This is a genomic window from Streptomyces sp. UG1, from assembly GCF_049974585.1.
Lineage (GTDB): Bacteria > Actinomycetota > Actinomycetes > Streptomycetales > Streptomycetaceae > Streptomyces.
Window position 1 is genome coordinate 1 of record NZ_JBNGGG010000003.1, and the last position, 56397, is coordinate 56397.

Consider the following 56397-nt stretch of genomic DNA (forward strand, 5'->3'; position numbering starts at 1 on the left):
CGAGCCACCAACCCGACCCGACGAGCCACGAGCAGCACCACGGGAGCGAGCCACCAACCCGACCCGACGAGCCACGAGCAGCACCACGGGAGCGAGCCACCAACCCGACCCGACGAGCCACGACCGGCACGACGGGAGCGAGCCACCAACCCGACCCGACGAGCCGCAATCCGCACCATCGGACCCAGTCACCAGCCCACCCCAGCCAACTACACCGGCCGGCCCAAGATCGGCGCAGTCGGATCCAGGCACCACCCAAGCACCGCGGGCCACGGCCCGTACCCGGCGTCCAGGTCCAGGTGGGCGGCGCCCGGGAGGATGTCGGTCGGGAGGGCGAGCGGGTCGCCGTAGACGGTGCGGGCGCCTTCCGGGCAGTACGGGTCGTCGTCGCCGGCGACCAGGCGGGTGGGGCCGGGAAGCGTGAACTCCAGGGATCGCAGGGCGAATCGGGCGACCTCCGGATGCCGTGCGAGCACCTCGCCCGACGGCGGAGCGACCAGCAGCACCCGGTCCACGGCACCGAGCCCCGGCATCCCCCGCGCCGCGGCGTGCAGCCACAGCACGGCGGACAGGCTGTGCGCGAGCACGACCCGCTCCGCCCCGGCGTCGAGCCCGGCCAGATGCCGGCCCAACTCCGCGAGCCATACCTCGAGTTCGGGATCGTCGGGGTCCGGAAGCTGCGGATAGGTGACCTGGTGGCCGAGTTCGGTGAGCCGGTCGGCGAGCCAGTGCTGCCAGTGGCCCTCGGGGCGGTGGTTCTGCCAGCCGTGGAGGATGAGGTAGGCGGTCATGACGCCGATCGTCCCGGACCGCTCGGGAACCCGTCCAACCGCGCCCGCAGCGCCCCGAACTCCTCGTGAAAGCCCGGAAAGGTCTTCCGTACGCACCCCGGGTCGTCGAAGGAGATTCCCGGCACCCGCAGCCCGGTCACCGCGAAGGACATCACGATGCGGTGGTCGCCGTACGACTTGATCTCCGCGCCGTCCGAGGCGGGCACCCCCGGCCGGATCTCGATCCAGTCCGGGCCGGTCGTCACCGCCACCCCCAGCCTCCGCAGGTTCTCCGCGCAGGCCTCCAGCCGGTCGCACTCCTTGACCCGGGTGTTCGCCACGTCCTCGATCCGCACCGGCCCCGAGGCGAACGGTGCGATGGCGGCCAGGGTCGGCATGGTGTCGGAGATGTCGCGCATGTTGACGGTGACGCCGTGCAGTCGGCCCGTGCCGCGGACCGTCGTCGCCTCCCGGCCCACGGTCACGTTCGCGCCCATCCGCCGCAGTACGTCGACGAAGCCCAGGTCGCCCTGGAGCGCCCCTTCGCCCAGGCCCGGCACCGTCACCTGGCCGCCCGTGACGGCGGCCGCGGCGAAGAAGTAGCTCGCGGTGGAGGCGTCGGGCTCGACGGCGTAGGTCGTGGCGCGGTAGCCGCCCGGCGGGACCAGGAAGACGTCCCCGTCCCTGCGCACCTGCACGCCGAACGCCCGCATCATCGCGATCGTGATCTCGACGTACGGCGCCGAGACCAGGTCGGTGACGGTGATCCGCAGGCCCTCGCGGGTGAGCGGGCCGAGGAGGAGCAGGGCCGTGAGGTATTGGGACGACTGGCCCGCGTCCAGCGTCACGTCCCCGCCCTCGACGCCGGCCGCCACCACCGTCAGCGGATGGTGGCCCTCCCTCTCCTCGTGCCGCAGGTCCACGCCCAGGTCACGCAGGGCCGCACTCAAAGGCGCCAGTGGACGTCGTCGCATCTGGGGCGAGGCGTCGAAGCGGTAGGTGCCGTGGCCGGCCGCGGCCAGCGTCGGCAGGAAGCGGGCCGTGGTGGCGCCGTCGCGGCAGTGGACGTCCGCCTCCGCGACCGCCGGTCCCTGCGGGCGGCCGTCGACCTGCCAGGTGTCCGGGGTCCGCCCGACGCGGTAGCCGAGCCGGGTCAGGCCCTCGGCGAAGCCCTCGGTGTCGTCCGAGCGCAGCGGCCGTACGAGGGTGGTGACACCGTCGGCCGCGGCCGCCAGGAACAGGGCGCGGGCGGTGATGGACTTGGAACCGGGAATGTCGACTTCGGGCATGCCCTCATGATCGCCCCGGCGCCGGGGCCGATGCCACGGCGTCCACGGGATGGACCCGTACCGGACCCTCGTCCGTTGCCCACCCGTCACATCGGCCCCGGGCGTACCGACTTCGCGGATTCCGGCCATCCCGGGGAACCCGCCCCCCTCCCCACTCGTCCAACCCGCATGCTGCCGGAGAGTCACCGTGGTGCGGTGTCGGCCCTCGCTGCTGGCTGCGATCGCTGACCACCCTCTCCGCCGTACCGCGGCCGGCAGCACGCCGTCATCGGCGCGCCCCCCTCCAACTGCGCCGATGGCGGCCCCTCTTCGGTTACGGTCCATTCCCTTGACTGGCAGAAACTTCCCGGTTATTGGTGACTTCTCGGAAGTTTCCTTCAGTGCACCACCTCCGAAAGGAGCGCACGTGCCCGACACCAGCACGGGAAGCAGACGACACTCGGGAGACACCGCACCACCCGCCAGACGCACGGTCCTCGCGGCCGGCGCGGGCCTCACCACCGCCCTGGCGCTCGGCGGCACCGCCCGCGCGGCCACTGCCGACGACCGGAAACTGCGCGCCCTCATCGCCCGCATGACCCTGCCGGAGAAGGTCGGCCAGCTCTTCGTGACGCGGGTCTACGGCCACTCCGCGACCGCCCCCGACCAGGCCGACATCGACGCCAACCTGAAGGAGCTCGGCGTCCGCACGGCCGCCGAGCTGATCGCCAGGTACCGCGTCGGCGGCATCATCTACTTCACCTGGGCCCACAACACCCGCGACCCGCACCAGATCGCCGACCTCTCCAACGGCATCCAGCGCGCCTCCCTCGCCCAGCCCCGCGGCCTGCCCGTGCTCGTCTCCACCGACCAGGAGCACGGCATCGTCTGCCGCGTCGGCGAGCCCGCCACCCTCTTCCCGGGCGCCATGGCCATCGGCGCCGGCGGCTCGCGCGGCGACGCCCGCACCCTCGGCCGGATCGCCGGACGGGAACTCCGGGCGCTCGGCATCCGGCAGAACTACTCCCCCGTCGCCGACGTGAACGTCAACCCCGCCAACCCGGTCATCGGCGTGCGCTCCTTCGGTGCCGAGCCGGCCGCGGTGGCCGGCATGGTCGCCGCCGAGGTGGCCGGATACCAGCACGGGCGTCAGGTCGCGGCCACCGCCAAGCACTTCCCGGGCCACGGTGACACGGCCGTCGACAGCCACTACGGCTTCCCGGTCATCACCCACACCCGCGAGCAGTGGGACCAGTTGGACGCCCCGCCGTTCCGGGCCGCCGTCCGCGCCGGCATCGACTCGATCATGACCGCGCACATCATGGTCCCGGCCCTCGACGACTCCGGCGACCCGGCCACCCTCTCCCGCCCCATCCTCACCGGCATCCTGCGCGAGGAGCTGGGCTACGACGGGGTGGTCGTCACCGACTCGCTCGGCATGGAGGGCGTGCGCACCAAGTACGGCGACGACCGCGTCCCCGTCCTCGCGCTCAAGGCGGGCGTGGACCAGCTCCTCAACCCGCCGTCCCTGGACATCGCGTGGCACGCCGTCCTGAAGGCCGTACAGGACGGGGAACTCACCGAGGCGCGGCTCGACGAGTCCATCCTCCGCATCCTGCGGCTGAAGGCGAAGCTGCGGCTGTTCGAGGAGCCGTACGTCAGCCAGGGCGGGGTCGGGAAGAGCGTCGGCACCCCGTCCCACCTCGCCACCGCCGACCGCATCGCCGAGCGGACCACGACGCTGCTGGTCAACGAGGGCCCGCTGCTCCCGCTGTCCCGCCGCACCCACCCCAGGATCCTGGTCGTCGGCGCCGACCCGGCCTCCCCCTCCGGCACGACGGGACCCCCGACCGGCGTACTCGCCGCCGCCCTCACCGAACTGGGGTTCACGGCGACCGCCCTGTCGACCGGCACCGCGCCCTCCGCCGCCACCATCGCCCGTGCCGTCGCGGCGGCGCGGGAGGCGGACGCGGTGGTCGTGGGGACGTACAACGTCACGGCGGGCAGTGCGCAGAAGGCGCTGGTCGAACAGTTGCCGGAGGCGGGGAGGCCGGTGGTGGCGGTGGCGATCCGCAACCCCTACGACGTGGCGCACCTGCCCGGCGTCCGCGCCTGTCTGGCCTCCTACTCCTGGACCGACGTCGAACTGCGGGCGGCCGCACGGGTGATCGCCGGGCGGGTGTCACCGCGCGGGAAACTGCCGGTTCCGGTGCAGCGGGCGGACGACCCGACGCGGGTGCTGTACCCGATCGGCCACGGTTTGTCGTACAGGAGAAGCCAGTCCCGTATAACCCATTGATCCTTGGGACGTAGCCCCCGTACGCCACACAACGGGCGCACTCACCCCCAACCGACGCAAAGGACCCCACACGTCTGGCGTGCGCCTGCCGCCACGGGCCACGCTGGACGGGGTTACCCGGGGGGAGTGCGATGCGTGGGAAGAGTGCGGTGGGGGTGGCCTGTGCGTGGCTGGTTCTGCTCGTCGCGTTGCTGACGGGGTGCCAGGGGGCGTCGGGGTCGGAGGGGGAGGACGGGCGGGTCGAGGAGGCCGCCGGGGAGAGCGGGCGGCAGGTGACGGGGCCGACGCGGCCCGCCGGTTACGGCGCGGTCTTCCTCGGCGTCGACGAGTGCAGTTCCTTCGGTACGACGAGCTTCACCGAGGTGTCCTGCACCAGCGAGCGGGCCGCGGCGCGGGTCGTGGCGCGGCACGCCGGCAAGGTGGGCGACGGGCCGCTGTGCCCCGCGACCACGGACTTCGTGCTGCACATCAGCGAACAGAGCCGCACCTCCGACGAGGACGGCGACGGGGCGATCCCCCAGGGCTACGCCTGTATGCGCAACCTCGCCCCGCCCCACCCCGGCGATCCGGGCGGTGGCGGCGGCCCCCGCACCATCGTCGGCGACTGTGTCTACCACTCCGGCGACGGCCAGGTCCGCGAGACGTCGTGCGACGGCAAGGGCGAGCACCAGCCTCAGTACAAGGTGGCGAAGGCCGTCGACAAGCGGGCGAAGTGCCCCCTGTCGACGGCCCTCTACGTCGAGCTGGGCAGCGAGAAGCCGGTGGGCTGCGCCCGGCCGGTGTGAAGCGGCGGTGCTCCAGGGACGCAGTCGCTCAGCACAGGATCCAGCCCTTGCTCACCGACCCCCGCCCCACCCGGCCCTTCACCCACACACAGCGCTGTCCGGCGTGCACGGTGACCGGGCCGGCGCGGCGGGTGCGTTTGCCCTCGTCGGTCACCGGCCGGGCCCGGTAGGCCTGGACGCTGGCCTTCATCCACTGCTCGCGGCCGGGCCGCTTGGGCACGGTGATGACACAGACGTGGCCGCGCCGCTTGTAGACGTACAGGGTGCCGGTCGAGAACGGGTACGTCTTGACCTTGCGCCCCTCACAGCGCGTGGGCGCGGCGGCGTGCGCCTGCGCCGGGACCGCCACCGCGAGCACTCCGGACGCGGTCAGCAGCGCCAGGCCGACCGCCAGTCGTCGGCGTATCCCACCTCTGTCCACCGTGTTGTCCTCCCCGTACACGGGCGATGAGCGTACTGGTGTACGGACGCAGGACGTATGCCGGATGGTTGCGCGACCTTCACGGAGACGGCCTCACCGCGCCGCCCCGACCGGCTCCTCCGGCTCGGCCTGCCCGAGAAAGGTCCGCCACAGCCCGGCATACCGCCCACCCCGCGCCAGCAACTCCTCGTGCGTGCCGTCCTCCGCGACCCGCCCGTGGGCAGAACCTCCCTCGGTCACCCTCGCACTGCTCGGCCCTGGCGGGCCTCCCAGCCACGCCGCGGTAGCGGCATATCGATACTTCGGGCGACTGGCCGGACTCCGTCCGGCACGCGGCTGCCCCGGTATCAAGCAGCAGCAGCCTCGGCCTCCCCGACGAATGTCCGCCACAGCCCGGCATACCGCCCACCCCGCGCCAGCAACTCCTCATGCGTGCCGTCCTCCGCGACCCGCCCGTGGTCCATCACCACGACGCGGTCCGCGCGGGCCGCCGTCGTCAGGCGGTGGGCGACCACGAGCGTCGTACGGCGGCCTGCGAGGCGGTCCGTCGCCTGGTTGACCTGGGCCTCCGTGGCCAGGTCCAGCGCGGCCGTCGCCTCGTCGAGGAGCAGGATGTCGGGGTCGACCAGCTCGGCGCGGGCCAGCGCGATGAGCTGGCGCTGCCCGGCGGAGAGGTTGCGGCCGCGCTCGGCGACCTCGTGGAGGTAGCCGCCGTCGAGGGTCGCGATCATCTCGTGGGCGCCGACCGCCCGGGCCGCCGCCTCCACCTCGGCGTCCGTGGCGTCGGGCCGGCCGTAGGCGATGGCGTCGCGGACGGTGCCCTGGAAGAGGTACGCCTCCTGCGGGACGACGCCGAGCCGGTGGCGGTAGGACGTGAGGTCCAGGGAGCGCAGGTCCGCGCCGTCGACGGTGACCCGGCCGCCGGTCGGGTCGTAGAAGCGGGCCACCAGCTTGACCAGCGTCGACTTGCCGGCGCCCGTCTCGCCGACGAAGGCGACCGTCTGCCCGGCGGGGATCCGCAGGTCGATGCCGGACAGCGCCTCTTCATCGTCGCCGTACTTGAAGTGCACGTCCTCGAACGCGACCTCGCCCCGCAGCGACGGCACCTCCCGCGGCTCCTCGGCCGCCTTCGTCGACGTCGGCTCCCGGAGCAGTTCCTGGATGCGGCCGAGCGAGACCGTGGCCTGCTGGTAGCCGTCGAAGACCTGGGAGAGCTGCTGGACCGGCGCGAAGAACAGGTCGATGTAGAGCAGGTACGCCACCAGCGCACCGGTCGTCAGCGTCGCGGCCTCGATCCGGCCGCCGCCCACGATCAGCACCGCCGCCACGGCCGCCGACGACAGGAACTGCACGAACGGGAAGTAGACCGAGATCAGCCACTGGCCCCGGACACGGGCCCGGCGGTAGCTGTCGCTGCGTTCCGTGAACCGCGCGCCGCCGTCCCGCTCGCGCCGGAAGGCCTGCACGATCCGCAGCCCGGACACCGACTCCTGGAGGTCGGCGTTGACCACCGACACCCGCTCACGGGCGAGTTCGTACGCCTTCACGCTGGCCCGGCGGAAGTAGTACGTGGCGACGATCAGCGGCGGCAGCGTCGCGAAGACGACGAGCGCGAGCTGGAGGTCGATCACCAGCAGGGCGACCATGATGCCGAAGAAGGTGACGACGGAGACGAAGGCGGTGACCAGGCCGGTCTGCAGGAAGGTCGACAGGGCGTCGACGTCCGTCGTCATCCGCGTCATGATCCGGCCGGTCAGCTCCCGCTCGTAGTAGTCGAGTCCGAGCCGCTGGAGCTGGGCGAAGATCTTCAGGCGCAGGGAGTACAGCACGCGCTCGCCCGTCCGCCCGGTCATCCGGGTCTCGCCGATCTGCGCCACCCACTGGGCCGTCACCGCGAGGAGGGCCAGCAGGGACGCCGCCCAGACCGCGCCGAGGGCGGCCTGGGTGACGCCGGAGTCGATGCCGTGCCGGATCAGCACCGGCAGCAGCAGCCCCATGCCGGCGTCCACGGCGACCAGGCCGAGGCTGATCAGCAGCGGCACCCCGAAGCCTCGCAGCAGCCGCTTCAGGCCGTACGACTCCTCGGGGCGCACCGCGCGCGCCTCGTCGATGTCGGGGGTGTCGGCCGCCGCGGGCAGCGCGTCGACCTGGTCGAGCAGCTCGGGCGTCGCCGGGGACTCGGACAGGGCCAGGTCCCTCGGCTCCCGGTCGCCGGTCCACAGCCGCGGGGTCAGGCCGCGCTCGGCGTCGAACTCCGCGTCGAGTTCGTCCCGTACGGAGGTGTCCTCCCGCGGGCAGGCCGGCTGGGCGTGGCCGGGCGAGACGCCGCCGAGTTCGTCGGGGTCGGTGAGCAGGCGGCGGTAGCGGGCCGAGCGCTGCTGGAGCTCCTCGTGGGTGCCGATGTCGGCGAGGCGGCCGGCCTCGAGGACGGCGATGCGGTCGGCGAGGTTGAGGGTGGAGCGCCGGTGGGCGATGAGGAGGGTCGTACGCCCCTCCATGACGTGCCTCAGCGCCTCGTGGATCTCGTGCTCGACGCGCGCGTCCACCGCCGAGGTCGCGTCGTCGAGGACGAGCAGCCGGGGGTCGGTGAGGATGGCGCGGGCGAGCGCGATGCGCTGGCGCTGGCCGCCGGAGAGGGTGAGGCCCTGCTCGCCGACCTTGGTGTCGTAGCCGTCGGGCAGCTCGGCGATGAAGCGGTCCGCCTGGGCGGCGCGGGCGGCGGTGCGGATCTGCTCCTCGGTGGCGTCGGGGCGGCCGTACGCGATGTTGTTGCGGACCGTGTCCGAGAAGAGGAAGGAGTCCTCGGGTACCAGCCCGATCGCGGCCCGCAGCGAGTCGAAGGTCAGCTCGCGGACGTCGTGGCCGCCGATCAGGACGGCGCCGCGGGTGACGTCGTAGAAGCGCGGCAGGAGGAGGGAGACGGTGGACTTGCCGGAGCCGGAGGAGCCGACGACCGCGAGGGTCTCGCCCGGGCGGATCTCGAAGCTCAGCCCGTCGAGAACCGGACGCTCGTCGTCGTACCCGAAGGACACGTCGTCGAACTCGACGGTCGCGGGCGCGTCGGCAGGCAGCGTCTTGGTGCCGTCCTCGATCGACGGCTCGGTGTCGATCAGCTCCAGGACGCGCTCGGTGCCGGCCCTGGCCTGCTGTCCGACCGTGAGGACCATGGCGAGCATCCGGACCGGGCCGACCAGCTGCGCGAGATAGGTCGAGAACGCGACGAACGTACCGAGCGTGATGTGCCCGCGCACCGCCAGCCACCCACCGAGCGCGAGCATCGCGACCTGTCCGAGCGCCGGGACGGCCTGGAGCGCCGGGGTGTACCGGGAGTTGAACCGGATGGTGCGCAGCCGCCCGGCGAAGAGCCGCCGGCTGACCTCCCGCAGCTTCCCGGTCTCCTGCGCCTCCTGCCCGAACCCCTTCACCACGCGTACGCCGCTGACGGCCCCGTCGACCACGCCCGCGACGGCGGCGGCCTGGGCCTGGGCGTACCAGGTGGAGGGGTGCAGCTTGGTCCGGCTGCGCTTGGCGATCCACCACAGGGCGGGGGCCACGGCGAGGGCGACCAGGGTGAGCGGGATGGACAGCCAGGCCATCACGACCAGGGAGATCAGGAAGAGCGCGAAGTTCCCGATGGTCATCGGGAGCATGAAGAGCAGGCCCTGGATGAGCTGGAGGTCGCTGGTGGCGCGTCCGACGACCTGCCCGGTGGACAGCTGGTCCTGCCGTCGCCCGTCCAGCTCGGTGATCGTCCGGAACATCTCGGTCCGCAGGTCGTGCTGGACGTCGAGGGCGAGCCGGCCGCCGTAGTAGCGGCGTATGTAGGTGAGGACGTACACGGCGAGCGCGGCGGCTATGAGCAGCCCCGCCCAGACGGTCATGGAGCGGGTGTGATCGCCGATGACGTCGTCGATGATCACTTTCGTGATCAGCGGGACGAGCGCCATGACGGCCATGCCGGCGAGCGAGGAGCCGAGCGCGAGGACCACGTCCTTGGGGTAGCGCCAGGCGTAGCCCCACAGCCGTCGTGCCCATCCCCGTTGCGCTGCCACGCGGGTGCCCTCCGTTCGTCCTGATCTGCCGGAAGGCACCAACGCGAGGGGAACCGGATTTCATCCCTCCACGACAACCTGTGACCGGTCAGACACGAATGCGCAGGTGGTAGAAGCGCGTCGTCTGCACGTCGTTCTGGTTGTCATCGCTGACGAGCAGCACCCTCAGGTGGCCCTTGCGGTCCTTGCGGCCCTTCGAGTACCCCGTGATCGCCATGCCTTCGATGTTGTCGAGGAGCGGGTTCGGCTGGGGCTGCTTGGCGGTGGCGCCGAGGGAGGGGCAGGCGGCGATGTCCGCGAGGAGGGTCTTCTTGACCAGACGTACGCCGTCCTGACCCGTCAGATTCTCGATCCCGCTCGTGTCCGTCGCGCGACGCGGGTCGGCCAGGTAGAGGCGGACGGTGTTGCCGACGCCGGAGGTCCAGCCGCGCTCCAGGACGAGGAGGCGGCCGTCGGGGGTCGCCTGGACCTCGGGGACGCCGAGGCCGGCGTCGGCTCGGTAGGCGTACTGGGGTCCGAGCGTGAAGCGGCCGTGTTTGGTGCGATTCCAGGTCTGGAAACGGACGATGTCGGAGCTGTCGCCTGCCAGGGCGTACTCCATCGAGGCGAGCAGGGTACGGCCGCCGGGGAGCAGGGTCAGCCCCTCGAAGGTGCCGTTGGAGACGGCACGGCCCGCCGGGGCGACCTTGAGCGCGTCCGGCACGGGGAGCCGGTCGAGGATCCGGCCGTCGCGGGAGTAGCGGCGCACGGAGGGCTCGGTCTCGGAGGAGATCAGCCGGGTGCCGTCCCGGTCGATGACGAGCCCCTCCGTGTCGAGGGCGGCGCCGCTCTCGTCGGCGAGGGGGACGACGGCGTTCGGCGCGAGGGTCCTGCCGTCGAGGCGGAACAGGGCGGACCGGTCGGAGAGGGCCAAGAGGGATCCGCGGCGGTGGTGGTCCACGGCGAGCGCGGAGAGGTTGCCGACGAAGGTGCCGTCGTACGTCGTCTTGTCGAGCGCGTCGGAGAAGCGGTCGATGGAGACGGTGGGCGAACAGGCGTTGTTCCGCGCGGCGTTGGCGGACCCGGTGGCGGTCAGGCAGGTGGCCGCCACCAGGGTCGCGGCGGCGGTGGCGAGTACGGTTCTCAGGCGCATGGGGTCACCGTAGGGCGGATGGGTGACGCGAGGTGGGCCACGGCGTTACGGGTCGGAGGGTCAGCTTGCGGCCAGGTCCCGGTGGATGACCTTGGCGACGCCCTGAATGGTCGTGACGCCGTAGCTCATGGTGCTGTTGCCGTGGGTGAGGACGGTGATCATGTAGTCGTGACCCCCGCCCTTGAACGCGCCGACGCTGTGCACCCGCCAGCCGTTGGTGGCCCGCTGCAGCCAGCCGTTCTTGACGGCCACGGAGACGCCGGACGGCACTCCGTACGGCGTGCCCCAGCGCTGCGAGGAGATGACCTGGCCCATCAGCTTCAGGATGTAGGCGCGGGAGTTGTCGCTGAGCACCGTGTTCCTGGCGGTGATGAGCTTGAGCAGCTTCTGCTCGTCGGTGACGGTGATCTGGGTCAGGCCCCAGTAGCCGTTCGCGCCGGGCTTGGTCTGCGTCATGCCGGCGGCGGCGAGAAAGCCCTTGATCTTCGTCAGGCCGAGCTGCCTCCAGAGCGTGCTGGTGGCCGCGTTGTCCGACTTGGTGATCATGGCCTTGGCGAGGGAGACCTCACGGTCGGTGAGGTACCGGTTGTGCTTCTTCGCGTCCCACAGCAGCGTGGCCAGCACGGTGACCTTGACGACGCTGGCGGAGTCGTGGGCGGTGGCGGGCCGGAGCGTGCAGGTGGTGTTGGTGGAACGGTCGTAGAGGCCGACCGCGACGGTGCCCCTGCGGTTGGTGAGGGCGGCGGTGATGTCCCTCTTCAGCTTGTCGGCGAGGCCGGCCTTGGCGGACGTACAGCTGACGGTGGGTGTGGTGGCGGCGAGGGCGGGCGTCGCGGCGGCGACGGACGATATGAGCACGCCCGCGCCCACACCTGCCGCGACGAGCGCTCTCGCACGTCTGGAAACGCCTCTTGACCTGTCGCTCGATTTCCCGTGATTCATGCCCTGTTGACTCGTGAGGCGGAGGGAAAGGTTGTACGAGCAGGCAGAGGTATGGGTGTGATGACGGCGGACGACGCGTTGACGGCCCTGTCCGCTATCGCGCCCTCGCGCCCCGGCTCTCCGCGATGCGACGGACGTCGGTCAGCGCCTCGCTCATCCTGGCGAGCAGGAACCGGAGTTGCGCGGGCGTCGCCCGACGGTCGGCGAGCATGTCGGCGGCGTGGTCGAGGAGGCCGTCGGCCATGTCGAGTTGCACGCTCTCGACGGTGTCGGCCAGGCGGGAGACGGTGCCGGCACCGTCGCCCACGACATAGCAGGGCTTGCCCTCGGCCCCGGTCCAGGGCAGCAGTCGCATGCCTCCCGTCACTTGGCGCCCCCTACGATCACCGCGGGCAGGCCGACCGACCCGACACCGACACCCAGTACGGCGGCCGGACATACCGCCCGCGAGGGCCGGGAGCCGGTGTGGTGGACGGTCGGCCCGACGGGACCGGACGAATATCGGCGCCCGAAGAGACGGGCGATGCGGTGACGCATGTCGTGAACTCCGTTTCCAGCTCCACTTGATGTATCGCGTTCTGTAGCGATCCACTCACAGACTGAGACGGATCGGGCTAGCCTCGCCAGAGGGTTGCGTGTGACAAGGCATTCGTCACAAGGGAGTTGGCCATGGGCAATACATACGGTGACTGGCTCAGGCAGCAGCGCGAGACGGCAGGGCTGACGCAGGGGGAGCTGGCCGACCGGGCGTTCATGACGCGTTCGCACATCGCGCATATCGAAGCGGGGCGTCGGGTGCCATCGAAAGCGGACGCGCGGCGGCTGGACATGGCCCTGGGCACGGGGGATGTGCTGAGCACTTTTCTACCGCAGGACGACGTGGCGGTCGCCGACTACTTCGAGGCGGTGCACGTACTCGAACAACAGGCAGTGATGATCCACGAGTTCGCCCTGGCGTACTTCCCAGGCATCCTCCAGACGAAAAGGTACGCAAGTACGGTTCTTGGCTCAGTGTTCCCTCCGGTGAGCAAGGAGGAGTGTGACAGGCGCCTTGTCACACGCCTTGAACGCGCGAAGATTCTCGAGGACCCAGTGACACCCATGGTGTGGGCACTGCTGGACGAGACTGTGCTGCGACGCCCTGTGGCCAGTGAGGACGTCATGGCGGAGCAGATCATGCACGTCGTTCGTCTCGCCGAGACTGGACGCATCCGCGTCCATGTGATGCCGTTTGGTGTAGGCCACCATCCACTCATGCGGAGCATGCTCACGCTGATGTGGTTCGAGGACCAGCCGCCTCTCGCGTACACCGAGGGGCAGGAGATGGGGAAACTGCACGACTCCCCGTCCGTGGTCCGCCAGTTGCAGAGTCGTTACGCTCTCGCACTGAGCGACGCTCTGCCACTGAAGGATTCATTGGCCCTACTCAGGGCCACTGGAAAGGAGTACGGGCACCATGACTGACCGAACCATCCCGAACGCGGCCATACTGAGCGGCTGGCGCAAGTCGTCCTACAGCGGCCCCAACGCCGATAGCTGCCTCGAAGTCCTCGACAACCACCCCTCCGGCATACCCGTCCGCGACTCCAAGACCCCGAACGGCCCGGCGCTGCTCTTCCCGGCATCCGGTTGGTCGTCCTTCGTCACGGCGGTCAAAGGCGGCGAACTCGGCTCTTAGCCCTTGTCGTCGTACTCATCATGGCGCCGCAGCCAGTGCATCTGCTCGCCTTCCTCATGGCGGCCGAGCGGCGCCCGGTCGAGGAGGCCGTAGTAGGCCATGGCGGGTTCCAGGCCGCGCGCGGTGGTGACGTACGTCCGGTACACGGTGCCGTCCGCGAGCGCGTAGGCGCTCAGCCCCGGCCCCTCGGTGACGTAACTCGCCACGTCCGTGCCGCACGCCTGCGCCATCTGCCGCACGGTCGCCGGGTAGCCGCCCTCCAGGAACGGTTTCAACTCCTCGGCGGTGTAGACGAACCCCAGGTCGCGATGGAAGTCGCTGCCGCCGCTGGAGACCCAGTCGAGGCTCCAGCCCATCCGCCGCCGGTAGCCGAGGAGCTTGTCGAGCGGCGCGCGTGAGGAGCAGATCAGCGTCACGTCACGGGCCTTGAGATGGACCGCGTTGGGGCTGAGGGTGTCCGCGATCGAGGAGCAGACCGGGCAGCCCGCGTCGTACGGCGGGCCGAACATGAAGTGATAGACGAGCAGTTGCAAGCGCCCATCGAAGAGGTCCGCGAGGGACTTGGGTCCGTCCTCGGTGTCGAAGCCGTAGTCCTTCTCGACCGGCACCCAGGGAAGCTCCCGCCGCTTTCGGGCGAGCTCGTCGCCTCGACGGGTCAGTTCCTTCTCCTGCGCGAGCAGCTCCGCTCGGGCCGCGTCGAACTCTTCCTGTGTACCGACCCTGTGCTCGGGCATCGTCCTATCCCTCCTGTAGGGAGGTCATACGTCCACCGTACGCGCGCGGCGAGGAATTCTCTCGGCGGAAGGCCTGGTGGGGGGCCTGGTGGGAGTGAGGGCCGAGGCGGCTTTGGTGGCAGTCAGATGCCGGGTGGTGCGCAGCAGGGCGGCCAGGACGGCGCCAAGTGGCTGCGGGTGGTGTCCAGTTCGCAGAGCGCGGAGGGCGAGCTGCACTACATCCAGATCGGTGACGGCGGCATGGGCGGCGGCCCCGGAGGAGGAGGCAGCAGCGTCAGCACCGAGGTCACCGAGTGGGTGCAGAAGAACGGGACGGCGGTGAAGGCGAGCGAGTACGGCTCGGCCTCGGACAGCTCCTCCCAGGACGACCAGTCCTCCCAGAACGACCAATCCACCGTCTACCGCCTGCACCCGTCGGACGTCACCCGACGACTTTCGGCGTGTCAACTCGCGTAGCCGTGCCCGGTTTGCCGCTCCCCGTCACCCAATGGACACCCACAAGCCCTCGACACGACCGCATGTCCATGCCACGCTCCCGTTTGCCGCCTCCGTTCAACCCGCGTAGATCCTCGCGCAGATGGGAACCCCACATGCCGGCGACACACATACGCCACCCCCGCTGGAAGTCGGTCGCGCTGGCGACGGCAGCCGTCCTGGTCGGTCTCACCCCCGCGCTGACGGCGACCCCGGCCGCCGCGACGACGACGGAGTACGACGACACGTACTACGCCGACGCGATCGGCAAGACCGGTACGGCACTGAAGAACTCGCTGCACACGATCATCAGCGACCAGACCAAGATCTCGTACTCGGCCGTCTGGAACGCCCTGAAGGTCACCGACCAGGACCCGAACAACAGCAGCAACGTGAAGCTGCTCTACAGCGGCATCTCCCGCAGCAAGTCCCTCAACGGCGGCGACGTCGGCGACTGGAACCGCGAGCATGTGTGGGCCAAGTCCCACGGCGACTTCGGCACCGCCACCGGCCCCGGCACCGACCTGCACCACCTGCGCCCCGAGGACGTCCAGGTCAACAGCATCCGCGGCAACAAGGACTTCGACAACGGCGGCAGCGGCTTCACCAACTCCGGCGGCAGCCTGACCGACTCCAACTCCTTCGAGCCGCGCGACGCCGTCAAGGGCGACGTGGCCCGCATGATCCTCTACATGGCCGTCCGCTACGAGGGCGACGACGCCTTCGCCGACCTGGAGCCCAACGACTCGGTGAGCAACGGCAGTTCACCGTTCCACGGCCGCCTCTCCGTCCTCAAGCAGTGGAACGACGAGGACCCGCCGGACGCCTTCGAGGAGCGCCGCAACGAGGTCATCTACGACAGCTACCAGCACAACCGCAACCCGTTCATCGACCACCCGGAGTGGGTCGAGGCGATCTGGTAGCACCCCCGGCCGGGGATCGTGGTCCCGGTTGTCAAATCCCTTGCCCCACGCCACGTTTGTCCCATGACACCAGTGGGCTGGCGGCGTGGGGCATTGCTTCTCGGCCTCTACGAGGTGCGCGACGTCATCGAAAGCGGCGGCATGGGTCTGGTGTACCGGGTCCGGCACCGCCACTGGAACATGGATCTCGCGGTCAAGGTACCCAGGCCCGAAAGGACGGGCACGGCCGTCCGGCGCGCCCGGTTCGAGCAGGAGGCGGGGACATGGGTCGGGCTCGGACCGCATCCGAACGTCGTCAACTGCGTGTACGTCCGCCGCATCGACGATCATCCGTGCGTGTTCGCCGAGTGGGTCGACGGCGGCTCGCTCGGGGATCTCATCCGGGACGGGCGGCTGTACGCGGGCGACGGCGGCGGTGACGACGGCGGTGGCGGTTCCTGTGCCCGCGTGCTGGATCTGGCGGTGCAGACCGCCTGGGGCATTCACCACGCGCACCAGGAGGAACTGGTCCACCAGGATGTCAAACCGGCCAACGTCATGATCGACGTCGCCGACGGCTGGACGGCCAAGGTCACCGACTTCGGGATCGCCCGGGCCCTCGCCACCCCGGGGGAACACACCGCCGGGCCGCCGGGGGTGAGCTACGGCGGGCTGACTCCCGAGTACTGCTCGCCGGAGCAGGCGCACGCCGCGGTCGGTGCGCGGGTCCGGCTCACTCGCGCGACCGACGTCTGGTCGTGGGCGCTGTGCGTGCTGGAGATGTTCACCGGCGGCAGGCACTGGCGGCACGGACAGGCCGCGCCGGAGGTCCTCGCGGCGTTGCGGGAGGGACGGCTGCCGCAAGCATGCCCGATGCCGGCCGCGCTGGCGGATGTGCTGCGGAAGTGTTTCGCGACCGAGCCGGTGAAGCGTCCGCAACACCTCGGCGAGCTGGCCTCGGCGGTGGCGGACATCTACGCGGACGTCGTCGGCACACCGTATCCGCGCCTCCCTCCGCAGGGTCCCGGGCTGCTCACCGACGGGCTGTCCAACCGGGCGCTCTCGCTCCTCGACCTGGACCGGGCGGACGAGGCGGAGGAGCTGTGGCGCCGGGCCGCAGGCATCGACCCGCACCATCCGTCCACCGTCTACAACTGGGCCGTCTACCGCTGGCGGCAGGGTCGGCTCTCCGACGAGGAGGTGCTGGCGCAGCTCGGTACGGCCCGGAACCTGGAAGGCGAGCGCCGGCAGGCGAACCACCTGCTCGGGCTCGTCCATGTGGAGCGCGGTGCCGACGAGGCGGCCCGGGAGCTGCTGGCCGCCGCCCCGGACGTACCCGAAGTGGCGATGGCCCGCTCCGAGTTGGCGCGCCGCGCGCGACTTCCGGAGCCGGCCCGGCTGACCGGCCACCGCGGTGCCGTGACGGCCCTGGCCGTGGATGCCACCGGCCGGGTGGCGGTCAGCGGGGGCGAGGACGGGCGCCTGCTGGTGTGGGAGCCCGCCGAGCAGCGCTGCCGGGCAGAGCTCGGCCCGCGGTCGGACGCCGCGCCGGCCGCCGTCACCGGCATCGCCGTCTGCGGGGACGGCGCCATCGCGCTGGTGGCTCGTGGCGAGGGCCCCGTCGAGGTGTGGGACCTGACTCGGCAGGTGCTGCTGCGCGAACTCCCCGCTCCCGCGTCGTGCGCCACCGCGGTCGCGGTGAACCGCTCCGGCACTGGCGTGGTGGCGTGTGACGACGGGCGGTTCCAGGTGTGGGACACGCGCACCGGACGGCTGTTACGGGACCTCACCCATCCGGCCACGCCGTACCAGAAGGGCAACCCGCTCACCGGCCGGGTGGACCCGGAGGTGCACTACCGGCCCGCCCCGGTGCATGTCGTCGCGATCACCGAGGGTGCCGATCTCGTCATCACCGCCGCACCGCGCGACGGGAGCCTCGTCGTGTGGGACGTCGGGCCCGGTCGACCCCGCCACCAGCTGGTGAGGTCCAAGGACGGGTATCTCACCGGCATCAATGTGGTCGCGCCGGGCGCCGACGGCACGTACGCCCTGCTCGTGAACGGCTCGTCGCGGACGATGCACATCTGGGAGCCGCGGGACGACCGGACCCTGAGCACCGTGCCCACCGAGCTGAATCCGCACCAGATGGTCGCGGTGAGCGCCGACGGCCGAATCGCCGTCTCGGTCCCGCGCGGGAGCTACCGCCAGCAGCTGCGGGTGTGGGAGACGGACTCGGGCCGGTGCCTGCGCACGATGGGCACCCGGCCCGCCCGTGAAGCCATGGCGCTCGTTGAGCAGCGGTGCGTGGCCATCAGCGGGGACGGCCGGATCGCGGTCCTGGGCGACAACCAGGGCGGCATCCGGGTCCACCACCTGCCACCGCTCGGCTTCCGCGCGGGCTGGAGCTACGCCCGGCCCCGCGGTGCGGCCGCCCTCGACGACGGTGAGACTCAGGTCTCGCGCCTGGTCGAACGGGCGGCGCGGTTGGCCGAGGAGGGCAGGACGGCCGAGGCCGCCGCCCAGGTGCGGGCTGCGCGCGCCGTCCCCGGATACGAGCGCCACCCGGAACTGCGCGAGATCTGGGCCGAGCTGGGACGCCGGGCCGGAGGCGACAGGACCGGGCTGCTGGGGCTGTGGCTCCGTTACGACATGCGCGGCGGCACCTTCACCTTCACTCAGCGCGTCACCCTGGCGCTGACCCCCGACGCGGAACTGATGGTCACCGGCGGCACCGACGGGTTCGTACGGGTCTGGGAACTGCAGACGGGGCAGGGGCCGCACGCCTTCCCCGAACGGGCGGGCAAGCCCCACACGATCCTGCTCGCCGACGAGGGCCGCCTCGCCGTGACGGCCGACTGGTCGGGCACCGCGCACATCTGGGACCTCACGTCCGGAACCCGACGGGGCGAGCTGTCCGGGGACCAGGGGCGGGTCAGGTGCGTCTCGGTGGACCGGTCCGGGCGGCACGCGCTGGTCGGCGACGACAACGGGGCGCTCTGCCTGTGGCGGCTGGACCCCGGGACCGCACCCCACCGGATCCGGACGATGCTGGCACACGACGGTCCCGTCAGGACCGTCCGGCTGAGCGACGACGGAAAGTACGCCGCGTCGGCCGGCAGCGATGACCGGGCAGCCGTTCTCTGGCGGACGGCCACCGGAACGCCCCTGCTGCGCTTCCCCGGGAGCTTTCTGCCCACCCTGAGATTCGACGCGGCCGGCGGCCGCCTCTTCGCCACCAGCGACGACGGAGTGACGGTCTGGGACGTGCGGACACTGCGGCAGGTATGCACGAGGCAGAGCTACCCCGAGCCACTGGCATTGAGCGCCGACGGCCGTGTCGCCGTGACCCGCGGGCTGGACACGGTCGACGTCTGGGAGACCGGGACCGGGCGTACGGTGTGCGAACTCCCGGTGCTCAGCGAGGTGTTCGATCTGAGTCCCGACGGCCGTTACGTGCTGACGGCCGGTTTCGACAAGGTACCGCGCCTCTGGGACGCCCGTACGGGAAGGTGTGTGCACGTCCTCGAACCGCACCCGTCGACCGTCACGACGGTCCTCTTCACGGCCGATGGCCGCAACGCGGTGTCGGCCGACGCCCGCCCCGCGATCCGCCTGTGGGAGCTGGACTGGGACTACGACTTCACGGCGGGCGACGGCACCGCGGAGACCCGGTGACCGCGCAGGTGACGGTCTTCGTGATCGCGGGCGCCGAGGAGAGGTCGTACGCCTACCGCGAGCGCACCACCTGCGAGGTGGGCCGCTCGGAACAGTGCGCCATCCGCATCGACGACCACCATCGCACCGTGTCCCGCCGCCACTGCCGCCTGGACATCGACCCGCCCCGCGTCCTGCTGCGCGACCTGGGCAGCAGCTACGGCACCCACGTCAACGGCAGACGGCTGGACCGCCTCACCGAGCACCAGGTCGCTTCCGGGGACAAGATCCGCATCGGGAGCGTCCGCCTGCGGATCACCACGGCGCCGGAGCGTGTCCGGCCACGGAACGACGGACACGACGACCGCCACGTACACGACGACGACCACGACGACCCCGACGCCGGCGCCGACGGCTACGACATCCTGCGCGAGCTCGGCCGTGGTTCCCAGAGCGTCGTCCACCTGGCCCGGCGTCGGGGCTCCGGTGAACTCGTCGCGCTCAAGAGGATCCTGGTGACGGGGCCGGTGGACGAGAGCGCGCGCTTCGCCCTCCGCCGCGAGCTGGCCACCATCCGGGCCCTGCGCCACCCCAATATCGTCGAGGTCCGCGACAGCGGCGACCGGCACGACCGGTTCTTCCTCGCATACGAGTACTGCCCGGGCGGCACCCTCGAACAGCTGGCCGCCCGGCACGGCGGCCGGGTGCCGGCCGGCGAGGCCCTGCCGATCGTGCACCAGGTGCTCTCCGCCCTGGACCACGCCCACCGGGCACCGATCCCCGGGACGCGCCGGACGTCCTGTCCGTCCACGTCCGGGACGACCGCGCCCGCGACAGCCACCGTGACCCGCGGCCTGGTGCACCGCGACGTGAAGCCCGCCAACATCCTGCTGGGCGCGCCGGGAGCCGACGGTCGGCAGCAGGTCAAGCTGGCGGACTTCGGCCTGGCCAAGGCGTTCGAACTCGCGGGGCTCTCCGGGCACACCAGGACCGGGGCCATGGGCGGCACGATCCCGTTCACGCCGCGCGCGCAGTTGCTCGACTACAAGTACGCCGGCCCCGAGGTGGACGTGTGGGCGACGGCGGCCTGCCTGTACTGGCTGCTCACCGGTGCGACACCGCGCGACTTCCCGCCGGACCGGGACCCGGTCGCGATCGCCCTGCGCGAGCCGGTCGTGCCGGTCATGGACCGCGACCCGTCGGTCCCGCCCGGCCTGGCGCGGGTCGTGGACGAGGCGCTGGTGGACACCCCGGCGATCGCCGTCCGCACGGCGCGGGAGCTGGCGCGGGCGCTGCGGGAGACCGCCGGATAGCCATCGGGATCAGGTACCGCTGTCCTGGAGGCGGGCCGTGCCGATGCGGGTGGTGAAGCCGGCACGGCCCAGTGGCTCGACGCGCTGGTCATCGTAGGCGAGGGCGCGCAGGGCGTCGTCGTGTGCGGCCCGTTCCTTGCGGGAGCAGCGGCTCCGGTCGACTTCGAGGGCGGCGAGGACCGGCGGGATGACATCGCGGAACTCGGCCGAGAGCCCCGCGACGTTCTTCTCGTAGCCGGGATCGTCCGGGTAGCTCAGTGCCACGGTGACGGGCGGCTCGCCCCGGAACCTTCCGGCGGCCTGGCGCAGCGACTCGGCCAGGTACTTGAGGGCGATCCGTATGTCGCCGCCCAGCGTCACGTTTCCCGGGTCCGGCTGGTAGACGGGCGGGGCGTCCTCGGGCACCACGTAACGCACCTGGACCCGGCAGTCCGGCAGCGTCATCAGGAGGGCGGGCCACCGCCCGCCGCCCTCGATGGTGAAGTCCGGGCGCTCCGCCTTCATCAGCAGGCGCATCGCGGCCCGTTCGATCATCTGCACCGTCTCGGGCGGCAGATTGTCCGGGGTGTAGGGCCCCCGGCTGCGTCTGCGGAGCGCGTACTCGTCCATCACCGCCGTGATCCGCGCCCCCGACGTGTCGATGTCCAACGTCAGCGGGTGCAGCGCCAGTTGCGTCATGGCGTCGCAGGCCGACAGGATCCGCTCCGACGTGGTGCCCCCCATCGCGGTCACCTCCGTTCAGTTCCGTTCAGTCCACGAGCGCGACATACAGCGGGCTGGCCAGCAGGACCGCCATGTCGCCCTGAAGGGACAACTCCGGGTACGGGTGGGTGCCGTACAGCATCCGCTTGGCCACGAATTCCACGGTCTGCGTCGGACCACGCAGCGCGGCATTGGCCTTGACGACCGTGGCCAGGGCGTCGGGGTCGGGGATGCCGTCCTGCTCGGTGAGCGCGGCCAGCCGGTCGAGCAGCACGGGCGGCGTCGAGGCGCTCAGCGGCATGCCCTGTGGCGGCTCGCCCGCGATGGTTCCCAGGACATGGCCGGTCGATCCGCCCACCCCCACGACCGTCCGCTCGGTGCGGCCGCCGAAGTAGACCGTGTCGCCCGCGCCATCGCCGAGTGCGCTCCACTGCATGGGCATCACGCCCTGAACGTACTGCCCCGGTTCGTCCACGGTGCCGAGGTCGGCGTGGTCCTCCAGGTGACGCACCACACGCTCCAGACGCGTGACGCGATCGGTGTCGGCGGCCTCGATGGTGCGCTTCGCCCCCGCCATCGTCACGCCGACGCTGAATTCGGTGACGCGCTTGCGCGAGTACGCCGGATCGATCTGCGAGAGCAGCATGTCGACCTTGGCGTCACTGATGTACAGGTAATAGCGGACGGCCACACCCGCTCCCTCCGGCAAGACGGCTCGCCCGGAGGCTACCCCCGTTCCCCATCAAGATGTGTCGGCGCGAACATCCGCAGCACCGCCGGAAGTACGACCATCGAGGGCCCGGACTCGGACAGCGCCTTCGCCGGCACCTGCTGTTCAATGCGTTTCAGCCCCGCCCACCCCAGTGCCCGCGATGGACGACCTCCTCCGCCCCACGCCGGCGCTCCGCGACATGCGCACCCTGCGGCGGCAGATCGTCGGCCCGGTAGCCGACCGTGATCCCGCCGATGGGGTCGTACTCGTCGGGAATCCCGAACTCGGCGCGGAACGGCCCCAGATGCTCGGGCATGATCCCGAAGAAGCAGGCACCCAGCCCTTCGTCAACCGCAGTCAGCAGCATCAGCAGCGCGGCCATCCCCGTGTCGATGTACCAGTACGGGGCGGGCCACCGCGACTCGGCCCGGTCCTCCCACCCCTTGTCGGGCTCCGCGTAGCGCGCCAGGTAGGCCGCCTTGTGCGCCAGGGGCACCACGACCAGCGGAGCGTCCTGCATGGTCGGCGTGTTCTCGACCCGGGTGGGCACGAACGGCCAGAAACGAGCCCGGTCGGCGGGGTCGGTCAGCACGAGGAACGCCCACCCTTGCGAGAACCCTGCCGAAGGCGCCCGCAGCGCGGAGGCGATGACCCGCTCCACCACCTCCGGCTCCAGCGGCTTGTCGGAGTAGTGCCGAACCATCCGGCGACGACGGACCACCTCGGAGAATTCCATGCCTCAAAATCCTGCCATGGCCGTCAACGGCCCCTGGAACACGGCGACTTCCCTCTGGCGCGCTCAGCCCAGATGCGTCGGCGCGAACATCCGCAGCACCGCCGGAAGTACGACCACCGAAGGCCCGGGCTCGGACAGCGCCTTCGCCAGGTCCGCCTCCAGGGTCTGAGGTGTCGTACGCACTCCTGGCACCCCGAACGACTCCGCCAGCGCCACATGGTCCGGCCGCGTCAGCTCCGTCACCGTCGCCGTCGCCGTCGCCTCGCCGAAGGCGTCCGTCATGTACTCGCGCAGGATGCCGTAGCCGCCGTCGTCGACGATGAGCCAGGTGACGTTCAGGTCGTACTGGCGGGCCGTCGCCAGCTCGGCGATCGAGTACAGGGCGCCGCCGTCTCCGGACACCGCGAGGACCGGGCGGGTCGGGTCGGCGACCGCCGCTCCGAGGGCCGCCGGGAAGCCGTAGCCGAGGCCGCCTGCGCCCTGGGCGGAGTGCAGGTGGTTGGGGCCCTTGGCGTCGAAGGCGGACCAGGCCCAGTAGGCCAGGATGGTCATGTCCCAGAAGGACGGGGAGTCGGCGGGCAGGGCACGGCGCACCGAGGCCAGCACCTGCTGTTCCAGGGTGAGTTCCTGCGCGGCGATGCGCTCGGCGACCTTCGCGAGGACCGTGCGTACGCGCTCGGGCGCGGCGGGGTCCTGGCGCTCGGTGATCGTCTCCAGCAGCGCCTGCAACGCCAGCCGCGCGTCCGCGTGGATGCCCAGCGCCGGGTGGTTGGACTCCAGCTTTCCGAGGTCGGCCTCGATCTGCACGACCCGGCCACGGGGCTTGAACGTGTGGTAGTTGGAGGACAGTTCGCCCAGTCCCGAGCCGACCACCAGGAGTACGTCCGCGTCCTGAAGGAAGTCGGTCGTGTATCGGTCCTCGATCCAGGATTGGAGGGACAAGGGGTGCTTCCAGGGGAAGGCGCCCTTGCCGCCGGGGGTCGTGACGACGGGTGCGTGGAGGCGCTCGGCGAGCTGCTTCAGCTTGCCCGAGGCGTCCGCCCGTACCACTCCCCCACCCGCGATGATCGCCGGGCGGGCGGCGTGGGACAGCAGGTGGGCGGCCAGCGCGGTGAGTTCGGGGCGTGGGGGGAGTTCGTCCGGGAAGGCGTCGCCGCCCGTCACCACCGGGATCGACGTCTCGGCGAGCAGCACGTCCTGCGGGATCTCCACCCACACCGGTCCGTGCGGGGCCGTCAGCGCCGACTTCCAGGCCGCCTCGATGGCGGAGGGGATCTGGGACTGGGTGCGCACGGTGTGGACGGACTTCACCACGCCCCGGAACGACGCCGCCTGGTCGGGGAGTTCGTGGAGGTACCCGTGGCGGCCGCCGCCGAGCCCCGCCGTCGGGATCTGGCTGCTGATCGCCAGCACGGGGGCCGAAGCGGCGGCAGCCTCCTGGAGCGCGGGCAGCGAGGTCAGCGCCCCGGGCCCGGTCGACAGCAGCAGCGGGGCCGCCTCGCCCGTCATCCGGCCGTACGCGTCCGCCGCGAACCCGGCGTTGTTCTCCACCCGCAGTCCGATGTAGCGCAGGTCGGAGCGGCGCAGGGCGTCGAACATGCCCAGCGCGTGCTGGCCGGGCAGTCCGAAGACCGTCGTCGCGCCGAGGCCGGCCAGCGTCTCCACGACCAGGTCTCCGCCGTTGCGGCCGGGGGGAGGGTTCAGGGCCGCCGAAACCTGCGCGGGCGTCGGGCGGAGCACCAGGTCGTGGTCGTGGGTCACTTCGCGCGGGCCTCCGCAATCTGGCGGGACATGATGGTCGTCAGTTCGTACGCCGTGTGAGACGCGGCCACCGACGTGATCTCGGCGTGATCGTACGCGGGCGCCACCTCCACGACATCCGCCGAGACCAGGTTGCACCCAGCCAGGCCGCGCAGGATCTCCAGCAGCTCCCGCGACGTCATGCCGCCCGCCTCGGGGGTGCCGGTGCCGGGCGCGTGGGCCGGGTCGAGGCAGTCGATGTCGATGGAGATGTACAGGGGCCGGTCGCCGATGCGCTGGCGCAGCTGGTCGGCGACCTCGTCGGCGCCGCGGCGGTAGACGTCCGCGGAGGTGACGATGCCGAAGCCCATCTTCTCGTCGTCGGTCAGGTCCTGCTTGCCGTACAGCGGGCCGCGGATGCCGACGTGGGAGAGGGCGGAGGTGTCGAGAATGCCCTCCTCGACCGCGCGCCGGAAGGGCGTGCCGTGGGTGTACTCGGCGCCGAAGTAGGTGTCCCAGGTGTCGAGGTGGGCGTCGAAGTGGAGCAGGGCGACCGGGCCGTGCTTCTTCGCCACCGAGCGCAGCAACGGCAGCGCGATCGTGTGGTCACCGCCGAGCGTCATCAGGCGGGCGCCCGTGCCGAGCAGGTCGTCCGCCGCCGCCTCGACGGTCTCCACGGCCTCGTTGATGTTGAAGGGGTTCACCGCGATGTCGCCGCCGTCCGCGACCTGGGCGAGGGCGAAGGGGGACGCGTCCTGCGCCGGGTTGTACGGGCGCAGCAGCCGGGACGCCTCGCGGATCGCGTTGCCGCCGAAGCGGGCGCCCGGCCGGTACGAGACGCCCGAGTCGAACGGCACGCCGACCACGGCGACGTCGGCGCGACCGACCTCGTCGAGGCGCGGGAGCCGGGCGAAGGTCGCGGGGCCCGCGTACCGCGGGATGCGGGAGGAGTCGACGGGGCCACGGGGCGTCTCGTTGCCGGTCATGGGGGTTCGCCTTCTTTCTGATGGGCTTTCCGATGTGCTTTCTGATGTGAGTACGGCCGCGTCGGTCGGCCTCGTCATCAAGGAGACGGCGATGTACGCGGCGAGGGAAGACAGCGAGGAATGACCCTAGGTGGCCGGAAAGCCACCGTGAAGTGTACGTTTCATCCATCTCGTCGGCACTGGGTGGAGGGAACGTACATATGCCGGACCCGGTCGTTCCGCCCACCCCGCCGGTCCCGCTCTCCGCGCTCCTGGCCCGCGAGGACCTGGGGCTGCGCCAGGTCGCCGGGCCGTTGGGGCCCGGCATCGTGATCCACTGGGCGCACACCTCCGAGATGGCCGACCCGTATCCGTATCTGCTGGGCGGGGAGCTGCTGCTGACGGCCGGGGTGCACATCCCGGAGGCGGCGGGGTCGGGGACGTACTTCGACGCCTACGTGTCGAGGGTCGTCGCGGCGGGCGGCGCGGCCCTCGGCTTCGGTCTCGCCCCCGTGCACGACACGGTGCCGCGCGCGCTGGTCGAGGCGTGCGACACCCATGAGCTGCCGCTCCTCGAGGTCCCGCCCCGGACCACCTTCTCGGGGGTGGCCCGCGCGGTCTGGCAGCTCATGGCGCAGGCCCGGCATGCCGAGCTGCGCCGGGTGACGGAGGCCCAGCAGGGCCTCGCGGCGGCGGCCTCGCACCCGGACCCGGTACGGGCCGTGCTGCGACAGCTCGCCCGGCGGGTGGGTGGCTGGGCGGTGCTGTACGGGCCGGAAGGGGCGCGGATCGCGGCGGCGGGGCGGGGGCCTGACGAGACGGCCCGAGGATCACTGGCCGCGCTCGCGGAGGTCGTACGGCCCTCCTCCGGTCCAAAGACCCCCACCTCCGCCACCGACACCACCGCCGGCACCCACCTCTCCGCCTACGCCCTCGGCGCCGGCCAGGGCTTCGTCCTGGGGCTCGCCGCCCCGCACCGCGAACCCGGCGACCACACCATCGCCTCGGTCGCCGCGGTGCTGCTGTCCCTGCTCACCGGCGAGCAGCAGAGCGGGTCGGGCGCGGCCCGCTCGTCGGCGCTCGTACGGCTGCTGCTGGGCGCCGAACCGGAGGCGGTGGCGCCGCTGCTGGGGACCGGCCGGCGGTTCGTGGTCCACGGTCGGCCCGACGCCCAGCCCTGCGACCCGGTGGCGGCCGCGGCGCTGGGCGCGGCCCTCGGCTCCCCACTGGTCGACCTGGCGCGGGACGTCGTACGCGTCCTCGTCCCGGCGGACCGCGAACCGGCCCCGCAGCCGGGCTGGACCCTGGGCGTCAGCGCACCGGCGGCGGCGCCGGACTGGCCGGCGGCGGACACCCAGGCGGCCCGCGCCCTGTCCCGCGCCCGGGCCACCCGCACTCCCCTGGTCCGGCACGGCGCCCACCGCCCGGCCCTCACCGACCTGCTCTCCCCCGACGACGCGCAGGTCCACGCCCGCACGCTCCTCGCGCCCCTGACGGCCCCGCTCACCGAGACCCTGCGCACCTGGCTCTCCCTGCACGGAAGCTGGGACCGCACCGCGGTGGCGCTGTCCGTGCACCGCAACACGGTCCGTCAGCGGATCGCGCGGTGCGCGGCGCTGCTCGACACGGACCTGGACGACCCGGACGTACGGATGGAGCTGTGGTTCGCCCTGCGCCACATCGAGCGGTGATGCGCCGATCCGCACAGTGACCCACGTCGCACGCGCCCCGGACGCGGCCGTTCCCACAGTCGGCTGCCTCACAATGGGAACCATGCCGATACCCGGGACACCCAGCCGCGCCGAGCTCGTCGACCACCTCGTCAGAACCCGTATCGCGGGTGACGTCGCCACTCCCCGCGAGAACAACCTCTCCCACTACCGCAAGCTGGCGAACGGCGACCGCCACTACTGGCTGGGCCTGGAACTCGGCGACCGCTGGAGCGACGAGCAGGACGTCCTCGCGGTGATGGCGGAGCGCGTCGGCGTGAGCGACGACGCGGAGCACCGGCACGGCCAGGACACCATCGACCCCGAGCTGACGGTCGCCGCGCTGGAGCGGATGGCGGCGCGGCTGCGCAAGGCGGCGGACGGCGGCCAGCGGGTGCTGTTCGCGACGGGCCACCCGGGCGGCCTGCTCGACGTCCACCGCGCGACGGCTGCGGCGCTGCGCACGGCGGGCTGCGAGATCGTCGTGATCCCGGACGGCCTGCAGACCGACGAGGGCTATGTGATGCAGTTCGCGGACGTAGCGGTCCTCGAACACGGCGCCACCCTGTGGCACACCCACTCCGGCGAGCCGATGAAGGCCATCCTCACCGGGCTCGAGCTCTCGGGACGTCCCCTGCCGGACCTGGTCGTGGCCGACCACGGCTGGGCGGGGTACGCCGGTCAGCACGGCATCGACTCCGTCGGATACGCCGACTGCAACGACCCGGCGCTCTTCCTGGCCGAGGCGGAGGGGACCGTGCAGGTGGTGGTGCCGCTGGACGACCATGTGGTGAGCCCGCGGTACTACGACCCGATGACGGCGTACCTGCTGGCGGAGGCGGGGCTCACCTGAACCCGGGTCAGCCCGGTGCCGTCTCCGGGGAGTCGGCCACCTCGCCCGGCAGTGTGACGACACCTCCGCTGGACCGTCACCGCGGAACCCGGACCACGCCCTCCTGGATCACCGACACCGCGAGCCGCCCGTCCTGTGTGTAGATCCGGGCCTGTCCGAGCCCCCGCCCGGCGTACGCCGACGGCGACTCCTGGTCGTACAGCAGCCATTCGTCCGCGCGGAACGGGCGGTGGAACCACATCGCGTGGTCCAGCGAGGCGCCGACCACGTCGCCGACGGCCCAGCCGCCGCGGCCGTGCGCGAGCAGCACGGAGTCGAGGAGGGTCATGTCGGAGACGTAGGTGGCGAGCACGACGTGCAGCAGGGGGTCGTCGGCGAGCTTGCCGTTGGTGCGGAACCAGACCTGGGAGTGCGGTTCGCGGGGCTCGCCGAACTTTCCGTACGGCGGCTCGTCGACATAGCGCAGGTCGACCGCCTGGCGGGCCTCCAGGAACCGTTCGACGACCGCCGGGTCGAGGTGGTCGTAGCCGCGCAGCCGCTCCTCGGAGGTGGGCAGCGTCGCCGGGTCGGGCGCGGGCGGCATCGGGGCCTGGTGGTCCAGGCCCTCCTCGTACGTCTGGAAGGACGCCGACAGCGCGAAGATCGGCTTGCCGTGCTGGACGGCGACCACCCGGCGGGTGGTGAAGGAGCGGCCGTCGCGCATGCGGTCGACGTTGTAGACGATGGGCGCGCCCGGGTCCCCCATGCGCAGGAAGTACGCGTGGAGGGAGTGGGCGGGCCGGTCCGCGGGGACCGTGCGGCCGGCGGCGACCAGCGCCTGGGCCGCGACCTGTCCGCCGAAGACGCGCGGGACGACGGCGGAGCGGGACTGGCCGCGGAAGATGTCCTCCTCGATCTGCTCCAGGTCGAGCAGATCGAGGAGACCCTGAAGTGCCTGGTTCATGGCACCTTTTCTATTGGCGGGTAGTTGCAGGCCCCTTACAGGCCCATGTCCTTCTTACAGGCCCATGTCCTTCGCGATGATCGACTTCATGATCTCGCTGGTGCCGCCGTAGATGCGGTTGACGCGGTTGTCCGCGTACAGGCGGGCGATGGGGTACTCGTTCATGAAGCCGTAGCCGCCGTGCAGCTGGAGGCAGCGGTCGATGACACGGTGCGCGACCTCGGTGCAGAACAGCTTGGCGCTCGCGGCCTCGGCGGGCGTCAGCTCGCCGGCGTCCAGGGCCTCCAGCGCGCGGTCGGCGACGGCCTCGGCGGCGTCGACCTCGGCCTGGCAGGCGGCCAGCTCGAACTTGGTGTTCTGGAAGCTGGCGACCGGCTTGCCGAAGACGGTGCGCTCCGTCACGTACTGCTGGGCGAACCGCACGGCGGCCTTGGCCTGGGCGTAGGCGCCGAAGGCGATGCCCCAGCGCTCGGAGGCCAGGTTGTGGCCGAGGTAGTAGAAGCCCTTGTTCTCCTCGCCGAGGAGGTCCTCGACCGGGACCTTGACGTCGACGAAGGCCAGCTCGGCGGTGTCGGAGGTCTTCAGGCCGAGCTTGTCGAGCTTGCGGCCGACGGAGTAGCCCTCGGACTTGGTGTCCACGGCGAACAGGGAGATGCCGTGGCGGCGGTCCTCGGCGCTGGGCGCGTCGGTGCGGGCGCAGACGATGACGCGGTCGGCGTGCACGCCGCCGGTGATGAAGGTCTTGGCGCCGTTGAGGACGTAGTGCGTGCCGTCCTCGCTCAGCTTGGCGGTGGTCTTCATACCGGCGAGGTCCGACCCCGTCCCCGGCTCGGTCATCGCCAGGGCCCACATCTCCTCACCGGAGACGAACTTCGGCAGGAACCGCTTCTTCTGCTCGTCGGTGGCGAGCATCTTGATGTACGGCAGGCCGAGCAGCACGTGCACACCGGAGCCGCCGAACTGCACACCGGCGCGGGCGGTCTCCTCGTACATCACCGCCTCGAACTTGTACGAGTCGATGCCGGCGCCGCCGTACTCCTCGTCGACGCGGATGCCGAAGACGCCGAGCTCGGCGAGCTTGTAGTAGAAGTCGCGGGGCGCCTGGCCCGCCGCGAACCACTCGTCGTAGACCGGAACGACCTCGGCCTCGATGAAGGCGCGGATGGTCTCCCGGAACGCCTCGTGATCCTCGTTGAACACCGTACGGCGCACGCCGCCACCTCCACGTACCTTGACATGTCTAAGCGCTTGCTCAGACTGAAGATACTGGTGAGTACATTGCGGCGTCCAGGGTGACGTTGGCCACCCCGATCCCGTCAGTTACCGGCCTTGCCGTACCGCCGGAAAGCGGAAGTTTCCACCGTCCAGGGACCGAACGGCACCGAGTCCCCGTAGATGTACGGGTCCTTGCGCATGTAGCGGCCCTTGCACGGATCGGAGTGGACCTCGATAGTGCCGGTGCGTGGGTCGACGATCATGTAGTGAGCGATGCCCATGGCCGGATAGTCGTCGAGCTTCTCCACGTAGTCGTTGTTGGGGTTGGACGGCGAGACGATCTCGACGGCCGCCAGAACCTGTGTCGCGTCGACGGCGACGCCCTCCTCGTCGAGGACCGCCTCTGGGATGACGACCGCGTCAGGGAGGCGCATGCGGCCGATCGCGGGATGCTCGATCTCAGGACCGCTGGCGCAGATGTAGCCGGGATGCGTGCTGAGAAGCTGGTCGTCCAGCTGCTTGCAGATGCGGCGGACCGTGCCCTCATGGCGCTTGGACGGGCACATCATGGCCAGTATCGGCCCGGACGGCCCGATCTCGACGCTCCAAGCCCCTTCGAGCTGCTCGGCGTAGGCCCCGAGCTCTTCGGCGATCGCGCGCATCTTCGCGTAGTCCATGCCCATGGACCCAGAGTACCGAGCCGGAGGCCCTCCGACGGGCCCGTCGCCGCAGCTCAGCCCCCCGCCGCCCCGAACGCCCCCCGAGCCATCCGATGCAGCAGCCCCGCCGTCGTCCCCCGCCCCGGCAGCGCCCCCGGCCTGCCCAGATGCGGCGTCGAGTTGAGCAGCCCGAACACCGAGTGCACCGCCGAGCGGGCCGTCGGCTCGGTCAGGTCGGGGTAGACCTTGCGCACCACCTCCACCCACAGCTCGACGTACTGCCGCTGGAGCTGCCGTACGAGCTTGCGGTCGCTGTCGCGCAGGCGGTCCAGCTCGCGGTCGTGCAGGGTGATGAGGGGGCGGTCGTCGAGGGCGAAGTCGATGTGGCCCTCGATGAGGGAGTCGAGGACCGCTTCGGCGGGCACCCCGTCGGCCTCCGCGAGGCGCCGCTTCGCGCCCGTCAGCAACTGGCCGCTGATGCCGACAAGGAGCTCGGCGAGCATCGCGTCCTTGCCGGCGAAGTGCCGGTAGAGACCGGGGCCGCTGATGCCCACGGCGGCACCTATCTCGTCGACGCCGACGCCGTGGAAACCGCGTTCGGCGAAGAGCCGCGCGGCCTCCTTGAGGATCTGTTCGCGGCGGGTGGGGGCGTCGGTTCTGGTGGCCATGAAAACAATTCTAGACAGGGAGGTTAGCGGTCGTTAACCTGGAGGAAATGGTTAACGCTCATTAACACGCGCCAACAGGCGACCACTGGGTGAGGGGACCGCAGGATGCATGAGGCACCGGAGCTTCACAGCGCGGCTGATCCCGCGTCGGAGGCCTTTCGGGCCAACGAGGAGGCCCACCAGGCGCTCGCCGAGGAGCTGCGCGGCAAGCTCGCCGCGGCCCGGCTCGGCGGCGGCGAGAAGGCCCGCGCACGACACTGCGCACGCGGCAAGCTGCTGCCGAGGGACCGGGTGGACACCCTCCTCGACCCGGGCTCGCCCTTCCTGGAGCTGGCGCCCCTCGCCGCCGACGGGCTGTACGACGGCCAGGCCCCGGCGGCCGGGGTCATCGCCGGGATCGGCAGGGTCAGCGGGCGCGAGTGCGTGATCGTCGCGAACGACGCCACGGTCAAGGGCGGGACCTACTACCCGATGACCGTGAAGAAGCACCTGCGCGCGCAGGAGGTGGCCCTGGAGAACCGGCTGCCATGCCTCTACCTCGTTGACTCCGGGGGCGCCTTCCTGCCCATGCAGGACGAGGTCTTCCCGGACCGCGAGCACTTCGGGCGGATCTTCTACAACCAGGCCCGGATGTCGGGCGCCGGGATCCCGCAGATCGCCGCCGTGCTCGGCTCGTGCACGGCCGGCGGGGCGTACGTCCCCGCCATGAGCGACGAGGCCGTCATCGTCCGCAACCAGGGGACCATCTTCCTGGGCGGTCCCCCGCTGGTGAAGGCCGCCACCGGCGAGGTCGTCACCGCGGAGGAGCTGGGCGGCGGCGAGGTCCACTCCCGGGTGTCCGGCGTGACCGACCACCTCGCCGAGGACGACGCGCACGCGCTGCGGATCGTGCGCGACATCGTCGCCACCCTCCCCGCGCGCGGCGCCCTCCCCTGGCGCCCGGAGCCCTCCGTCGACCCCAAGGTGGACCCGTACGGCCTCTACGGCGCCGTCCCCGTCGACTCCCGCACCCCCTACGACGTGCGCGAGATCATCGCGCGCGTGGTCGACGGCTCCCGTTTCGCGGAGTTCAAGGCCGAGTTCGGGCAGACCCTGGTCACCGGCTTCGCCCGCATCCACGGCCACCCGGTCGGCATCGTCGCCAACAACGGCATCCTGTTCTCCGAGTCCGCCCAGAAGGGCGCCCACTTCATCGAGCTGTGCGACCAGCGCGGGATCCCGCTGGTGTTCCTGCAGAACATCTCCGGCTTCATGGTCGGCAAGGACTACGAGGCCGGCGGCATCGCCAAGCACGGCGCCAAGATGGTCACGGCCGTCGCCTGCACGCGCGTGCCGAAGCTGACGGTGGTGGTCGGCGGGTCCTACGGCGCCGGGAACTACTCCATGTGCGGGCGGGCGTACTCGCCCCGCTTCCTGTGGATGTGGCCCAACGCCAAGATCTCCGTCATGGGCGGCGAGCAGGCCGCCTCGGTCCTCGCGACCGTCAAGCGCGACCAGTTGGAGGCACGCGGCGAGGACTGGCCGGCCGAGGCCGAGGAGGCCTTCAAGGCGCCCGTCCGTGAGCAGTACGAACGCCAGGGCAACGCCTACTACGCCACCGCCCGCCTCTGGGACGACGGCGTCATCGACCCGCTTGAGACCCGGCAGGTGCTGGGCCTGGCACTGACCGCCTGCGGCAACGCGCCTCTGGGTGAGCCCCAGTTCGGCGTCTTCCGGATGTGAGGGGGATTTCGAGGATGACCATGTTCGACACCGTGCTCGTGGCCAACCGGGGCGAGATCGCCGTACGCGTGATCCGGACGCTGCGGTCTCTGGGCGTGCGCTCCGTGGCCGTGCACTCCGACGCGGACGCCGACGCCCGCCATGTGCGCGAGGCCGACACGGCGGTACGGATCGGTCCGGCGCCGGCGGCCGAGAGCTATCTGTCGGTAGAGCGGCTCCTCGAGGCCGCCGCCCGCACCGGCGCCCAGGCCGTCCACCCCGGCTACGGCTTCCTCGCGGAGAACGCCGACTTCGCGCGCGCGTGCGCCGACGCCGGGCTGGTCTTCATCGGGCCGCCCGCGGACGCCATCTCCCTCATGGGCGACAAGATCCGCGCCAAGGAGACGGTGAAGGCGGCCGGGGTGCCGGTGGTGCCCGGTGGCCGTGACCCCGAACTCGCCGACGCGGCCCGCGAGCTGGGCGCGCCCGTGCTGCTCAAGCCCAGCGCGGGCGGCGGCGGCAAGGGCATGCGGCTGATCCGGGACCTGTCGCTGCTGGAGGACGAGATCGCCGCCGCCCGCCGCGAGGCCCGCGCCTCCTTCGGCGACGACACCCTCCTGGTCGAGCGGTGGATCGACCGGCCCCGGCACATCGAGATCCAGGTCCTGGCCGACGGCCACGGCAACGTCGTCCACCTGGGCGAGCGCGAGTGCTCGCTGCAACGCCGGCACCAGAAGATCATCGAGGAGGCGCCCAGCGTGCTCCTCGACGAGGCCACGCGCGCGTCGATGGGCGAGGCGGCGGTGCAGGCGGCCCGGTCCTGCGGGTACCGGGGCGCGGGCACGGTCGAGTTCATCGTGCCGAGCGAGGACCCGTCCTCGTACTACTTCATGGAGATGAACACCCGCCTCCAGGTGGAACACCCGGTCACCGAGCTGATCACGGGGGTGGACCTGGTGGAGTGGCAGTTGCGGGTGGCGGCGGGCGAGCCGCTCGGCTTCGCGCAGGACGACCTCCGCCTCACCGGGCACGCGATCGAGGCCCGCATCTGTGCCGAGGACCCTTCACGCGGCTTCCTCCCCTCCGGCGGCACCGTCCTCAGGCTGCGCGAGCCCCAGGGCGACGGCATCCGCACCGACTCCGGGCTCGGCGAGGGCACTCAGGTCGGGAGCCTGTACGACCCGATGCTGTCCAAGGTGATCGCGTACGGCCCCGACCGCGCGAGTGCGCTCAGGAAGCTCCGGGCCGCTCTCGCGGAGACGGTGACGCTGGGCGTGCAGACGAACGCCGGGTTCCTGCGGCGGCTGCTCGCGCACCCGGCGGTCGTGGCGGGCGAGTTGGACACGGGGCTGGTCGAGCGCGTCGTCGATCACCTGGTCCCCACCGACGTACCGGAGGAGGTGTACGAAGCCGCGGCGGCCGTACGCCTGGAGGCGCTGCGGCCGACGGCCGAGGGCTGGGTGGATCCGTTCTCGGTGCCGAGCGGCTGGCGGCTGGGCGGCGAGCCCAGGCCCGTGGCCTTCCCGCTGCGGATCACCGAACCCGTGGAATACACCCCGCGCGGGACGCACACCGTCACGGACGACCAGGTGGCCGTCACCCTCGACGGCGTCCGTCACACCTTCCACCGCGCCGCCGACTGGCTCGGCCGCGACGGCGACGCCTGGCACGTGCGCGACCACGACCCGGTCGCCGCCTCCCTCTCCGGGGCCGCGCACGCCGGCGCCGATTCGCTCACCGCGCCCATGCCCGGCACGGTCACCGTCGTGAAGGTCGCCGTCGGGGACGAGGTGGCCGCCGGGCAGAGCCTGCTGGTCGTCGAGGCGATGAAGATGGAGCACGTCATCTCCGCCCCGCACGCCGGCACGGTCGCCGAACTGGACGTCACACCCGGCACGACGGTCGCCATGGACCAGGTCCTGGCGGTCGTCAACCCGGTGGAGGAGGAGCGATGACCCTGCCCATGGCCGTACCGGCCGCGGAGCTGCCCGCCCGGGTCCGCATCCACGAGGTGGGCGCCCGCGACGGGCTGCAGAACGAGAAGTCGACCGTCCCGACCGAGGTCAAGGCGGAGTTCGTGCGCCGCCTCGCCGAAGCGGGGCTCACCACGATCGAGGCCACCAGCTTCGTCCACCCCAAGTGGGTGCCCCAACTCGCCGACGCCGAGCAGTTGTTCCCGCTCGTCAGCGGCCTTCAGGGCGTGCACCTGCCCGTCCTCGTCCCCAACAGCCGCGGCCTGGACCGCGCCCTGGCCCTGGGCGCCCGCCGGGTCGCCGTCTTCGCCAGCGCCACGGAGTCCTTCGCGAAGGCCAACCTCAACCGCACCCTCGACGAGTCGCTGGCCGTGTTCGACCCGGTGGTGCGGCGCGCCAAGGACGAGGGTCTGCATGTGCGCGGCTACGTCTCCATGTGCTTCGGCGACCCGTGGGAGGGCGCTGTCCCGCTCCACCAGGTCGTCCGCGTCTGCAAGGCGCTGCGGGAGATGGGCTGCGACGAGCTGAGCCTGGGCGACACCATCGGCGTCGCGACACCGGGACACGTACTCGAACTGCTCTCCCTCCTCAATGAGGAGGGCGTGCCGACGAACGTCATCGGCGTGCACTTCCACGACACCTACGGCCAGGCCCTCGCCAACACCTACGCCGCCCTGCAACACGGCGTCACCACGATCGACGCCTCCGCCGGCGGCCTGGGCGGCTGTCCGTACGCCAAGTCCGCCACCGGCAACCTCGCCACCGAAGACCTCCTGTGGATGCTGCGGGGCCTCGGCATCGACACCGGAGTCGACCTCGATCGCCTCGTCGCCACGAGCGCGTGGATGGCCGAGCAACTGGGCCGACCCAGCCCGTCCCGCACCGTCCGAGCCCTGTCCCACGAGGACCACGAGGACCACAAGGAGCAGTGAACCGCCATGGACCACCGTCTCTCCCCCGAACTGGAGGAACTCCGCCGCACGGTGGAGGAGTTCGCCCACGACGTCGTGGCGCCGAAGATCGGCGACTTCTACGAGCGTCATGAGTTCCCGTACGAGATCGTGCGGGAGATGGGCCGCATGGGCCTGTTCGGTCTGCCGTTCCCCGAGGAGTACGGCGGCATGGGCGGCGACTATCTGGCGCTGGGCATCGCGCTGGAGGAGCTGGCCCGGGTGGACTCCTCGGTCGCCATCACCCTGGAGGCCGGTGTCTCGCTGGGCGCCATGCCGGTCCATCTCTTCGGCACCGAGGCCCAGAAGCGGCAGTGGCTCCCCCGCCTCTGCTCCGGCGAGATCCTCGGCGCCTTCGGCCTGACCGAGCCCGACGGCGGCTCGGACGCGGGCGCGACACGCACGACGGCCCGCCTGGACCCGGAGACCGACGAGTGGGTGATCAACGGCACCAAGTGCTTCATCACCAACTCCGGTACGGACATCACGGGCCTGGTCACGGTCACGGCGGTGACCGGCCGGGCGCCGGACGGCAAGCCGCTCATCTCCTCGATCATCGTCCCGTCCGGCACCCCGGGCTTCACGGTCGCCGCGCCCTACTCCAAGGTCGGCTGGAACGCCTCCGACACCCGCGAGCTGTCCTTCTCCGACGTCCGGGTCCCGGCGGCGAACCTCCTGGGCGAGGAGGGCCGTGGATACGCGCAGTTCCTGCGGATCCTGGACGAGGGCCGGATCGCCATCGCGGCGCTGGGGACGGGCCTGGCGCAGGGCTGTGTGGACGAGTCGGTGAAGTACGCCAAGGAACGCCACGCCTTCGGCCGGCCGATCGGCGCCAACCAGGCCATCCAGTTCAAGATCGCCGACATGGAGATGAAGGCCCACACGGCCCGGCTGGCGTGGCGCGACGCGGCCTCCCGGCTGGTCGCCGGGGAGCCCTTCAAGAAGGAGGCGGCGCTGGCGAAGCTGTACTCGTCGACGATCGCGGTGGACAACGCCCGCGACGCGACGCAGATCCACGGCGGCTATGGCTTCATGAACGAGTATCCGGTGGCCCGGATGTGGCGGGACTCCAAGATCCTGGAGATCGGCGAGGGCACCAGCGAAGTCCAACGCATGCTGATTGCAAGGGAGTTGGGGCTCGCGGGCTGAGGGTGCGCATCCCATAGGGCAGCCACAGCTTCGATCTCAAGGGCCCCCACCCCTGGACATCAGCTGAGGTTAGGCTAACCTACCTTCGAATTGTCCGGCCGGTGATCCGCCCTGTTCGAAAGCAGCGTAGCCATGCCCAACGCAAGAGCCAGCCACCTCACCCGCCGCGGCATCCTCGCCACCGGTGGTGCCCTCGGCCTCGGAGCCGTCCTCGCGGCCTGCGGGGACGAGGACACGAAAAACGGTGGCTCGGGCGAGGCCACGACGGCTGCCAAGTCCGGCCCCTGGACGTTCAAGGACGACCGCGGCACCACCGTGAAGCTCGACAAGGTCCCGACGAAGATCGTCGCCTTCGTCGGGGTCGCGGCCGCCCTGTACGACTACGGCATCGAGGTCAAGGGCGTCTTCGGCCCGACCAAGACCCAGGACGGCAAGGCGGACGTCCAGGCCGGCGACATGGACGTCAGCAAGCTGACGGTCTTCGGCAACGTCTGGGACCAGTTCAACGTCGAGCAGTACGCGGCGTTCGCCCCCGAGGTCCTCATCTCCACGACCTTCGACAGCGCCGGCACCCTCTGGTACGTCCCCGAGGCATCCAAGGACAAGATCGCCAAGCTCGCCCCGAGCGCGGCCATCTCGGTCTACGACCGTCAGCTCACCCAGCCGCTGCAGAAGATGTGGGAGCTGGCCGAGTCCCTCGGCGCGGACATGAAGGCCGACAAGGTCGCCCAGTCCAAGAAGGACTTCGAGGCCGCGGCGGAGCGGCTGCGCAAGGCCGCCAAGTCCCGGCCCGAGATCAAGGTGATGGCCGGTTCCGCCAGCCAGGACATCTTCTACGTCTCCGGCACCAACCTCTCCATCGACCTGGAGTACTTCAAGGCCCTCGGCGTGAACTTCGTGGAGCCGCCGGAGAGCGCCAAGAAGGAGGGCGGCGGCTGGTTCGAGTCGCTGAGCTGGGAGAACGTCGACAAGTACCCGGCGGACATCATCATGATGGACGACCGCTCCTCGACGATTCAGCCGGCTGACATCACCGAGGCGACGTGGAAGAAGCTGCCGGCGGTGAAGGCGGGGCAGGTCATTGCGCGGTCGCCTGAGCCGATTCTTTCTTACGACAAGTGCACGCCGTTGCTGACCAGCCTTGCCGAGGCTATCGAGAAGGCCAAGAAGGTCGCCTGAGAAAGGGCCACTTGGGGTTGTCGGGCGACTGCGGGTCCGTCGTGGCTGGTCGCGCAGTTCCCCGCGCCCCTGAAAAGCAGGTCGGCTTCCCTGACGTCGATTCAGGAGTTACCCCATGACCACCGCTGTCGCCGCCCCGTTCCGTTTCTTCTCCCTCCGGGTCGTACGGACCCGGCGGCTCACCCCGTCTCTGGTCCGGGTCACCTTCGGTGGGGAGGATCTGCGGCACTTCTTCTCCGACGGGCGCGACCAGTCCCTGTCGCTCTTCCTGCCGCACCCGGGGCAGACTGAACCCCGCGTGCCCATCGAGCTCGGTGACGGCTGGTGGCAGGGCTGGCGTGAACTCCCCGACGACGTACGGGCCGTGATGCGGTCCTACACGCTGCGCGCCCTGCGCCGGAACCCCGACGAGATCGACATCGACTTCGTCCTGCACACCCCGGCGGGCCCCGCCTCCATCTGGGCCGCCCGCGCCGCCGCCGGTGACCGTGTCCTGTTGCTCGGGCCCGCCATCGCCGACAACCGGGCGATCCGGTTCCGGCCGCCCGAGGACACCGACCTGGTCGTCATCTGGGGCGACGAGACCGCCGTACCGGCCGTCTCCGCCATCCTCGAGACCCTGCCGGCCGGCACCCGTGCCCGGGTGTGGCTGGAGGTGCGCGACGCCGGGGACATCCAGGATCTGGTGACGCAGGCCGACGCCGAGATCACCTGGCTGGTCCAGGAGGACGGCCTCGGTGCCATCCGCGCCGACCGGCTCCCGCCCGCCGAGCGTCCGTACGTCTGGATCGCGGGCGAGTCCGGCCACGTCAAGGCGCTGCGCCGGCACTTCGTCGGTGAGCGCGGGATCGACCGGCGACGGGTGACGTTCGTCGGCTACTGGCGCCACGGGATGACCGAAGAGCAGTTGCGCGCCGCCGAGTAGTCACCCCTGGGATCCACGTGATCACAGTCACGGTCGAAGCAACCCTCGATGCGTGCAACTTAGGTTAGGCTAACCTAAGTCGCACGCACCTCGTGCGCCCCACGCGCCCCGCACCACACGGCCCGCCCCACCGGAGGACCTCCCCATGCGCTCGCACCTGCTCAATGACACGACCGCGGAGCGGTACCGCAGCTCCGTGACCGAAGGTATCGAGCGGGTGGCCGCCAAACTCGCCGCCACCGACCGTCCGTTCACCGGCGTCACGGTCGACGCCCTGGCCCCCGCCGTCAACGCGATCGACCTCGACAAGCCGCTGCTGGACACCTCCGCGGTCCTCGACGAGCTGGAGGACGTCTACCTCCGGGACGCGATCTACTTCCACCACCCCCGCTATCTCGCCCACCTCAACTGCCCGGTCGTCATCCCGGCCGTGCTCGGTGAGGCGGTGCTGTCCGCCGTCAACTCCTCCCTGGACACCTGGGACCAGTCGGCCGGCGGCACCCTGATCGAGCGCAAGCTGATCGACTGGACGACGGGGCGAATAGGCCTGGGCGAGAACGCCGACGGCGTCTTCACCTCGGGCGGCACGCAGTCCAACCTCCAGGCGCTGCTGCTGGCCCGCGAGGAGGCCAAGACCGACTCCCTGGCCAAACTGCGGATCTTCGCCTCCGAGGTCAGCCACTTCAGCGTGAAGAAGTCGGCGAAACTGCTCGGACTGGGCCAGGACGCGGTCGTGCCCATCCCCGTCGGCCACGACAAGCGGATGCAGACCGTCGCGCTCGCCCATGAGCTGGAGCGCTGCCGCAGGGACGGGCTGATCCCGATGGCCGTCGTCGCCACCGCGGGCACCACCGACTTCGGCTCCATCGACCCGCTGCCCGAGATCGCCGAGCTGTGCGAGCAGTTCGGCACCTGGATGCACGTCGACGCCGCCTACGGCTGCGGGCTGCTCGCCTCCCTGAAGCACCGGGACCGCATCGAGGGTATCGAGCGCGCCGACTCGGTCACCGTCGACTACCACAAGTCCTTCTTCCAGCCGGTGAGTTCGTCGGCCGTACTGGTCCGGGACGCCTCCACCCTGCGCCACGCGACCTACCACGCCGAGTACCTCAACCCGAAGCGCATGGTCACCGAGCGCATCCCCAACCAGGTCGACAAGTCCCTGCAGACCACCCGCCGGTTCGACGCCCTCAAGCTGTGGATGACCCTGCGCGTGATGGGCGCCGACGGCATCGGACAGCTCTTCGACGAGGTCTGCGACCTCGCGATGGAGGGCTGGAAGCTCCTGGCCGCCGACCCCCGCTTCGACGTGGTCGTCGAGCCGACCCTCTCCACCCTCGTCTTCCGCTACATCCCGGCCGCGGTCACCGACCCCGCCGAGATCGACCGCGCCAACCTGTACGCCCGCAAGGCCCTGTTCGCCTCCGGCGACGCGGTGGTCGCGGGCACCAAGGTCGGCGGCCGTCACTACCTGAAGTTCACCCTGCTCAACCCCGAGACGACGGCCGAGGACATCGCCGCCGTCCTCGACCTGATCGCCGGCCACGCCGAGCAGTACCTGGGAGAGTCCCTTGACCGCGCGTCCTGAAAACCCGACCACCACAACCCATGACTTCGTGGGAATCGGGCTCGGTCCCTTCAACCTCGGCCTGGCCTGCCTCACCGAGCCCATCGCCGAACTCGAGGGCGTCTTCCTCGAATCCAAGCCGGACTTCGAGTGGCACGCGGGCATGTTCCTGGACGGTGCGCATCTTCAAACCCCGTTCATGTCGGACCTGGTCACCCTGGCCGACCCGACCTCGCCGTACTCCTTCCTGAACTACCTGAAGGAGAAGGGCCGGCTGTACTCGTTCTACATCCGCGAGAACTTCTACCCGCTGCGGGTCGAGTACGACGACTACTGCCGCTGGGCCGCGAGCAAGCTGAGCAGCATCCGCTTCGGCACGACGGTGACGGAGGTGACGTACGAAGACGACACCTACGTCGTGAAGACCGCCGCCGGTGACACCTACCGCGCCCGGCACCTCGTCCTCGGCACGGGCACGACCCCGTTCGTCCCGGCGGCGTGCGCGGACCTCGGCGGCGACTTCTTCCACAACGCGCAGTACATGCACCGCAAGGCCGAGCTGCAGCGGAAGAAGTCGATCACGATCGTCGGCAGCGGTCAGAGCGCGGCGGAGATCTACTACGAGCTGCTCGCCGAGATCGACGTCCACGGCTACCAGCTCAACTGGGTCACCCGCTCCCCGCGCTTCTTCCCCCTCGAATACACCAAGCTGACACTGGAGATGACGTCCCCGGACTACATCGACTACTTCCGCGCGCTGCCCGAGGAGACCCGCTACCGGCTGGAGAAGCAGCAGAAGGGCCTGTTCAAGGGCATCAACTCGGAGCTGATCGACTCGATCTTCGACCTGCTGTACCAGAAGAACGTCACCAGCGGCGGCCGCCCGGTCCCCACCCGTCTGCTCACCAACTCCTCGCTGCACAGCGCGACCTACGAGGACGGGCGGTACACGCTGGGCTTCCGCCAGGACGAGCAGGGCAAGGACTTCGAGATCCACACCGAGGGCCTGGTCCTGGCCACCGGCTACCACTACGAGCCGCCGGCGTTCCTCGCCGGGGTCCGCGACCGCCTCCGCTTCGACGGCCACGGCCGCTTCGACGTCGGCCGCAACTACGCCATCGACACCACGGGCCGCGGCGTCTTCCTGCAGAACGCCGGCGTCCACACCCACAGCATCACCAGCCCCGACCTGGGGATGGGCCCGTACCGGAACGCGTCCATCATCCGCGAGCTGCTCGGCACCGAGTACTACCCGGTCGAGAAGACCATCGCCTTCCAGGAGTTCGCCGCATGAGCATCGGTACGTTCACCATCCGCCCGCTCGACCCGCTGAAGGACGCCGAGCTGCTGCACCGCTGGGTCACCGACCCGAAGGCGGCCTTCTGGATGATGCAGGACGCGAAGCTCCAGGACGTCGAGCGCGAGTACATGCGCATCGCGGCCCATGAGCACCACCACGCCTACCTGGGCCTGCACGACGGCGAACCGGCCTTCCTGATGGAGAAATACGACCCCCGGTACGTCGAGCTGGTCGGCCTGTACGAGCCCGAGCCCGGCGACGTCGGCATGCACTTCCTGGTCGCGCCGACCGACCGGCCGATCCACGGCTTCACCCGGGCCGTCATCACCGCCGTGATGGACGAGCTGTTCGCCGACCCGCGCACCCGCCGCGTCGTCGTCGAGCCCGACGTGACGAACAAGGCCGTCCACGCCCTGAACGAGGCCGTGGGTTTTGTGCCCGAGCGCGAGATCCAGAAGCCGGAGAAGAAGGCGCTGCTCAGTTTCTGCACCCGTGAGCAGTTCTTGGCCGCCCGAGGAGTAGCCGTATGACCCTGTCCGACGCCGTAGCGCATCTGTCCCCCCACCGCTGGGCGCGGGCCAACCGCCTCCTGATCCGCAAGGCCCTCGCCGAGTTCGCGCACGAGCGGCTGATCACCCCTGAACGGGACGGCGATCAGTACGTCGTCCGCAGCGACGACGGCCTGACCCGGTACACCTTCACGGCCGTGCTCCGCGCCCTCGACCACTGGCAGGTCGACGCCGACTCGATCACCCGCCACCGTGACGGCACCGAACTCCCGCTCGCCGCCCTGGACTTCTTCGTCGAGCTGCAGAAGTCCCTGGGCCTGAGCGACGAGGTCCTGCCGGTCTATCTGGAGGAGATCTCCTCCACCCTCTCCGGCACCTGCTACAAGCTGACCAAGCCACAGGTCCCGGTCGCCGAGCTGGCCCGGTCCGGCTTCCAGGCCATCGAGACCGGCATGACCGAGGGCCACCCCTGCTTCGTCGCCAACAACGGCCGGCTCGGCTTCGGCATCCACGAGTACCTGTCGTACGCCCCCGAGACCGCGAGCCCGGTCCGCCTGGTCTGGCTGGCGGCCCACCGCTCGCGCGCCGCGTTCACGGCCGGCGTCGGCATCGAGTACGAGTCCTTCGTACGCGACGAACTGGGCGCGGAGACCGTCGAGCGCTTCCACGGCGTCCTGCGCGAGAAGGACCTCGACCCGGCGGACTACCTCCTCATCCCGGTCCACCCCTGGCAGTGGTGGAACAAGCTCACCGTCACCTTCGCCGCCGAGGTCGCCCGCCAGCACCTGGTCTGCCTGGGCGAGGGCGACGACGAGTACCTGGCCCAGCAGTCCATCCGGACCTTCTTCAACACCTCAAGCCCCGAGAAGCACTACGTCAAGACGGCCCTGTCCGTCCTCAACATGGGCTTCATGCGCGGACTGTCGGCCGCGTACATGGAGGCGACCCCGGCCATCAACGACTGGCTGGCCCAGCTCATCGACAACGACCCGGTCCTGAGGTCGACCGGCCTGTCGATCATCCGCGAGCGTGCCGCCGTCGGCTACCGGCACCTGGAGTACGAGGCGGCGACGGACCGCTACTCGCCGTACCGCAAGATGCTGGCGGCGCTGTGGCGCGAGAGCCCGGTGACGCAGCTCAAGGAGGGTGAGTCGCTGGCCACCATGGCCTCCCTCGTCCACGTCGACCACGAGGGCGCGTCCTTCGCGGGCGCGCTGATCGAGCGGTCTGGTCTGGCCCCGGTGGAGTGGCTGAGGCGCTACCTCCGGGCGTACTTCACCCCCCTCCTGCACAGCTTCTACGCCTACGACCTGGTGTTCATGCCGCACGGCGAGAACGTCATCCTGGTTCTGAAGGACGGCGTCGTTCAGCGCGGGATCTACAAGGACATCGCCGAGGAGATCGCGGTGATGGACGTGGACGCGGTGCTGCCGCCGGCGGTCGAGCGGCTGCGTGTGGACGTGCCCGAGGAGAAGAAGCTCCTGTCCCTCTTCACGGACGTCTTCGACTGCTTCTTCCGCTTCCTCGCCGCGAACCTCGCCGCCGAGGGGATCCTCGACGAGGACGACTTCTGGCGCACGGTCGCCGAGGTCACCCGCGAGTACCAGGCATCGGTCCCCGAACTCGCCGACAAGTTCAAGCAGTACGACATGTTCGCCCCCGAGTTCGCGCTGTCCTGCCTCAACCGCCTCCAGCTCCGCAACAACAGGCAGATGGTGGACCTGGCGGACCCGGCGGGCGCCCTGCAGCTCGTCGGCAACCTGAAGAACCCCATCGCAGGGCTGTAAAGCCCCCGAGAACGGGCGGGCACCCCGGAGTACGGTCCTCCGGGGTGCCCGTCAGCCTTTGTTCAGATGTTCAGGTGTTCAGTGTTCAGGTCTTCACCCAGTGGTCGGCCAAGGCACCTGAGGCGACCGGTAGTACCCGATCCCCAGCGCGTCCCATCGCGGCCCCTGCGCAGCAAGCCGCACTCTGTAGCCCTCCCAGTCATGCGTGGACGCCGGCGACCAGCCCAGCTCCGCCGCGCCGGCCAGCCTCGGGAAGGCCATGTACTCGATGTCGGCCGTCTTCGTGATCGTCTCCGTCCACAGCGGAGCCTCGACACCCCGGATCGCCGAAGCGGGCGCGCCGGGAAGGTAGGCGCCCGGATCCCAGTCGTACGACCGCTTCACCTCGACCAGACCGGCCCAGTCCAGGCCCAGCTCGGTGTCCGCCGTGTACTTCATGTCGAGGTAGATCCGGTCGGCGGGCGACAGGATGAGCCCCGTCCCGTTCTGCGCGGCCTTCGCGACCTGCGCCTTCTCCTCGGCGTTCGTGCTGTCCAGCCCCCAGTACTGCGCCAGCGCCCCCTTCGCCGGCGTGGCCCCGGTGAGCTGGTGCCAGCCGATCACCGTCTTGCCGTACTCGGCGACGATCGGCTGCACCCGCTCCATGAACTTCACATAGTCCTCGTGGCTGGTGGAGTGCGCCTCGTCACCGCCGATGTGCAGGTACTCGCCCGGCGTCAGCGCGGCCAGCTCCCGGATCACGTCGTCCACGAAGTCGTACGTGATGTCCTTGCCGACGCACAGCGAGCTGAAGCCGACCTCGGTGCCGGTGTAGAGCGGGGGTGCCACTCCGTCGCAGTTCAGCTCGGCGTACGAGGCGAGCGCCGCGTTCGTGTGGCCGGGCATGTCGATCTCGGGGACGACCTCCAGATAGCGGGAGGCGGCGTACCGGACGATCTCCTTGTAGTCGGCCTTGGTGTAGTGACCGCCGGGACCGCCGCCGACCTGGGTGGAGCCGCCGTAGGTCGCCAGGCGCGGCCAGGAGTCGACGGCGATGCGCCAGCCCTGGTCGTCGCTGAGGTGCAGATGCAGCTTGTTGATCTTGTACAGGGCGAGCTGGTCGATGTAGCGCTTGACCTGGTCGACGGTGAAGAAGTGCCGGGAGACGTCGAGCATCGCGCCGCGCCAGCCGTAGCGCGGGGTGTCGGTGATGGTGCCGCCCGCGATCAGCCAGGGGCCGGGCTGCACGGAGTCCTTCTCGACGGCGGCGGGCAGGAGCTGGCGCAGGGTCTGGACGCCGTGGAAGAGTCCGGCGGGCTTGGCTGCGGTGATGGTGACGCCCTTGCGGCCGCTGTCGAGGCGGTAGCCCTCGGCGCCGAAGGGGCCCTCGGCGAGGCGCAGTCGGATGCCTCCGGTGCCGTGGGCGGTGACGGGGAGGCGGTAGCCGGTGGAGGGGCGGAGGATGTGCGCGAGGTATTCGCCCACGCGGCGGGTCTCGCGGGAGTCGTCGACGCGGATATGGGTGCCGCGGGTGATCCGGTAGGGGGATCCGCCAGGGGCGACCGAGGCGGGCGCGGGGACCACCCGGTCGAGCGGTCCGGGCGATTCGGCCTGTGCGGGGGTGGCCCCCGTCATCGAGGCGCACATCGCCAACAGCAGCAGCGAACCGAGAAGGCGAAACGTTCTGTGGTGCTGTCTCACACAGCCGTGTCTCACAAGCGTGTCCCTTCCATGAGCCAGGGGGAAGCTCCAAGAGGTCTGGACCACTCTCTCGCGAGACTGATGGAACAATCCACCCCATGGCGGAAATCATCCAGAAGGACGGTACGTGGGTCTTCGACGGCGACGCACTGCGGCTGACTCCCGGCCGGGACAAGAACGTCAGCCTGCTGCGCAAGACACTGGGTGAACTGGTCGTCCCCCTGGGCGCGTTGGCGAGCGTCTCCTTCGAGCAGGGCAAGAAGGCCGGACGGCTCAGGCTCCGCCTGCGCGACGGCGCCGACCCGCTGCTGCACGCCACCGGCGGCCGGCTCACCGAGCCCAACGACCCGTATCAGCTCATCGTGGACTCCGACCGCTACGGAGTCGCCGAGTACTTTGTGGACGAGGTACGCAACGCCCTGCTGCTGGACGAAGTCCCCGCCGACCCGGTCGACGAGTATCTGCTGCCGGGCCCCGCGCTCCCCTTGTCGGTCTCCGCCGGGGACGCCACCGCCAGCTTCGACGGGGAGCACCTGCGCCTGGAGTGGAACTGGAAGACGGAGGACGCCAAGGCCGCCGCCGGGGCCCGCTCCCTGGCCCTCGCCGACATCACGGACGTGGAGTGGCACCCGGCGGCCGGCCTGGAGAACGGCTACCTCCGGTTCACCGTCAGGAACGCCTCCACCAAGGCCCCGCCCAAGTACGACCCCAACGCCGTGGAGCTGTGGGGCTTCAAGAAGGACCCGCTGATGGCCCTGGTCGCCGCGGCGGTCCGGGCCCGCCTTCCGCACCCGACCGCTCCGACGCCCGCGAACGAGCCGCAGGACGACACGGCGCAGGACCACGACGCCCTGCTGCGCCGCCTGCGCGAACTCGGCGAGCTGCATCGCACCGGCGTACTGACGGACGAGGAGTTCACGATGGCCAAGCAGGCGATACTCAAGCGGATGTAGCCCGACAGCGGGAGCCGTTCCATCGGCTGACTGCCCGAAATCGGGCAGGATTCTTGCGAAAGCGTCGTCCGTACTCCAGGATCTACCGGGTGCACGACGAACTTGTCGATCATCTGACGCGGTCCTCGCCCCTCAACCGGGGCGAGGCGCTTCGCGTGATCCAGGACGTGCTCGCCTACTTCGACGAGACGACCGAGGACTACGTCCGTCGCCGCCATCGCGAACTGCAGGCCCAGGGCCTGGTGAACGCGACGATCTTCGAACGGATCGAGGCGGACCTCAAATACCGGGCGGTGGCACCGCCGGAGCTCACGCTCAGGCAGTTGCGCCGCATCGTCTACGGCTAGGAATACCTGTATATGTGCGGAATCGTCGGATACATCGGGAAGCGTGACGTGGCGCCCCTGCTGCTCGAGGGCCTGCAGCGCCTGGAGTACCGCGGCTACGACTCGGCGGGCATCGTCGTCACCTCCCCGAAGACGGCCGGCCTGAAGAGCGTCAAGGCCAAGGGCCGGGTCCGCGACCTGGAGGCCAAGGTCCCGGCCCGCTTCAAGGGCACGACCGGCATCGCCCACACCCGCTGGGCCACCCACGGCGCCCCCTCCGACGTGAACGCCCACCCGCACCTGGACGCCGAGGGCAAGGTCGCCGTCGTCCACAACGGCATCATCGACAACGCCTCCGACCTGCGCCGCAAGCTGGAGGCGGACGGCGTCGAGTTCCTCTCCGAGACCGACACCGAGGTCCTCGTCCACCTCATCGCCCGCTCCAAGGCGCCCAAGCTGGAGGACAAGGTCCGCGAGACGCTGCGCGTCATCGAGGGCACGTACGGCATCGCCGTGATGCACGCCGACTTCAACGACCGTATCGTCGTCGCCCGCAACGGCTCCCCGGTCGTCCTCGGCATCGGCGAGAAGGAGATGTTCGTCGCCTCGGACATCGCCGCGCTGGTCGCCCACACGCGGCAGATAGTGACGCTGGACGACGGCGAGATGGCGACGCTGAAGGCCGACGACTTCCGCACGTACACGACGGAGGGCACCCGCACCACGGCCGAGCCCACCACCGTCGAGTGGGAGGCCGCCTCCTACGACATGGGCGGCCACGACACCTACATGCACAAGGAGATCCACGAGCAGGCCGACGCCGTGGACCGCGTGCTGCGCGGCCGCATCGACGACCGCTTCTCCACCGTGCACCTCGGCGGCCTCAACCTGGACGCCCGGGAGGCCCGCCAGATCCGCCGCGTGAAGATCCTCGGCTGCGGCACCTCGTACCACGCGGGCATGATCGGCGCCCAGATGATCGAGGAGCTGGCCCGCATCCCCGCGGACGCCGAGCCGGCCTCGGAGTTCCGCTACCGCAACGCGGTGGTGGACCCCGACACCCTCTACGTGGCGGTCTCCCAGTCGGGTGAGACCTACGACGTCCTGGCCGCCGTCCAGGAGCTGAAGCGCAAGGGCGCGCGGGTCTTCGGCATCGTGAACGTGGTCGGCTCGGCGATCGCCCGCGAGGCGGACGCCGGCATCTACGTGCACGCGGGCCCCGAGGTCTGCGTGGTCTCGACGAAGTGCTTCACGAACACGACGGTGGCCTTCGCGCTGCTCGCCCTGCACCTGGGCCGCACCCGGGACCTCTCCGTCCGCGACGGCAAGCGGATCATCGAGGGCCTGCGCAGGCTGCCCGCCCAGATCGCCGAGATCATGGAGCAGGAGGCGGAGATCGAGAGGCTGGCCAAGCTGTACGCCGACGCCCGCTCGATGCTCTTCATCGGCCGCGTCCGGGGCTACCCGGTCGCCCGCGAGGCCTCCCTCAAGCTCAAGGAGGTCTCCTACATCCACGCCGAGGCCTACCCCGCCTCCGAGCTCAAGCACGGCCCGCTGGCCCTGATCGAGCCCGCCCTCCCCACGGTCGCGATCGTCCCCGACGACGACCTGCTGGAGAAGAACCGCGCCGCCATGGAGGAGATCAAGGCCCGCAGCGGCAAGATCCTCGCGGTGGCCCACCAGCACCAGGAGAAGGCGGACCAGACGATCGTCGTCCCGAAGAACGAGGACGAACTGGACCCCATCCTGATGGGCATCCCGCTCCAACTCCTCGCCTACCACACGGCGTTGGCCCTGGGCCGGGACATCGACAAGCCCCGCAACCTCGCGAAGTCCGTGACGGTCGAGTAGCCGCCCCTGGGGCGGGCCACCACCTATGGCCTGCCCCAGTAGAGAAAGGCGAGTCGGCCCGATGCATGACCGTCGTGTACTGGGCGTCGGACTCGGGCTGACCGGCCTCCTCGCCGCCGCACCACCGGCGGCGTCCCTACCCGCGCCCACCGCGCAGCCCCTGCGCCGGGGCCCCTGCCCCGCCGCCGAGAAGGAGCTGAACGAGGCGGGCGCGCGGTGCGCCGAGGTCACCGTCCCTTCGAAACTGATCCAGCGTCAGGAGTACGACACCGCTCTCGCGTCCGTCGTCCACGACCTGTCCGCCGCCGCGACAACAACGTCCCGTATGCCGGGGCTCTCGCGCTCCATCGCCGGCTCACCGGATCCCAGCACGGAGCGGCTGCCCGACCGTGGCGTCCTGTGCTGAGCCCGGAAAGACCTCCGGAAAACGCTTCAGCCGGTGACTTCGTCCGTGAAGTCACCGGCTGAATGCTCAGGGTGAGTGACGGGACTCGAACCCGCGGCATCCTGGACCACAACCAGGTGCTCTACCAGCTGAGCTACACCCACCATGACCGGCGATTCGGAAGGTGGTCTTCCCGACCGGCCGAGAAAAAGTGTACAGGGTCCGAAGGGGTGCTCGCGCACGGCTTTCGCGGCGCCCCTGCGCGACCCCCCTCACACACCTACTGAGCAGGCAGAACGTGCTTCGCGGCGATCGACTTCGCGGTGTCGGAGTCCGGGCCCGGATGGGGCACGAAGATGCACTCGCGGTAGTAGCGCAGTTCCGCGATGGACTCGCGGATGTCGGCGAGGGCGCGGTGGTTGCCGTTCTTCTCGGGGCTGTTGAAGTAGGCCCGCGGATACCAGCGGCGCGCCAGCTCCTTGATCGAGGAGACATCGACGATCCGGTAGTGGAGGTAGTCCTCCAGCGTCGGCATGTCGCGCAGCAGGAAGCCGCGGTCGGTACCGACGGAGTTGCCGCACAGCGGCGCCTTGCCGGCCTCCTTGACGTGCTCGCGGACATAGCCGAGGACCTGCTCCTCGGCGTCCTGGAGTGTCGTGCCGCCGGCGAGTTCGGCCAGCAGCCCGGACGCGGTGTGCATCTGACGCACCACCTCCGGCATCGTCTCCAGCGCCCCCTCCGGCGGGCGGATGACGATGTCCACGCCCTCGCCGAGGACGTTCAGCTCGGAGTCGGTGACGAGGGCGGCAACCTCGATGAGCGCGTCGTCGGACAGCGAGAGGCCGGTCATCTCGCAGTCGATCCACACCATGCGATCGTTCATGCGACCACCCTACGGCTGACGTCCGCGTACGGCGTGCCCCGCGTCGGCGAACGCCGGACGGGCCGGGCCCGCCCGTCCGGCGTCACGCGAGGTCAGGACCCGCTGCGCTGGCCCGGCAGGCTGGCCCGGCTCGCCGCATAAGCCTCGCGGCCGTTGTCCGACGGCACCGACAGGGGTGCGGAGCCGCCCAGTGCCGGGGTGCGGCGGGCCTGCAGCGGGACCGGTCCGCCCTCCGGGTACGGGGTGGGCGGTGGGCCCTGCGGCGCCGGGCCCTGACCGACGGCTGCCTCCGGGTCCGCCGGCTTGTCGCCCTGCGGGCGCCGGGCCCGGTACGCCGCCCGGTACGCGGCCGGCGACGAGCCGAGCTGGCGCCGGAAGTGCCCGCGCAGCGCCACCGGCGAACGGAAGCCGCAGCGGCCCGCGACCTCGTCCACCGAGTAGTCGGACGTCTCCAGCAGCCGCTGCGCCTGCAGCACCCGCTGGGTGATCAGCCACTGCAGCGGGGCGCTGCCCGTCAGCGAGCGGAAGCGGCGGTCGAAGGTGCGGCGGCTCATGTACGCGCGTGCCGCCAGCGTCTCGACGTCGAACTGCTCGTGCAGATGCTCCAGCGCCCAGGCGACGACCTCCGCGAGCGGGTCGGCGCCGATCTCCTCCGGTAAAGAGCGGTCCAGGTAGCGTTCCTGGCCTCCGCTTCGGCGTGGCGGTACGACAAGGCGCCTCGCCAGCGCGCCCGCCGCCTCGTTGCCGTGGTCGGTCCGGACGATGTGGAGGCAGAGGTCGATGCCGGCTGCCGTACCGGCCGACGTCAGCACATCGCCGTCGTCCACGAACAGCTCTCGCGGATCCACGTGCACCGACGGATAGCGCTTGGCCAGCGTCGGTGCGTACATCCAGTGTGTCGTCGCGGGACGGCCGTCCAGCAGGCCCGCCGCGGCGAGGACGAAGGCGCCGGTGCACAGCCCGACGATGCGGGCGCCCTCCTCGTGCGCCCGGCGCAGCGCGTCGAGCGCCTCCTCCGGTGGCGGCGAGGTGATCGAACGCCAGGCCGGCACGACGACCGTGCCCGCCCGGGAGATCGCCTCCAGGCCATGCGGTGCCGAGAGTTCCAGGCCCCCTGTGGTCCGCAGTGGGCCTTCCTCGCCGCCGCACACCAGCAGGCGGTAGCGCGGTACGCCGGCGTCCTGGCGGTCTATCCCGAACACCGACAGCGGTATGGAACTCTCGAAGATGGGGCCGCCGCTGAACAGCAGCACCGCGACGATCTCCTTGCGGCGTCGCCCGGAAAGCTTCCGGGCCGCGGCTTCCGGCGCGGCAGTGGAGTCGTGGCTCATACTGCTAAGCCCCCCTCGGTGGTCGCGGCTCCTCGGTTGTGTCGCTCCTGCACGTTTCCCCTCGGTCCTGCACGAGTCCCCCGCCGTAGACAGTCAAGATCGAATCTACTGTGTCGCGTCGCGCCTCAGTGGCCGGTTCGGCATTCGGCACATTGTCGACTTGGCAACTTGGCGTGAAGCATTCGATCACGAAGCGTTGCACTCGCGGGCCGTGCAGGGAAGTGCGCCTTGTCGCAGTGGCCAATCCACGTAGGGTGCACAGCCCCCTTGAGGCCCTTTCCGTGCAGGTGGAACGGGGGTTGGGGGGTGTTCTGGGCGGGGGATGCATGCACGCCAGAAGTTGGCTGAAAACCAGCGTGCCCGTGCGCGGAAACCGGTCAGCCGACCGGTGTATTTCCCCCAGTGTGACGTCCGCCTCTATGGGCCCCGGTTCCCGTCCTGTGATGGCGTCCGCGACGACGCGGCGACGGACCGTGCCGCTCCTCCTGCCGCAGCCGGGTCGCGCCGCGCTCCGACTGGCGCAGCAGCAAACGGCAGACGGCCGTCACGGCCGCGAGCCCGAGGGCGGTGCCGGCGGCGCCGGCGAGCGAGGTGCCGTACCAGAGGAGGACCACGGGGACCAGGACGCAACTGAAGGCCGCCCAGCGGACCACATCGGTGGCGCTGTCCTCGGAGGGGGTATGGGGTCCGGACATGTGGGTGCGTGCTCCTGGGCTCCCTGGGCGGTGGCTCGTGGTGATCAACGCGGAGTCGAGCGGTCGGTCACTGCCCCGCGGCCGACCGTCCGGCCGGTGGACGCGAGTGGATCCCGCGCGAACCGCCTGTACACCGCAGCAACCATTGCGTTACGGGCCTTGCTCGTGCATGCTCCCTGGAACCCGCAGCGCCCGAGAGCGGGTATCTGGGCTAAGGAGGCGTGCCGCCGTACCCTTGGGGTATGGGGTTGGGAAGACCATTCCCGGACACAGCTCCGCCGCACATGTCCCACCCATATAAGGATCAATACGCCGAGACAGCCATGGCCGGTCACGAATTCTTCGAACCAGCGGACCGCAAGCGGCCCGTCGCCGATCCCACGGCGGCCGAGCCCCTGGCGGCGGACGAGCCACGCCACTCCTGCGATCCCGCCTTCAAGCACGGCGTCGTCGTCGGCTTCGACGGCTCCACCTCCAGCGAGCGCGCCCTGGCGTACGCCATCGGCATGGCCCATCGCTCCGGGTCGGGCCTGATCATCGTCCATGTCGCCAACCGGCTGCCCACCACGGTGTGGGCGGGCTGCGAGCCGCCGGTCTTCGTCGACGTACCGGACCACCGCACAGAGGTGCTCGGCCTCGAACTCGCCTGCGCGGACTATCTCGCCGAGGTGCCCTGGATCCTCGTCGAGCGCGGCGGCGACATCTGCCACGAACTCGAAGAGGTCGGACAGGAGTACGAGGCGGACGCGATCGTCGTCGGCTCCACCCAGGGCATCGTCGGACGGATCTTCGGGTCCGTCGCGGGACGGCTCGCCAAGCGCGCCAAGCGTCCCGTCGTTGTCATCCCGTAACTCGCCGTTGCCCCAGGTGAGATGAGCCGTCCAGAACGGCGCCCCCTTTCTGCACCGCGTGAAACTACTCACGCGTAGAGGTGTTTGTGCCTTTGTGAAGGGCATATATCGCACACCGCACAACTGCACATGCATGAAGGGAGCCCGCCGTGGACAACGACGTCTCCGCGGGAAGCGGAATCACCTCCGTGGTCGGCCGACTCGCCCTCGGTGTCACCCTGTTGGCCTTCGGGCTGGGGTACACCGAAGTCATCGACGGCGTGTCAGCCGCTGACGCCGTATCAATCGCCCAGTACGTGGGCGGCATCGCCCTCTTCGTCGCCGGACTGATGGCCTTCCGCGACCGTGACGGCGCGAACGGGACCGCCTTCGTCGCGCTCGGCGCGCTCTGGTTCACCTGGGCCGTCGCGGCCGACAGCCAGGTGTCCGCCAATGCCGCGGGGCTCTTCCTGCTGCTGTTCGCCCTCGTGGCGCTGTCCCTCACCCTCGCCGGTGGCGACCAGCTCGGCCAGGGCATGCACGGGCTGTTCTTCGTCGGCCTGCTGCTCATGGCGATCGCCAACTTCGCCGACAACGACTCACTCACCAAGGTGGGCGGCTGGTTCGCCGTGGCGGCGGGCGCGGTGGCCTGGTACTCCGCGACCGCGGCGCTGGCCCACTGGCCGACCGCACTTCCTCGACGCGCCGCCGGCCGGGGAGTGACGGCCACCGGTTAGCTGCGCAGGCCGGGGGGTTGGGCGGCTCCCCGGCGATGAGAACGGACCCCCCGTGAGTGGTGGCATCACGTGGGGGTCCGTCTTCGTTGTTCGGCCTGTGCGGGTATGTGGGGGCCGGTCGCGCCCGCGCGGCGGAGCCGAACATCGACACAGCCCCGCGCCCCTAGGGGGTTGCTCAACCGTCCAAGGCATGGGTACCCGGCGCGCAGCTCTCCCTCAGGTCGGCGAACTCCTCCGCCGACAGCCTGCTCGCGGAGCCCCGGCGGCTGTGGTCGAGCAGGGCCGATCCGGTGCTCAGCCACTGCGGTTGGGGGGCCACCCCGATGAACTCGGCCAGGCGGGTGAGTTCTTCTGCCGGCCTGTCGAGCAGGTCCTCGTAGGCGAGCGTGGTGCCCTGACCGGAGGGCAGCCCGGCGAGGAACTGCGCGCCCTCCGTGACCAGTTCGGACCACAGCGCGCCGAACCTGCGCAGGGGCAGGTCACGGTCGCGTACGAGGGCCGGGTCGAAGCGGTCGTCGAGCAGGGGCGCGAGGTCCGGGGGCAGGGCGCGTACGTGCTCCTCGGTCAGGTCGCCGAAACTCTCGATGCCGGCCCGCTCCTTGATCTCGCGCAACAGCGTGATCGCGCGGTAGCCGGGGTGGCGGCTCATGGACAGGGCGCAGTCCGGTCCGTCCCTGAACATGTGCACGAACCTCGCCTCCGGGAACGTATCCCGCAGCCCCGGTGCCCAGCCTGTCGAGTAGCCGGAGCGCTCCACGACGGCGGTCCTCGCGAAGCGGCCGCACAGCAGGCCGAACAACGCCCGGTGGTGCTCGGCGGCGGTGCGCTCGGGCCACTGGACGACTGCCGCGGCGAGGTCGTCGAGGAACCCGTCCGGGTCGTCGGTGAGGTGCGGCAGCACCATCAGGGAGAGCGCGGGGATACCGGTGGTCTGGGCCGAGTACCGGCCGGGGCGACGGGTGTAGAGGAACTCCGGCAGCGGCAGCCCGCTGCGGATCATCCGCTCGAAGTGCGGGGCGGGCCGGTAGAGGGTCTGCCAGAACTCCTCGCCGGACACCTTCCCCGCGGGGAACGCCGCGTCGCCCACGGAGGCCATGTACTCGTTGAGGCTCAGTACGTCCGGGTGGGCGTTGAGGATGCGCGACAGCGCGGTCGATCCGCTGCGTCCCGTACCGATGACGAAGGTCAAGGAACGCATGGGTCTTCCTCCGCGTCGTCCGTCGGCCCTCCGTGCGCGGGGGCCGTCTGCTGTGCGTGCTGTCCAACATCGATCTGGGTCACGGTCATGGCGACCACCTCCAAGTCGGCGATGCTGATGACTGGCATGCATCGCCGACATGCAGGTCCGCCCTCAGGACGAAGCCCTGATCACCAGCTCCGTCGCCAGCACCACCTGCGCCCGCTCCAGCCCCCGCGACACCGCCGGACGCCGGTCCGCGATCTCGCCCAGGAGGAGGTCGATCATGCGGCGGCCCATCTCCTCGATGGGCTGGCGGACGGACGTCAGCGGCGGGTCCATGTGGCGGGCGATGGCGGAGTCGTCGTAGCCGACCAGGGCGACGTCGTCGGGGATCCGGCGGCCCGCCTCGCGCAGCGCCTGGCGGGCGCCCGCCGCCGTGACGTCCGACGCCGCGAAGACCGCGTCCAGGTCGGGGGCGCGCTCCAGCAACGCCCGCATCGCCCGCGCGCCGCCCTCCTCGGTGAAGTCGCCGGGCTCGATCAGCCGCTCGTCCACCTGGTGCCCGGCGTCCTCCAGGGCGGCGCGGTAGCCGTCGACGCGGCGCTGGGCGCCGTAGACGTCGAGGCGGCCGGTGATGTGGGCGATGCGCCCGCTGCCGCGGGCCACCAGGTGCTCCACCGCCGACCTCGCGCCGCCGTAGTTGTCCGAGTCGACCGAGGTCAGGGTCTCCGCCGCCGATCTCGGGCCGCTGATCACCGCGGGGATCTCGAGCTGGGCCAGCAGGTCGGGCAGCGGGTCGTCCGCGTGGACCGAGACCAGCAGGACACCGTCGACACGGTGTGCCGCCAGGTACTGGGCCAGCCGGCGGCGCTCCTTGTCGCTGCCCGCGAAGGTCAGCAGGAGCTGCATCTCGGTGTCGGCGATCTCGGCGCCGACACCCCGGAGCATGTCCGAGAAGTACGGCTCCGCGAAGAACCGCGTCTCCGGCTCGGGCACGACCAGCGCGATGGCGTCCGTACGGTTGGCCGCCAGGGCACGGGCGGCCGTGTTGGGGACATAGCCGAGTTCCGCGACCGCCGCCTGAACCGCCGCGCGGGTCGCGTCACTGACCCGGGGCGAGCCGTTGATCACCCGGGAGACGGTGCCCCGTCCCACGCCCGCGCGGGCCGCCACCTCTTCG

51 protein-coding genes and 1 tRNA gene (1 of these 52 only partly in view) are annotated in these 56397 nt (G+C 70.7%); 26 read left to right on the forward strand and 26 right to left on the reverse strand.

Going from position 1 to position 56397, the window contains the following annotated elements; genetic code table 11:
* Positions 1–209 precede the first annotated feature (209 nt).
* Together ACP4J3_RS03905 and aroA are read right to left on the reverse strand one after the other, a co-directional pair.
* The gene (locus ACP4J3_RS03905) at positions 210–791 is read right to left on the reverse strand and encodes an RBBP9/YdeN family alpha/beta hydrolase (RefSeq protein ID WP_426530387.1); all 582 of its coding nucleotides are present in this window, start codon (positions 789–791) and stop codon (positions 210–212) included.
* The gene (gene aroA, locus ACP4J3_RS03910; RefSeq protein ID WP_426530389.1) at positions 788–2059 is read right to left on the reverse strand and encodes a 3-phosphoshikimate 1-carboxyvinyltransferase; all 1272 of its coding nucleotides are present in this window, start codon (positions 2057–2059) and stop codon (positions 788–790) included. Before aroA ends, ACP4J3_RS03905 begins: the two co-directional genes overlap by 4 nt.
* Before the next feature lie 406 nt (positions 2060–2465).
* On the opposite strand from aroA, the gene ACP4J3_RS03915 reads away from it, so the two are divergent.
* Together ACP4J3_RS03915 and ACP4J3_RS03920 are read left to right on the forward strand one after the other, a co-directional pair.
* A complete protein-coding gene (locus ACP4J3_RS03915; protein ID WP_426530391.1) occupies positions 2466–4337 on the forward strand; it encodes a glycoside hydrolase family 3 protein in 1872 nt (623 codons plus the stop codon).
* A 131-nt stretch (positions 4338–4468) separates the two neighbouring features.
* The gene (locus tag ACP4J3_RS03920; protein WP_426530393.1) at positions 4469–5122 is read left to right on the forward strand and encodes a hypothetical protein; all 654 of its coding nucleotides are present in this window, start codon (positions 4469–4471) and stop codon (positions 5120–5122) included.
* Between the two features lie 28 nt (positions 5123–5150).
* Here the strand turns inward: ACP4J3_RS03920 and ACP4J3_RS03925 are convergent, their stop codons facing one another.
* The 7 genes from ACP4J3_RS03925 to ACP4J3_RS03955 form a co-directional block, all read right to left on the reverse strand.
* The gene (locus tag ACP4J3_RS03925; RefSeq protein WP_426530905.1) at positions 5151–5543 is read right to left on the reverse strand and encodes a hypothetical protein; all 393 of its coding nucleotides are present in this window, start codon (positions 5541–5543) and stop codon (positions 5151–5153) included.
* Positions 5544–5636: 93 nt separating this feature from the next.
* Entirely contained in the window at positions 5637–5783 is a 147-nt protein-coding gene (locus tag ACP4J3_RS03930; RefSeq protein WP_426530395.1) for a hypothetical protein, read from the reverse strand.
* Between the two features lie 107 nt (positions 5784–5890).
* On the reverse strand, positions 5891–9595 hold the full coding sequence (locus ACP4J3_RS03935; protein ID WP_426530397.1) for an ABC transporter ATP-binding protein: 3705 nt from the start codon (positions 9593–9595) through the stop codon (positions 5891–5893).
* 88 nt (positions 9596–9683) lie between these two features.
* On the reverse strand, positions 9684–10727 hold the full coding sequence (locus ACP4J3_RS03940; RefSeq protein WP_426530399.1) for an esterase-like activity of phytase family protein: 1044 nt from the start codon (positions 10725–10727) through the stop codon (positions 9684–9686).
* 60 nt (positions 10728–10787) lie between these two features.
* Entirely contained in the window at positions 10788–11669 is an 882-nt protein-coding gene (locus ACP4J3_RS03945; RefSeq protein WP_426530401.1) for a serine hydrolase, read from the reverse strand.
* Positions 11670–11763: 94 nt separating this feature from the next.
* The gene (locus ACP4J3_RS03950; RefSeq protein ID WP_426530403.1) at positions 11764–12024 is read right to left on the reverse strand and encodes a hypothetical protein; all 261 of its coding nucleotides are present in this window, start codon (positions 12022–12024) and stop codon (positions 11764–11766) included.
* 8 nt (positions 12025–12032) lie between these two features.
* A complete protein-coding gene (locus tag ACP4J3_RS03955; RefSeq protein WP_426530405.1) occupies positions 12033–12206 on the reverse strand; it encodes a hypothetical protein in 174 nt (57 codons plus the stop codon).
* Between the two features lie 132 nt (positions 12207–12338).
* Between ACP4J3_RS03955 and ACP4J3_RS03960 the strand changes: the two genes are divergently transcribed.
* Together ACP4J3_RS03960 and ACP4J3_RS03965 are read left to right on the forward strand one after the other, a co-directional pair.
* Positions 12339–13133, forward strand: a complete 795-nt coding sequence (locus ACP4J3_RS03960) for a helix-turn-helix domain-containing protein (protein ID WP_426530407.1) — start codon at positions 12339–12341, stop codon at positions 13131–13133.
* A complete protein-coding gene (locus tag ACP4J3_RS03965) occupies positions 13126–13347 on the forward strand; it encodes a DUF397 domain-containing protein (RefSeq protein WP_426530409.1) in 222 nt (73 codons plus the stop codon). The genes ACP4J3_RS03960 and ACP4J3_RS03965 overlap by 8 nt, the downstream gene beginning before the upstream one ends.
* Here the strand turns inward: ACP4J3_RS03965 and ACP4J3_RS03970 are convergent.
* The gene (locus tag ACP4J3_RS03970) at positions 13344–14081 is read right to left on the reverse strand and encodes a DUF899 domain-containing protein (RefSeq protein WP_426530411.1); all 738 of its coding nucleotides are present in this window, start codon (positions 14079–14081) and stop codon (positions 13344–13346) included. The two genes, ACP4J3_RS03965 and ACP4J3_RS03970, sit on opposite strands and share 4 nt — an antisense overlap.
* 126 nt (positions 14082–14207) lie before the next feature.
* Between ACP4J3_RS03970 and ACP4J3_RS03975 the strand changes: the two genes are divergently transcribed.
* The 4 genes from ACP4J3_RS03975 to ACP4J3_RS03990 all read left to right on the forward strand — a co-directional run bounded on the left by ACP4J3_RS03975 (position 14208) and on the right by ACP4J3_RS03990 (position 20424).
* The gene (locus ACP4J3_RS03975) at positions 14208–14537 is read left to right on the forward strand and encodes a hypothetical protein (protein ID WP_426530413.1); all 330 of its coding nucleotides are present in this window, start codon (positions 14208–14210) and stop codon (positions 14535–14537) included.
* Positions 14538–14671: 134 nt separating this feature from the next.
* On the forward strand, positions 14672–15478 hold the full coding sequence (locus ACP4J3_RS03980; protein ID WP_426530415.1) for an endonuclease I family protein: 807 nt from the start codon (positions 14672–14674) through the stop codon (positions 15476–15478).
* Positions 15479–15541: 63 nt separating this feature from the next.
* A complete protein-coding gene (locus ACP4J3_RS03985) occupies positions 15542–19132 on the forward strand; it encodes a WD40 repeat domain-containing serine/threonine protein kinase (protein WP_426530417.1) in 3591 nt (1196 codons plus the stop codon).
* The gene (locus ACP4J3_RS03990; RefSeq protein ID WP_426530419.1) at positions 19129–20424 is read left to right on the forward strand and encodes a protein kinase domain-containing protein; all 1296 of its coding nucleotides are present in this window, start codon (positions 19129–19131) and stop codon (positions 20422–20424) included. The genes ACP4J3_RS03985 and ACP4J3_RS03990 overlap by 4 nt, the downstream gene beginning before the upstream one ends.
* 9 nt (positions 20425–20433) lie before the next feature.
* On the opposite strand, the gene ACP4J3_RS03995 is transcribed toward ACP4J3_RS03990, so the two are convergent.
* From ACP4J3_RS03995 to speB, 5 genes are all read right to left on the reverse strand, one after another.
* Positions 20434–21147: a hypothetical protein gene (locus ACP4J3_RS03995; RefSeq protein WP_426530421.1), complete on the reverse strand. Its 714-nt coding sequence runs from the start codon at positions 21145–21147 to the stop codon at positions 20434–20436.
* A 25-nt stretch (positions 21148–21172) separates the two neighbouring features.
* Positions 21173–21817, reverse strand: a complete 645-nt coding sequence (locus tag ACP4J3_RS04000; RefSeq protein ID WP_426530422.1) for a DUF7019 family protein — start codon at positions 21815–21817, stop codon at positions 21173–21175.
* Between the two features lie 154 nt (positions 21818–21971).
* Positions 21972–22574: a nitroreductase family protein gene (locus ACP4J3_RS04005; protein WP_426530424.1), complete on the reverse strand. Its 603-nt coding sequence runs from the start codon at positions 22572–22574 to the stop codon at positions 21972–21974.
* 63 nt (positions 22575–22637) lie between these two features.
* A complete protein-coding gene (locus tag ACP4J3_RS04010; RefSeq protein WP_426530426.1) occupies positions 22638–24335 on the reverse strand; it encodes a thiamine pyrophosphate-binding protein in 1698 nt (565 codons plus the stop codon).
* The gene (gene speB / locus ACP4J3_RS04015) at positions 24332–25300 is read right to left on the reverse strand and encodes an agmatinase (protein ID WP_426530428.1); all 969 of its coding nucleotides are present in this window, start codon (positions 25298–25300) and stop codon (positions 24332–24334) included. Before speB ends, ACP4J3_RS04010 begins: the two co-directional genes overlap by 4 nt.
* Positions 25301–25500: 200 nt before the next feature.
* On the opposite strand from speB, the gene ACP4J3_RS04020 reads away from it, so the two are divergent.
* Positions 25501–26970: a PucR family transcriptional regulator ligand-binding domain-containing protein gene (locus tag ACP4J3_RS04020; protein WP_426530430.1), complete on the forward strand. Its 1470-nt coding sequence runs from the start codon at positions 25501–25503 to the stop codon at positions 26968–26970.
* An 82-nt stretch (positions 26971–27052) separates the two neighbouring features.
* On the forward strand, positions 27053–27841 hold the full coding sequence (locus tag ACP4J3_RS04025; protein WP_426530432.1) for a phosphatase: 789 nt from the start codon (positions 27053–27055) through the stop codon (positions 27839–27841).
* A gap of 76 nt (positions 27842–27917) precedes the next feature.
* Here ACP4J3_RS04025 and ACP4J3_RS04030 read toward each other — a convergent pair whose 3' ends face one another.
* The 4 genes from ACP4J3_RS04030 to ACP4J3_RS04045 form a co-directional block, all read right to left on the reverse strand.
* The gene (locus tag ACP4J3_RS04030) at positions 27918–28784 is read right to left on the reverse strand and encodes an acyl-CoA thioesterase (protein WP_426530434.1); all 867 of its coding nucleotides are present in this window, start codon (positions 28782–28784) and stop codon (positions 27918–27920) included.
* Between the two features lie 54 nt (positions 28785–28838).
* On the reverse strand, positions 28839–29996 hold the full coding sequence (locus ACP4J3_RS04035) for an acyl-CoA dehydrogenase family protein (protein ID WP_194045791.1): 1158 nt from the start codon (positions 29994–29996) through the stop codon (positions 28839–28841).
* Positions 29997–30100: 104 nt separating this feature from the next.
* Positions 30101–30676 carry a Uma2 family endonuclease gene (locus tag ACP4J3_RS04040; RefSeq protein WP_426530907.1) on the reverse strand — a complete coding sequence of 192 codons (576 nt, stop codon included), beginning with the start codon at positions 30674–30676 and terminating at the stop codon, positions 30101–30103.
* 56 nt (positions 30677–30732) lie between these two features.
* Entirely contained in the window at positions 30733–31326 is a 594-nt protein-coding gene (locus ACP4J3_RS04045; RefSeq protein WP_426530437.1) for a TetR/AcrR family transcriptional regulator, read from the reverse strand.
* A gap of 105 nt (positions 31327–31431) precedes the next feature.
* Between ACP4J3_RS04045 and ACP4J3_RS04050 the strand changes: the two genes are divergently transcribed.
* The 10 genes from ACP4J3_RS04050 to ACP4J3_RS04095 all read left to right on the forward strand — a co-directional run bounded on the left by ACP4J3_RS04050 (position 31432) and on the right by ACP4J3_RS04095 (position 44366).
* Entirely contained in the window at positions 31432–33048 is a 1617-nt protein-coding gene (locus ACP4J3_RS04050; protein ID WP_426530439.1) for a carboxyl transferase domain-containing protein, read from the forward strand.
* A 20-nt stretch (positions 33049–33068) separates the two neighbouring features.
* Positions 33069–34982 carry an acetyl/propionyl/methylcrotonyl-CoA carboxylase subunit alpha gene (locus ACP4J3_RS04055; RefSeq protein ID WP_426530909.1) on the forward strand — a complete coding sequence of 638 codons (1914 nt, stop codon included), beginning with the start codon at positions 33069–33071 and terminating at the stop codon, positions 34980–34982.
* Positions 34979–35932, forward strand: coding sequence for a hydroxymethylglutaryl-CoA lyase (locus ACP4J3_RS04060; RefSeq protein ID WP_426530441.1), 954 nt, complete (start codon positions 34979–34981; stop codon positions 35930–35932). Before ACP4J3_RS04055 ends, ACP4J3_RS04060 begins: the two co-directional genes overlap by 4 nt.
* Before the next feature lie 6 nt (positions 35933–35938).
* Positions 35939–37099 (forward strand): acyl-CoA dehydrogenase family protein, encoded by a 1161-nt coding sequence (locus tag ACP4J3_RS04065; RefSeq protein WP_426530443.1) that lies wholly within the window; start codon positions 35939–35941, stop codon positions 37097–37099.
* A 132-nt stretch (positions 37100–37231) separates the two neighbouring features.
* Entirely contained in the window at positions 37232–38278 is a 1047-nt protein-coding gene (locus tag ACP4J3_RS04070; protein WP_426530445.1) for an ABC transporter substrate-binding protein, read from the forward strand.
* 115 nt (positions 38279–38393) lie between these two features.
* Positions 38394–39203 carry a siderophore-interacting protein gene (locus ACP4J3_RS04075; RefSeq protein WP_426530447.1) on the forward strand — a complete coding sequence of 270 codons (810 nt, stop codon included), beginning with the start codon at positions 38394–38396 and terminating at the stop codon, positions 39201–39203.
* A gap of 145 nt (positions 39204–39348) precedes the next feature.
* Complete coding sequence (desA, locus tag ACP4J3_RS04080; protein ID WP_426530449.1) at positions 39349–40791, forward strand: lysine decarboxylase DesA; 1443 nt, start codon at positions 39349–39351, stop codon at positions 40789–40791.
* Positions 40775–42064, forward strand: coding sequence for a lysine N(6)-hydroxylase/L-ornithine N(5)-oxygenase family protein (locus ACP4J3_RS04085; protein ID WP_426530451.1), 1290 nt, complete (start codon positions 40775–40777; stop codon positions 42062–42064). Before desA ends, ACP4J3_RS04085 begins: the two co-directional genes overlap by 17 nt.
* Positions 42061–42600 (forward strand): GNAT family N-acetyltransferase, encoded by a 540-nt coding sequence (locus ACP4J3_RS04090; RefSeq protein WP_426530453.1) that lies wholly within the window; start codon positions 42061–42063, stop codon positions 42598–42600. The genes ACP4J3_RS04085 and ACP4J3_RS04090 overlap by 4 nt, the downstream gene beginning before the upstream one ends.
* Positions 42597–44366 (forward strand): IucA/IucC family protein, encoded by a 1770-nt coding sequence (locus ACP4J3_RS04095; RefSeq protein WP_426530455.1) that lies wholly within the window; start codon positions 42597–42599, stop codon positions 44364–44366. Before ACP4J3_RS04090 ends, ACP4J3_RS04095 begins: the two co-directional genes overlap by 4 nt.
* A gap of 93 nt (positions 44367–44459) precedes the next feature.
* On the opposite strand, the gene ACP4J3_RS04100 is transcribed toward ACP4J3_RS04095, so the two are convergent.
* Complete coding sequence (locus ACP4J3_RS04100; protein ID WP_426530911.1) at positions 44460–45992, reverse strand: beta-N-acetylhexosaminidase; 1533 nt, start codon at positions 45990–45992, stop codon at positions 44460–44462.
* Between the two features lie 152 nt (positions 45993–46144).
* Here ACP4J3_RS04100 and ACP4J3_RS04105 point away from each other — a divergent pair, with 152 nt between their 5' ends.
* The 4 genes from ACP4J3_RS04105 to ACP4J3_RS04120 all read left to right on the forward strand — a co-directional run bounded on the left by ACP4J3_RS04105 (position 46145) and on the right by ACP4J3_RS04120 (position 49582).
* Entirely contained in the window at positions 46145–46999 is an 855-nt protein-coding gene (locus ACP4J3_RS04105) for a DUF4429 domain-containing protein (RefSeq protein ID WP_426530457.1), read from the forward strand.
* Positions 47000–47088: 89 nt separating this feature from the next.
* The gene (locus ACP4J3_RS04110) at positions 47089–47346 is read left to right on the forward strand and encodes a hypothetical protein (protein WP_426530459.1); all 258 of its coding nucleotides are present in this window, start codon (positions 47089–47091) and stop codon (positions 47344–47346) included.
* A gap of 12 nt (positions 47347–47358) precedes the next feature.
* Positions 47359–49176: a glutamine--fructose-6-phosphate transaminase (isomerizing) gene (glmS, locus tag ACP4J3_RS04115; protein WP_426530461.1), complete on the forward strand. Its 1818-nt coding sequence runs from the start codon at positions 47359–47361 to the stop codon at positions 49174–49176.
* Between the two features lie 61 nt (positions 49177–49237).
* On the forward strand, positions 49238–49582 hold the full coding sequence (locus ACP4J3_RS04120; protein WP_426530463.1) for a hypothetical protein: 345 nt from the start codon (positions 49238–49240) through the stop codon (positions 49580–49582).
* A 70-nt stretch (positions 49583–49652) separates the two neighbouring features.
* Here ACP4J3_RS04120 and ACP4J3_RS04125 read toward each other — a convergent pair.
* The 4 genes from ACP4J3_RS04125 to ACP4J3_RS04140 all read right to left on the reverse strand — a co-directional run bounded on the left by ACP4J3_RS04125 (position 49653) and on the right by ACP4J3_RS04140 (position 52470).
* Positions 49653–49725 (reverse strand) — tRNA-His (locus tag ACP4J3_RS04125).
* A 116-nt stretch (positions 49726–49841) separates the two neighbouring features.
* Positions 49842–50444: an oligoribonuclease gene (gene orn, locus ACP4J3_RS04130; RefSeq protein WP_426530465.1), complete on the reverse strand. Its 603-nt coding sequence runs from the start codon at positions 50442–50444 to the stop codon at positions 49842–49844.
* A 92-nt stretch (positions 50445–50536) separates the two neighbouring features.
* Positions 50537–51775, reverse strand: coding sequence for a helix-turn-helix domain-containing protein (locus ACP4J3_RS04135; protein ID WP_426530467.1), 1239 nt, complete (start codon positions 51773–51775; stop codon positions 50537–50539).
* A 377-nt stretch (positions 51776–52152) separates the two neighbouring features.
* Positions 52153–52470, reverse strand: coding sequence for a hypothetical protein (locus ACP4J3_RS04140; protein WP_426530469.1), 318 nt, complete (start codon positions 52468–52470; stop codon positions 52153–52155).
* 323 nt (positions 52471–52793) lie between these two features.
* Here ACP4J3_RS04140 and ACP4J3_RS04145 point away from each other — a divergent pair, with 323 nt between their 5' ends.
* Together ACP4J3_RS04145 and ACP4J3_RS04150 are read left to right on the forward strand one after the other, a co-directional pair.
* Positions 52794–53321 carry a universal stress protein gene (locus ACP4J3_RS04145; RefSeq protein WP_426530471.1) on the forward strand — a complete coding sequence of 176 codons (528 nt, stop codon included), beginning with the start codon at positions 52794–52796 and terminating at the stop codon, positions 53319–53321.
* Between the two features lie 149 nt (positions 53322–53470).
* Positions 53471–54037: a GPR1/FUN34/YaaH family transporter gene (locus tag ACP4J3_RS04150; RefSeq protein ID WP_426530473.1), complete on the forward strand. Its 567-nt coding sequence runs from the start codon at positions 53471–53473 to the stop codon at positions 54035–54037.
* Between the two features lie 175 nt (positions 54038–54212).
* Here the strand turns inward: ACP4J3_RS04150 and ACP4J3_RS04155 are convergent, their stop codons facing one another.
* Together ACP4J3_RS04155 and ACP4J3_RS04160 are read right to left on the reverse strand one after the other, a co-directional pair.
* A complete protein-coding gene (locus ACP4J3_RS04155; protein ID WP_426530475.1) occupies positions 54213–55235 on the reverse strand; it encodes a sulfotransferase in 1023 nt (340 codons plus the stop codon).
* A 153-nt stretch (positions 55236–55388) separates the two neighbouring features.
* Positions 55389–56397: the 3' portion of a LacI family DNA-binding transcriptional regulator gene (locus tag ACP4J3_RS04160; RefSeq protein WP_426530477.1), read on the reverse strand. The gene runs 47 nt beyond the window's last position; the window shows 1009 of its 1056 coding nt (coding positions 48–1056); its start codon lies off the right edge, out of view — the gene reads right to left on this strand; it ends in the stop codon at positions 55389–55391.

Excerpts from the sequence above, each read along its gene's own strand:
- ACP4J3_RS03905 (WP_426530387.1), bottom strand. The coding sequence starts at position 791 with ATGACCGCCTACCTCATCCTCCACGGCTGGCAGAACCACCGCCCCGAG.
- aroA (WP_426530389.1), bottom strand. The coding sequence starts at position 2,059 with ATGCCCGAAGTCGACATTCCCGGTTCCAAGTCCATCACCGCCCGCGCC.
- ACP4J3_RS03920 (WP_426530393.1), top strand. The coding sequence starts at position 4,469 with ATGCGTGGGAAGAGTGCGGTGGGGGTGGCCTGTGCGTGGCTGGTTCTG.
- ACP4J3_RS03940 (WP_426530399.1), bottom strand. The coding sequence starts at position 10,727 with ATGCGCCTGAGAACCGTACTCGCCACCGCCGCCGCGACCCTGGTGGCG.
- ACP4J3_RS03945 (WP_426530401.1), bottom strand. The coding sequence starts at position 11,669 with ATGAATCACGGGAAATCGAGCGACAGGTCAAGAGGCGTTTCCAGACGT.
- ACP4J3_RS03950 (WP_426530403.1), bottom strand. The coding sequence starts at position 12,024 with ATGCGACTGCTGCCCTGGACCGGGGCCGAGGGCAAGCCCTGCTATGTC.
- ACP4J3_RS03955 (WP_426530405.1), bottom strand. The coding sequence starts at position 12,206 with ATGCGTCACCGCATCGCCCGTCTCTTCGGGCGCCGATATTCGTCCGGT.
- ACP4J3_RS03960 (WP_426530407.1), top strand. The coding sequence starts at position 12,339 with ATGGGCAATACATACGGTGACTGGCTCAGGCAGCAGCGCGAGACGGCA.
- ACP4J3_RS03965 (WP_426530409.1), top strand. The coding sequence starts at position 13,126 with ATGACTGACCGAACCATCCCGAACGCGGCCATACTGAGCGGCTGGCGC.
- ACP4J3_RS03970 (WP_426530411.1), bottom strand. The coding sequence starts at position 14,081 with ATGCCCGAGCACAGGGTCGGTACACAGGAAGAGTTCGACGCGGCCCGA.
- ACP4J3_RS03975 (WP_426530413.1), top strand. The coding sequence starts at position 14,208 with ATGCCGGGTGGTGCGCAGCAGGGCGGCCAGGACGGCGCCAAGTGGCTG.
- ACP4J3_RS03980 (WP_426530415.1), top strand. The coding sequence starts at position 14,672 with ATGCCGGCGACACACATACGCCACCCCCGCTGGAAGTCGGTCGCGCTG.
- ACP4J3_RS03985 (WP_426530417.1), top strand. The coding sequence starts at position 15,542 with ATGACACCAGTGGGCTGGCGGCGTGGGGCATTGCTTCTCGGCCTCTAC.
- ACP4J3_RS03995 (WP_426530421.1), bottom strand. The coding sequence starts at position 21,147 with ATGGGGGGCACCACGTCGGAGCGGATCCTGTCGGCCTGCGACGCCATG.
- ACP4J3_RS04005 (WP_426530424.1), bottom strand. The coding sequence starts at position 22,574 with ATGGAATTCTCCGAGGTGGTCCGTCGTCGCCGGATGGTTCGGCACTAC.
- speB (WP_426530428.1), bottom strand. The coding sequence starts at position 25,300 with ATGACCGGCAACGAGACGCCCCGTGGCCCCGTCGACTCCTCCCGCATC.
- ACP4J3_RS04020 (WP_426530430.1), top strand. The coding sequence starts at position 25,501 with ATGCCGGACCCGGTCGTTCCGCCCACCCCGCCGGTCCCGCTCTCCGCG.
- ACP4J3_RS04025 (WP_426530432.1), top strand. The coding sequence starts at position 27,053 with ATGCCGATACCCGGGACACCCAGCCGCGCCGAGCTCGTCGACCACCTC.
- ACP4J3_RS04030 (WP_426530434.1), bottom strand. The coding sequence starts at position 28,784 with ATGAACCAGGCACTTCAGGGTCTCCTCGATCTGCTCGACCTGGAGCAG.
- ACP4J3_RS04040 (WP_426530907.1), bottom strand. The coding sequence starts at position 30,676 with ATGGACTACGCGAAGATGCGCGCGATCGCCGAAGAGCTCGGGGCCTAC.
- ACP4J3_RS04045 (WP_426530437.1), bottom strand. The coding sequence starts at position 31,326 with ATGGCCACCAGAACCGACGCCCCCACCCGCCGCGAACAGATCCTCAAG.
- ACP4J3_RS04050 (WP_426530439.1), top strand. The coding sequence starts at position 31,432 with ATGCATGAGGCACCGGAGCTTCACAGCGCGGCTGATCCCGCGTCGGAG.
- ACP4J3_RS04055 (WP_426530909.1), top strand. The coding sequence starts at position 33,069 with ATGTTCGACACCGTGCTCGTGGCCAACCGGGGCGAGATCGCCGTACGC.
- ACP4J3_RS04060 (WP_426530441.1), top strand. The coding sequence starts at position 34,979 with ATGACCCTGCCCATGGCCGTACCGGCCGCGGAGCTGCCCGCCCGGGTC.
- ACP4J3_RS04065 (WP_426530443.1), top strand. The coding sequence starts at position 35,939 with ATGGACCACCGTCTCTCCCCCGAACTGGAGGAACTCCGCCGCACGGTG.
- ACP4J3_RS04070 (WP_426530445.1), top strand. The coding sequence starts at position 37,232 with ATGCCCAACGCAAGAGCCAGCCACCTCACCCGCCGCGGCATCCTCGCC.
- ACP4J3_RS04075 (WP_426530447.1), top strand. The coding sequence starts at position 38,394 with ATGACCACCGCTGTCGCCGCCCCGTTCCGTTTCTTCTCCCTCCGGGTC.
- desA (WP_426530449.1), top strand. The coding sequence starts at position 39,349 with ATGCGCTCGCACCTGCTCAATGACACGACCGCGGAGCGGTACCGCAGC.
- ACP4J3_RS04090 (WP_426530453.1), top strand. The coding sequence starts at position 42,061 with ATGAGCATCGGTACGTTCACCATCCGCCCGCTCGACCCGCTGAAGGAC.
- ACP4J3_RS04095 (WP_426530455.1), top strand. The coding sequence starts at position 42,597 with ATGACCCTGTCCGACGCCGTAGCGCATCTGTCCCCCCACCGCTGGGCG.
- ACP4J3_RS04100 (WP_426530911.1), bottom strand. The coding sequence starts at position 45,992 with ATGTGCGCCTCGATGACGGGGGCCACCCCCGCACAGGCCGAATCGCCC.
- ACP4J3_RS04105 (WP_426530457.1), top strand. The coding sequence starts at position 46,145 with ATGGCGGAAATCATCCAGAAGGACGGTACGTGGGTCTTCGACGGCGAC.
- glmS (WP_426530461.1), top strand. The coding sequence starts at position 47,359 with ATGTGCGGAATCGTCGGATACATCGGGAAGCGTGACGTGGCGCCCCTG.
- ACP4J3_RS04120 (WP_426530463.1), top strand. The coding sequence starts at position 49,238 with ATGCATGACCGTCGTGTACTGGGCGTCGGACTCGGGCTGACCGGCCTC.
- orn (WP_426530465.1), bottom strand. The coding sequence starts at position 50,444 with ATGAACGATCGCATGGTGTGGATCGACTGCGAGATGACCGGCCTCTCG.
- ACP4J3_RS04135 (WP_426530467.1), bottom strand. The coding sequence starts at position 51,775 with ATGAGCCACGACTCCACTGCCGCGCCGGAAGCCGCGGCCCGGAAGCTT.
- ACP4J3_RS04140 (WP_426530469.1), bottom strand. The coding sequence starts at position 52,470 with ATGTCCGGACCCCATACCCCCTCCGAGGACAGCGCCACCGATGTGGTC.
- ACP4J3_RS04145 (WP_426530471.1), top strand. The coding sequence starts at position 52,794 with ATGGCCGGTCACGAATTCTTCGAACCAGCGGACCGCAAGCGGCCCGTC.
- ACP4J3_RS04155 (WP_426530475.1), bottom strand. The coding sequence starts at position 55,235 with ATGCGTTCCTTGACCTTCGTCATCGGTACGGGACGCAGCGGATCGACC.